Annotated in this window: 51 protein-coding genes and 2 pseudogenes (2 of these 53 running past the window's edge); 35 read left to right on the forward strand and 18 right to left on the reverse strand. The window is 67.4% G+C overall.

Annotation, left to right across the window (positions count from 1 at the left end; all coding sequences use genetic code 11):
* The 4 genes from kdpC to glsB form a co-directional block, all read left to right on the forward strand.
* Nucleotides 1-531, forward strand: partial view of a potassium-transporting ATPase subunit KdpC gene (kdpC, locus tag HSX14_RS09645; protein WP_173173921.1) — the 3' portion only. Its footprint begins 21 nt before the window's first position; the window shows 531 of its 552 coding nt (coding positions 22-552); the start codon falls outside the window, past its left edge; it ends in the stop codon at nt 529-531.
* Nucleotides 528-3194 (forward strand): sensor histidine kinase, encoded by a 2667-nt coding sequence (locus HSX14_RS09650; protein ID WP_173173923.1) that lies wholly within the window; start codon nt 528-530, stop codon nt 3192-3194. Before kdpC ends, HSX14_RS09650 begins: the two co-directional genes overlap by 4 nt.
* A 123-nt stretch (nt 3195-3317) precedes the next feature.
* Nucleotides 3318-4010 (forward strand): response regulator, encoded by a 693-nt coding sequence (locus HSX14_RS09655; RefSeq protein WP_173173925.1) that lies wholly within the window; start codon nt 3318-3320, stop codon nt 4008-4010.
* A 266-nt stretch (nt 4011-4276) separates the two neighbouring features.
* A complete protein-coding gene (gene glsB, locus HSX14_RS09660) occupies nt 4277-5185 on the forward strand; it encodes a glutaminase B (RefSeq protein ID WP_111261391.1) in 909 nt (302 codons plus the stop codon).
* Between the two features lies 1 nt (nt 5186).
* Here glsB and HSX14_RS09665 read toward each other — a convergent pair whose 3' ends face one another.
* Complete coding sequence (locus tag HSX14_RS09665) at nt 5187-6209, reverse strand: patatin-like phospholipase family protein (protein ID WP_173173927.1); 1023 nt, start codon at nt 6207-6209, stop codon at nt 5187-5189.
* 202 nt (nt 6210-6411) lie between these two features.
* Between HSX14_RS09665 and HSX14_RS09670 the strand changes: the two genes are divergently transcribed.
* The 10 genes and pseudogenes from HSX14_RS09670 to HSX14_RS09710 all read left to right on the forward strand — a co-directional run bounded on the left by HSX14_RS09670 (nt 6412) and on the right by HSX14_RS09710 (nt 17267).
* Entirely contained in the window at nt 6412-6690 is a 279-nt protein-coding gene (locus tag HSX14_RS09670; RefSeq protein ID WP_111261393.1) for a hypothetical protein, read from the forward strand.
* Nucleotides 6691-6911: 221 nt separating this feature from the next.
* On the forward strand, nt 6912-8345 hold the full coding sequence (locus HSX14_RS09675) for an MFS transporter (RefSeq protein ID WP_173173929.1): 1434 nt from the start codon (nt 6912-6914) through the stop codon (nt 8343-8345).
* A 115-nt stretch (nt 8346-8460) separates the two neighbouring features.
* On the forward strand, nt 8461-9069 hold the full coding sequence (locus HSX14_RS09680) for a flavin reductase family protein (RefSeq protein ID WP_173173931.1): 609 nt from the start codon (nt 8461-8463) through the stop codon (nt 9067-9069).
* A 1090-nt stretch (nt 9070-10159) separates the two neighbouring features.
* A pseudogene (locus HSX14_RS31570) lies at nt 10160-10342 on the forward strand (HAMP domain-containing protein); the annotation flags it as partial.
* A 393-nt stretch (nt 10343-10735) separates the two neighbouring features.
* Nucleotides 10736-11245: pseudogene (locus tag HSX14_RS31575) on the forward strand (methyl-accepting chemotaxis protein); the annotation flags it as partial.
* Between the two features lie 216 nt (nt 11246-11461).
* On the forward strand, nt 11462-12379 hold the full coding sequence (locus HSX14_RS09690) for an AAA family ATPase (protein WP_173173935.1): 918 nt from the start codon (nt 11462-11464) through the stop codon (nt 12377-12379).
* The gene (locus HSX14_RS09695) at nt 12379-13338 is read left to right on the forward strand and encodes a DUF58 domain-containing protein (protein WP_173173937.1); all 960 of its coding nucleotides are present in this window, start codon (nt 12379-12381) and stop codon (nt 13336-13338) included. The genes HSX14_RS09690 and HSX14_RS09695 overlap by 1 nt, the downstream gene beginning before the upstream one ends.
* The gene (locus HSX14_RS09700; RefSeq protein WP_173173939.1) at nt 13335-15329 is read left to right on the forward strand and encodes a transglutaminase TgpA family protein; all 1995 of its coding nucleotides are present in this window, start codon (nt 13335-13337) and stop codon (nt 15327-15329) included. Before HSX14_RS09695 ends, HSX14_RS09700 begins: the two co-directional genes overlap by 4 nt.
* Before the next feature lie 35 nt (nt 15330-15364).
* Nucleotides 15365-16126 carry a CHAD domain-containing protein gene (locus HSX14_RS09705; protein ID WP_173173941.1) on the forward strand — a complete coding sequence of 254 codons (762 nt, stop codon included), beginning with the start codon at nt 15365-15367 and terminating at the stop codon, nt 16124-16126.
* Nucleotides 16127-16469: 343 nt separating this feature from the next.
* A complete protein-coding gene (locus tag HSX14_RS09710) occupies nt 16470-17267 on the forward strand; it encodes an acyl-CoA thioesterase (protein ID WP_173173943.1) in 798 nt (265 codons plus the stop codon).
* Nucleotides 17268-17271: 4 nt separating this feature from the next.
* Here the strand turns inward: HSX14_RS09710 and HSX14_RS09715 are convergent, their stop codons facing one another.
* The 5 genes from HSX14_RS09715 to HSX14_RS09735 all read right to left on the reverse strand — a co-directional run bounded on the left by HSX14_RS09715 (nt 17272) and on the right by HSX14_RS09735 (nt 22292).
* Nucleotides 17272-18846: a GGDEF domain-containing protein gene (locus tag HSX14_RS09715; protein ID WP_173173945.1), complete on the reverse strand. Its 1575-nt coding sequence runs from the start codon at nt 18844-18846 to the stop codon at nt 17272-17274.
* Nucleotides 18847-18851: 5 nt separating this feature from the next.
* A complete protein-coding gene (locus HSX14_RS09720; protein ID WP_173173947.1) occupies nt 18852-19352 on the reverse strand; it encodes a putative pterin-binding protein in 501 nt (166 codons plus the stop codon).
* A gap of 101 nt (nt 19353-19453) precedes the next feature.
* Nucleotides 19454-19810 carry an Mpo1-like protein gene (locus tag HSX14_RS09725; protein ID WP_173173949.1) on the reverse strand — a complete coding sequence of 119 codons (357 nt, stop codon included), beginning with the start codon at nt 19808-19810 and terminating at the stop codon, nt 19454-19456.
* 89 nt (nt 19811-19899) lie between these two features.
* Nucleotides 19900-21381 carry a methyl-accepting chemotaxis protein gene (locus tag HSX14_RS09730; RefSeq protein WP_173173951.1) on the reverse strand — a complete coding sequence of 494 codons (1482 nt, stop codon included), beginning with the start codon at nt 21379-21381 and terminating at the stop codon, nt 19900-19902.
* Between the two features lie 104 nt (nt 21382-21485).
* A complete protein-coding gene (locus HSX14_RS09735; protein ID WP_173173953.1) occupies nt 21486-22292 on the reverse strand; it encodes a TatD family hydrolase in 807 nt (268 codons plus the stop codon).
* 230 nt (nt 22293-22522) lie between these two features.
* Between HSX14_RS09735 and HSX14_RS09740 the strand changes: the two genes are divergently transcribed.
* Both HSX14_RS09740 and HSX14_RS09745 read left to right on the forward strand, forming a co-directional pair.
* Entirely contained in the window at nt 22523-23944 is a 1422-nt protein-coding gene (locus tag HSX14_RS09740; protein WP_173173955.1) for an MltF family protein, read from the forward strand.
* A gap of 110 nt (nt 23945-24054) precedes the next feature.
* Nucleotides 24055-24489, forward strand: a complete 435-nt coding sequence (locus tag HSX14_RS09745) for a DoxX family protein (protein ID WP_173173957.1) — start codon at nt 24055-24057, stop codon at nt 24487-24489.
* Between the two features lie 47 nt (nt 24490-24536).
* Here the strand turns inward: HSX14_RS09745 and HSX14_RS09750 are convergent, their stop codons facing one another.
* The 3 genes from HSX14_RS09750 to thpR form a co-directional block, all read right to left on the reverse strand.
* The gene (locus tag HSX14_RS09750; protein ID WP_173173959.1) at nt 24537-25568 is read right to left on the reverse strand and encodes a lipase secretion chaperone; all 1032 of its coding nucleotides are present in this window, start codon (nt 25566-25568) and stop codon (nt 24537-24539) included.
* A 47-nt stretch (nt 25569-25615) separates the two neighbouring features.
* Entirely contained in the window at nt 25616-26548 is a 933-nt protein-coding gene (locus HSX14_RS09755) for a triacylglycerol lipase (protein WP_173173961.1), read from the reverse strand.
* Between the two features lie 197 nt (nt 26549-26745).
* Nucleotides 26746-27276, reverse strand: a complete 531-nt coding sequence (thpR, locus tag HSX14_RS09760) for an RNA 2',3'-cyclic phosphodiesterase (RefSeq protein ID WP_308196928.1) — start codon at nt 27274-27276, stop codon at nt 26746-26748.
* Nucleotides 27277-27494: 218 nt separating this feature from the next.
* Between thpR and HSX14_RS09765 the strand changes: the two genes are divergently transcribed.
* Nucleotides 27495-27803, forward strand: a complete 309-nt coding sequence (locus tag HSX14_RS09765) for a class I SAM-dependent methyltransferase (protein ID WP_111261412.1) — start codon at nt 27495-27497, stop codon at nt 27801-27803.
* Nucleotides 27804-27809: 6 nt separating this feature from the next.
* On the opposite strand, the gene greB is transcribed toward HSX14_RS09765, so the two are convergent.
* The 3 genes from greB to HSX14_RS09780 form a co-directional block, all read right to left on the reverse strand.
* Nucleotides 27810-28307 (reverse strand): transcription elongation factor GreB, encoded by a 498-nt coding sequence (greB, locus tag HSX14_RS09770; RefSeq protein WP_111261413.1) that lies wholly within the window; start codon nt 28305-28307, stop codon nt 27810-27812.
* 84 nt (nt 28308-28391) lie between these two features.
* On the reverse strand, nt 28392-30896 hold the full coding sequence (locus HSX14_RS09775; RefSeq protein ID WP_173174052.1) for an ABC transporter permease: 2505 nt from the start codon (nt 30894-30896) through the stop codon (nt 28392-28394).
* Nucleotides 30893-31576: an ABC transporter ATP-binding protein gene (locus tag HSX14_RS09780; RefSeq protein ID WP_173173964.1), complete on the reverse strand. Its 684-nt coding sequence runs from the start codon at nt 31574-31576 to the stop codon at nt 30893-30895. The genes HSX14_RS09775 and HSX14_RS09780 overlap by 4 nt, the downstream gene beginning before the upstream one ends.
* A gap of 10 nt (nt 31577-31586) precedes the next feature.
* On the opposite strand from HSX14_RS09780, the gene HSX14_RS09785 reads away from it, so the two are divergent.
* The 3 genes from HSX14_RS09785 (at nt 31587) to HSX14_RS09795 (ending at nt 33585) form a co-directional block, all read left to right on the forward strand.
* A complete protein-coding gene (locus tag HSX14_RS09785) occupies nt 31587-32192 on the forward strand; it encodes an arylesterase (protein WP_173173966.1) in 606 nt (201 codons plus the stop codon).
* A 68-nt stretch (nt 32193-32260) separates the two neighbouring features.
* Nucleotides 32261-32542 (forward strand): hypothetical protein, encoded by a 282-nt coding sequence (locus tag HSX14_RS09790; RefSeq protein WP_173173968.1) that lies wholly within the window; start codon nt 32261-32263, stop codon nt 32540-32542.
* A gap of 74 nt (nt 32543-32616) precedes the next feature.
* Nucleotides 32617-33585, forward strand: coding sequence for a L,D-transpeptidase family protein (locus HSX14_RS09795; protein ID WP_173173970.1), 969 nt, complete (start codon nt 32617-32619; stop codon nt 33583-33585).
* Nucleotides 33586-33724: 139 nt separating this feature from the next.
* Here HSX14_RS09795 and oprI read toward each other — a convergent pair whose 3' ends face one another.
* Nucleotides 33725-33976, reverse strand: coding sequence for an outer membrane lipoprotei OprI (gene oprI / locus HSX14_RS09800; protein WP_003448337.1), 252 nt, complete (start codon nt 33974-33976; stop codon nt 33725-33727).
* A 464-nt stretch (nt 33977-34440) separates the two neighbouring features.
* On the opposite strand from oprI, the gene HSX14_RS09805 reads away from it, so the two are divergent.
* On the forward strand, nt 34441-35712 hold the full coding sequence (locus tag HSX14_RS09805) for a hypothetical protein (protein ID WP_173174054.1): 1272 nt from the start codon (nt 34441-34443) through the stop codon (nt 35710-35712).
* 19 nt (nt 35713-35731) lie between these two features.
* Nucleotides 35732-36013: a GNAT family N-acetyltransferase gene (locus tag HSX14_RS09810; protein WP_021220347.1), complete on the forward strand. Its 282-nt coding sequence runs from the start codon at nt 35732-35734 to the stop codon at nt 36011-36013.
* A gap of 58 nt (nt 36014-36071) precedes the next feature.
* Here the strand turns inward: HSX14_RS09810 and HSX14_RS09815 are convergent, their stop codons facing one another.
* The gene (locus HSX14_RS09815; protein ID WP_111261420.1) at nt 36072-37148 is read right to left on the reverse strand and encodes a 3-deoxy-7-phosphoheptulonate synthase; all 1077 of its coding nucleotides are present in this window, start codon (nt 37146-37148) and stop codon (nt 36072-36074) included.
* Between the two features lie 161 nt (nt 37149-37309).
* The gene (locus HSX14_RS09820) at nt 37310-37729 is read right to left on the reverse strand and encodes a PilZ domain-containing protein (protein ID WP_173173972.1); all 420 of its coding nucleotides are present in this window, start codon (nt 37727-37729) and stop codon (nt 37310-37312) included.
* A 5-nt stretch (nt 37730-37734) separates the two neighbouring features.
* Between HSX14_RS09820 and HSX14_RS09825 the strand changes: the two genes are divergently transcribed.
* The 5 genes from HSX14_RS09825 to cysB all read left to right on the forward strand — a co-directional run bounded on the left by HSX14_RS09825 (nt 37735) and on the right by cysB (nt 41629).
* Nucleotides 37735-38115, forward strand: a complete 381-nt coding sequence (locus tag HSX14_RS09825; protein ID WP_111261422.1) for a YbbN family protein — start codon at nt 37735-37737, stop codon at nt 38113-38115.
* A complete protein-coding gene (locus HSX14_RS09830; RefSeq protein WP_173173974.1) occupies nt 38115-39071 on the forward strand; it encodes a putative 2-dehydropantoate 2-reductase in 957 nt (318 codons plus the stop codon). Before HSX14_RS09825 ends, HSX14_RS09830 begins: the two co-directional genes overlap by 1 nt.
* A 10-nt stretch (nt 39072-39081) precedes the next feature.
* A complete protein-coding gene (locus HSX14_RS09835; RefSeq protein WP_173173976.1) occupies nt 39082-39993 on the forward strand; it encodes a 5'-nucleotidase in 912 nt (303 codons plus the stop codon).
* A gap of 39 nt (nt 39994-40032) precedes the next feature.
* Nucleotides 40033-40533, forward strand: coding sequence for a universal stress protein (locus tag HSX14_RS09840; RefSeq protein ID WP_173173978.1), 501 nt, complete (start codon nt 40033-40035; stop codon nt 40531-40533).
* A gap of 121 nt (nt 40534-40654) precedes the next feature.
* Nucleotides 40655-41629, forward strand: a complete 975-nt coding sequence (gene cysB, locus HSX14_RS09845) for an HTH-type transcriptional regulator CysB (RefSeq protein ID WP_173173980.1) — start codon at nt 40655-40657, stop codon at nt 41627-41629.
* A gap of 43 nt (nt 41630-41672) precedes the next feature.
* Here cysB and HSX14_RS09850 read toward each other — a convergent pair whose 3' ends face one another.
* Both HSX14_RS09850 and HSX14_RS09855 read right to left on the reverse strand, forming a co-directional pair.
* Nucleotides 41673-41948: a hypothetical protein gene (locus HSX14_RS09850; protein ID WP_173173982.1), complete on the reverse strand. Its 276-nt coding sequence runs from the start codon at nt 41946-41948 to the stop codon at nt 41673-41675.
* A gap of 4 nt (nt 41949-41952) precedes the next feature.
* Nucleotides 41953-42687, reverse strand: coding sequence for a phosphoadenylyl-sulfate reductase (locus HSX14_RS09855; RefSeq protein WP_173173984.1), 735 nt, complete (start codon nt 42685-42687; stop codon nt 41953-41955).
* 189 nt (nt 42688-42876) lie between these two features.
* Here HSX14_RS09855 and thrH point away from each other — a divergent pair, with 189 nt between their 5' ends.
* Nucleotides 42877-43494: a bifunctional phosphoserine phosphatase/homoserine phosphotransferase ThrH gene (gene thrH / locus HSX14_RS09860; protein ID WP_173173986.1), complete on the forward strand. Its 618-nt coding sequence runs from the start codon at nt 42877-42879 to the stop codon at nt 43492-43494.
* Nucleotides 43495-43569: 75 nt separating this feature from the next.
* Here the strand turns inward: thrH and pabB are convergent, their stop codons facing one another.
* The gene (pabB, locus tag HSX14_RS09865; protein WP_173173988.1) at nt 43570-44916 is read right to left on the reverse strand and encodes an aminodeoxychorismate synthase component I; all 1347 of its coding nucleotides are present in this window, start codon (nt 44914-44916) and stop codon (nt 43570-43572) included.
* Between the two features lie 163 nt (nt 44917-45079).
* On the opposite strand from pabB, the gene HSX14_RS09870 reads away from it, so the two are divergent.
* From HSX14_RS09870 to HSX14_RS09900, 7 genes are all read left to right on the forward strand, one after another.
* A complete protein-coding gene (locus tag HSX14_RS09870) occupies nt 45080-47794 on the forward strand; it encodes a winged helix-turn-helix domain-containing protein (RefSeq protein ID WP_228723566.1) in 2715 nt (904 codons plus the stop codon).
* Nucleotides 47791-50499: a helix-turn-helix transcriptional regulator gene (locus HSX14_RS09875; protein WP_173173992.1), complete on the forward strand. Its 2709-nt coding sequence runs from the start codon at nt 47791-47793 to the stop codon at nt 50497-50499. The genes HSX14_RS09870 and HSX14_RS09875 overlap by 4 nt, the downstream gene beginning before the upstream one ends.
* Before the next feature lie 240 nt (nt 50500-50739).
* Nucleotides 50740-51186 carry a DUF6160 family protein gene (locus HSX14_RS09880; protein ID WP_173173994.1) on the forward strand — a complete coding sequence of 149 codons (447 nt, stop codon included), beginning with the start codon at nt 50740-50742 and terminating at the stop codon, nt 51184-51186.
* Nucleotides 51187-51272: 86 nt separating this feature from the next.
* Nucleotides 51273-52034, forward strand: a complete 762-nt coding sequence (locus HSX14_RS09885; protein WP_111261434.1) for a C39 family peptidase — start codon at nt 51273-51275, stop codon at nt 52032-52034.
* 42 nt (nt 52035-52076) lie between these two features.
* Nucleotides 52077-53081 carry a transporter gene (locus HSX14_RS09890; RefSeq protein WP_173173996.1) on the forward strand — a complete coding sequence of 335 codons (1005 nt, stop codon included), beginning with the start codon at nt 52077-52079 and terminating at the stop codon, nt 53079-53081.
* 16 nt (nt 53082-53097) lie between these two features.
* Nucleotides 53098-54690 (forward strand): outer membrane protein transport protein, encoded by a 1593-nt coding sequence (locus tag HSX14_RS09895; RefSeq protein WP_173173998.1) that lies wholly within the window; start codon nt 53098-53100, stop codon nt 54688-54690.
* Nucleotides 54690-55804 carry the 5' portion of a MalM family protein gene (locus tag HSX14_RS09900; protein WP_173173999.1) on the forward strand. Its footprint extends 52 nt past the window's final position, so only the first 1115 of its 1167 coding nucleotides appear in the window; its start codon is at nt 54690-54692; the stop codon falls past the right edge of the window. Before HSX14_RS09895 ends, HSX14_RS09900 begins: the two co-directional genes overlap by 1 nt.

Raw genomic sequence — 55804 nt, forward strand, 5'->3', positions numbered from 1 at the left:
GCCCTGAGCCTGCTGGCCCTGATGACCCTGATAACCGGCGTCGCCTACCCGCTGTCCGTCACCGCCGTCGCGCAACTGGCCTTCCCGGCGCAGGCCAACGGCAGCCTGGTGCGCGACGCCAAGGGCGATGCACGCGGCAGCCTGCTGCTGGCGCAGCAGGTGGAGGGGGCCCAGTGGTTCCAGCCCCGCCCCTCGGCCGGTGGCTATGCCACGGTCGCCAGCGGTGCCAGCAACCTGGCCCCGAGCAACCCGGCGCTGGCCGAGCGCATCGCCAAGGACGCCACCGAGCTGGGCGCGCTGGGGCAGGGTCCGGTGCCCATGGCCCTGGTCACCACCTCCGGCAGCGGCCTCGACCCACACCTGCCGCTGGCCGCCGCGCGCTACCAGATCCCGCGGATCGCCGAGGCGCGGGGCATTCCCGCCGCGACCCTGGAGCGCCTGGTGGAACAGCAGGCCGAGCGCCCGCTGATCGGGCCGGCGGTGGTCAACGTATTCGCCCTCAACCTGCGACTGAACGAGATGCCTGAATGAGTGATGCCGGCCGTGCCGATGCGTTGTTGGCCGACCTGCCGCGCGAAGGGCGCGGCCGGCTGAAGGTCTTCCTCGGTGCCGCGCCGGGCGTGGGCAAGACCTTCGCCATGCTGCAGGCGGCCCAGGCGCAGTTGCGCCAGGGCGTCGACCTGCGTGTCGGCGTGGTCGAGACCCACGGCCGCGCCGAGACCGAGGCGATGCTCGCCGGGCTGCCCCAGCAGCCGCTGCGGCGCCTCGAATACCGGGGCGTGCCGCTGACCGAGATGGACCTGGACGGCATCCTCGCCGCGCCGCCGAAGCTGGTGCTGGTGGACGAGCTGGCCCACAGCAACGCCCCCGGCAGCCGCCACGCCAAGCGCTGGCAGGACGTGCAGGAACTGCTCGCGGCCGGCATCGACGTCTACACCACGGTCAACGTCCAGCACCTGGAAGCGCTCAACGACCAGGTGCTCGACATCACCGGCGTGCAGGTGCGCGAGACCCTGCCGGACTGGGTGTTGCAGGAGTCCGACGAGATCCTCCTCATCGACCTGCCGCCGCGCGAGCTGCTGGAGCGCCTGCGCGAGGGCAAGGTCTACGTGCCCGAGCAGGCCCGCGCGGCCATCGACGCCTTCTTCTCCCAGACCAACCTCACCGCCCTGCGCGAGCTGGCCATGCAGACCGCCGCCGCGCGGGTCGATGCCGATCTCAACCGCCGCTATCGCCTGCAGGGCCAGGAGGCGCCGACGGTGCGTGGCCGCCTGCTGGTGGGCGTGGACGGCAGCGAGCAGGCCGAGCGCCTGGTGCGCCACGCCTGCCGCGTGGCCGAACGCCGCCACCTGCCCTGGAGCCTGGTGCACGTGGACACCGGCGGCACGCAAAGCGAAGAGGCCCGCACGCGCCTGCAGGCGGCCCAGCAACTGGCCGAACGCCTGGGGGGCGAAGTGGTGACCCTGCGCGCCGAAGGCGTGGCCAGCACCCTGATCGAACACGCCAACGAGCGCCGTGCCAGCCTCCTGCTGGTGGGCCGCAGCCGGCAGCGCCTGCGCCGTCGCTGGCTCGGACGCGGGGTGGCGGAGCGCCTGCTGCGCCAGGCCGAGGGGCTGGAGATCAGCGTGCTGGACACCGACGCCGACGCGCGCCCCGCCAGTGCCCGGTCGCGCCACCCGGTGCCCCTGGGCGACTACGGCCTGGCCCTCGGCGCCGCGCTGATCGCCAGCGCCCTGGCCTGGGGCGCCTACCAGGTGCTGGCGCTGCCGAACATCTCCCTGGTGTTCCTCGCCGCCGTGTTGCTGGTGGCGGTGCGCAGCAGCCTGGGCCCGGCGCTGCTCTGCGCCGGTGTGTCGTTCCTGGCCTACGACTTCCTGTTCATCCCGCCGAATTTCTCCCTGACCATCGCCCGCCAGGAAGACGTGCTGACCCTGCTGTTCTTCCTGCTGATGGCCGGGCTCACCGGTAACCTGGCCTCGCGCCAGCGCCGCCAGCTGCAGGCCCTGCGCGCCACCCAGACGGAAACCACCGCGCTGCTCGACCTCTCGCGCAAGCTCACCGCCGCCACCGACCGCCAGGCCGTGCTCAGCGTCGCGGCCCAGCAGTTCATCCCCTGGACCGACGTCGAGGTGTGCCTGCTGGCGCGCAGCCGTGACGGCGTGTGGAAAGTCGAGGCCGGCGTGCAGCGCCTGCTGGCGGACCAGGAGCGTGCAGCGGCGGAGTGGTCCTGGCAGCACGACCAGGTGGCCGGGCTCGGCACCGGCACCCTGCCCAGCGGGCGCTGGTGGTGGCTGCCGCTGTCCGGCGAGGAGGGGCCGCTGGCGTTGCTCGGGGTCAGCCCGCGCGACGGTGCGCCGCTGCCCGCCGAGCGCCGCCGATTGCTGTCGGCGCTCGGCCAGCCCCTGGCCCAGGCGCTGGCGCGCGCGCAGCTGGCCGAGGACCTGGAGGCCGCACGCCTGCATGGCGAGACCGAGCAGCTGCGCAGCGCGCTGCTGGCGTCCGTTTCCCACGACCTGCGCACGCCGCTGACCGCCATGCGCGGTTCCATCGACAGCCTGCTGGCGCTCGGCGAGGCGATCCCCCTGGAGGACCGCCGCGAGCTGCTGGAAGGCACCCGCGATGAGGCCGAGCGCCTCGACCGCTACATCCAGAACCTGCTGGACATGACCCGCCTCGGCCACGGCGGCCTGAAGCTGGCCCGCGACTGGGTGGCGCCGGTGGACATCGTCGCCAGCGCCCTGCAGCGCCTGCGCCCGGTGCTGGCGCCGCTGAAGGTGGAGACCGTGCTGCCCGCCGAGCTGCCGCTGCTCTACGTGCACGCCGCACTGATCGAACAGGCGCTGGTCAACGTGCTGGAGAACGCCGCGCGCTTCTCGCCGAGCCAGGGCCGCCTGCGCGTGGCGGTGACGGCCGATGACGAGGAGCTGCGCTTCGCCGTCAGCGACCAGGGGCCCGGCATCCCGGCCGCCGAGCGGGAGAAGATCTTCGACATGTTCTACACCGCTGCCCGCGGCGACCGGGGAGGGCAGGGCACCGGCCTGGGCCTGGCCATCTGCCAGGGCATGGTCGGCGCCCACGGTGGCCGCGTGACGGTGGGCGAGGGGTTGGACGGCAAGGGCACCACGCTCACCCTGCACCTGCCGCTGCATCCGCAGCCGGTGCTGGAGGAGGAGGCGGGTGATGGCCCGCTGTAAGGGCGAATCCATTCGCCATGCGGGCCGCAGGACCGCCGCGTGCGACCCGGCGCGGCGTTGCCGCCCTGGGCGAATGAATTCGCCCCAACACGATGCGGTAGCCAACGGATTTCGAAGGACAAGATGACGACCAACCAACCGACGCTCCTGGTGATCGACGACGAGGCGCAGATCCGCAAGTTCCTGCGCATCAGCCTCACCGCCCAGGGCTACAAGGTGCTGGAAGCCGCCAACGGCACCGAAGGCCTGGCCCAGGCGGCCCTGGCGCGGCCGGACCTGGTGGTGCTCGACCTGGGCCTGCCGGACATGGACGGCAAGACGGTACTGGCGGAGCTGCGCGAGTGGTCGGCGGTGCCGGTGCTGGTGCTTTCCGTGCGCGCCAGCGAAGGCGAGAAGGTGCTGGCCCTGGATGGCGGCGCCAACGACTACGTGACCAAGCCCTTCAGCGTGCAGGAGTTCCTCGCCCGCGTGCGGGTGCTGCTGCGCCAGGCCGGTGGTGGCGAGCAGCAGGAGGCGGTGGTCGAAAGCGGCCCGCTGAGCGTCGACTTCGCCTACCGCCGGGTGACCCTCGATGGCGCCGAGGTGGCGCTGACCCGCAAGGAATACGCGGTGCTCGCCCAGCTGGCGCGGCACCTGGGTCGGGTGGTGACCCAGCAGCAGCTGCTCAAGGACATCTGGGGCCCGACCCATGTCGAGGACACCCACTACCTGCGGGTGGTGGTCGGCCACCTGCGGCAGAAGCTCGGCGACGACCCGACCGAGCCGCGCTTCATCGTCACCGAGGCCGGGGTCGGCTACCGCCTGCGCGAGGGCTAGCCGTACGACTCCCTCGTAGGTCGACGACTGTCGTAGGGGCGACTTCAGTCGCCAAGCGGCGCGGCGCGCCGCCTCTTCCGTGGGAGCGAATTCATTCGCGATCGGGCGGCACTGCGGTGTCGCCCTGCGCTGGCGCCCACCGGGCGAATTGTCGTCCCGTGCCCGCTTTTTGCGCGTCGCACCCCTCCCGCTGTGTTGCGCGACCCGAATCCGTCGTCTAGCGCTTAATCCAGGCGCCTGGCGCCATTCGTTGCCGGAAGGAAGACATGCAACAACTGCTCGACGAGATCCTCGATGAAGTCCGCCCGCTGATCGGGCAGGGCAAGGTGGCCAGCTACATCCCGGCATTGGCCGGGGTGCCGGCGAACCAGCTGGGCATTGCGGTGTACAGCAATGAGGGCCAGCTCTATTGCGCCGGTGACGGGCGCACGCCGTTTTCCATCCAGAGTATTTCCAAGGTCTTCAGCCTGGTGCAGGCGATCCAGCATTCGGGCGAGGACATCTGGCAGCGCCTGGGCCACGAGCCGTCGGGGCAGCCGTTCAATTCCCTGGTGCAGCTGGAGTTCGAGCGCGGCGTGCCGCGCAACCCCTTCATCAACGCCGGGGCGTTGGTGATCTGCGACATCAACCAGTCGCGTTTCGCCGCACCGGCGCTGTCGATGCGTGATTTCGTGCGGCGCCTGAGCGCCAACCGCGACGTGGTGGCGGACGAGGTGGTGGCGCGCTCGGAGTACCAGCACCGCGCGCGCAATGCGGCGGCGGCCTACCTGATGCAGTCGTTCGGCAACTTCCACAACGATGTCGAGGCCGTGCTGCGCAGTTACTTCCACCACTGCGCGTTGCGCATGAGCTGCGCGGACCTGGCCCTGGCCTTCAGCTTCCTGGCCAACGAGGGGGTGAGCCCGCACAGCGGCGAGGCGGTGCTGAGCGGGCGGCAGACCAAGCAGGTCAACGCGCTGATGGCCACCAGCGGCCTGTACGACGAGGCCGGCAACTTCGCCTACCGGGTCGGGCTGCCCGGCAAGAGCGGGGTGGGGGGCGGCATAGTCGCGGTGGTGCCGGGGCGCTTCACCGTCTGCGTGTGGTCGCCGGAGCTCAATGCGTCCGGCAATTCGGTGGCGGGCATGGCGGCGCTGGAGAAGCTCTCCGAGCGCATCGACTGGTCGATCTTCTGATTCAGTCCTGCTCGTACTTCTCCAAGGTGTCGCGGGCGATCTGGCGGCCCAGCTGGATCAGCTCCGGCGCCTTGTAGAACTCGAAGAAGCGGCACACGCGCTTGGGCACGTTGATCAGGACGTCCGGCGGGTAGCCGGCGATCTTGTACTGCGCGAGCGACGTCTGCATCACCTCGAAGCTCTGGTTCACCAGGTCCAGCAGCGAGGCCGGGCCGACGCTGGCGACCACCTGCGAGCCGCTGGCCGAGCTCGGCGCGCCTTCCTTCTGCGGTGCCGCCGCCGGCTGCTGGGCGCCGGGTGCCGCAGCGTCCTCGACCCAGGGATTGGCGATGGGCGCGGTGGCGCCTTCGAGCAGCAGTTCCTCTTCGACGCCGCGCTTGCGGAAGGGCAGGCGCTCGCCGAGGGAGGTCATCATCTGGTCGATGCGGCCCTTGAAGGCCGGCGGTCGTTCGATCACCGGCAGCTGGTACTGCTTCTGGTTGGTGGAGTTGAGGTTGACGGCGATGATCAGGTCGCAGTGGCTGGAGACCACCGGCACGATGGGCAGCGGGTTGAGCAGGCCGCCGTCCACCAGCATGCGCGAGCCCTGCATCACCGGGGTGAACAGGCTGGGGATGGCCGCCGAGGCGCGCATGGCCTGGTGCAGGCAGCCTTCCTGGAACCAGATTTCCTGCTGGTTGGTGAGGTCGGTGGCGACGGCGGTGTAGGGGATGGCCAGGTCTTCGATGTCGATGTCGCCGACGATCTCGCGGATGCGCCCGAACACCTTCTCGCCCCGGATGGCGCCCAGGCGGAAGCTGACGTCGAGCAGGCGCAGCACATCGAGGTAGTCCAGGCTCTCGGTCCACTCGCGGTATTCGTCCAGCTTGCCGGCGGCATAGATGCCCCCGACCACCGCGCCCATGGAGCAGCCGGCGATGCAGGCGATCTCGTAGCCCCGCGCCTCGATTTCCTGGATCACGCCGATATGGGCATAACCCCGGGCCCCGCCGGAGCCGAGGACCAGTGCGACACGCTTGCTCATGACTTCACCTTTTCCTACACAAGGGGCAGACGATACCTGTGGGAAAGAGCGAGGCCAAGCGAATGGACGTCTGCGTGTCGCAGGAGTGCGACGGCGGCCTTGAAAGCTCCCCGGGGAGGGTGCAGCGCGGAATTTTTCCTGTTCCGTACCGTCTCAACCACCATTAGACTCATGGCCATTTCACATCCCGAGGAGAACCCCCATGAAAGCCTGGATCAGCCTGCCCTTGATCGTGCTGGTGCTCGCCGGTTGCGCTGGCAAGACGGCCTACCGCGACAGCTGCGGGTCCCAGCTCGACGCGGCCTGGAGAGAACTCGACCTGGCCAAGGCCGAAGGCTTCGCCGGCACCGTCAGCTACTCCAAGGCGCTGGGCCTGCTCACCGCGGCCAAGACCGAGCAGCAGTTCGAACGCTTCGAGGGCTGCACCGCCAAGGCCGACAAGGCGCGCTTCTACATCCGCGAGTCCCGTGCCGGGCGCTGAGGCGCCGGGTGGCAAGAGCCGGGGCATGCCCCGGCTTTTTTGTGGGCGCGTGCCGGCCTGAGGACGCGGGGACGCAGTGGAACGTGCCTCGCCTCAGTGCCCGCCGGCATCGCGGATAGCCCTTTCCTATCCGCATTATCAAAGAAATATCTTGTTTAATTTGCCGCCTCGCTCCTAATATCCAAGTCATTACTTGTGTAAATGATCTGGAGAGACGCCTGATGGACACCACTGCCTCCCTCGATTCCCAGCCCACCGCCAGTTGGGGCGAACTGCTCAGCGGGCGCAACGGCCTGATGGCGGTGGCGCTCACCGGCGGTGTCGCCCTGCATGCGATCAACGTGCACATCGTCACCACGGTGCTGCCGTCGGTGGTGCGCGAGATCGGCGGGCTGGACTGGTACGCGTGGAATACCACCCTGTTCGTGGTGGCCTCCATCGTTGGTGCCGCGCTGGCATCGCGCCTGCTCGCCGTCGGCGGGCCGCGTGGCGCGTGCCTGGCGGCGCTGGTGTTGTTCGCCCTGGGTTCGGTGGGGTGCGCGACGGCGCAGACGATGCCCTGGATGCTCGCCGCGCGGGCGGTGCAGGGGTTGGGCGGTGGCCTGCTGGCGGCCCTGAGCTATGCGCTGATCCGCGTGGTGTTCGCAGCGCCGCTGTGGCCGCGCGCGGTGGCGCTGGTGTCCGGCATGTGGGGCGTGGCGACGCTCTGTGGTCCGGCCGTGGGGGGCCTGTTCGCCGAGGCCGGGCACTGGCGCTGGGCCTTCTGGGCGCTGCTGCCGGTGGCCCTGTTCCAGGCCCTGCTGGTCATGGCCCAGTTGCGCCCGCGCACCGATGACGCCGAAGCGGACGCGCTGCCGGGCATCCCGGTGCTGCAGATCGGCCTGCTGGCCGCCTCGGTCCTGGCGGTGGCGGCGGGCAGCCTGTCGCCGCAGTTGCCCCTGCAAGCCCTCGGCGTGGCCGTGGGGCTGGCCCTCGGGGCGCTGGCGCTGGGCTGGGATCGTCGCGCGACCGTGCGCCTGCTGCCGTCCGGTGGCGCTTCGCTGGGCAGCGCGCTGGGCGCCGTCTACGCCTGCGTGGCCTTGCTGCTGGCGGGGACCACCACCGAGATCTTCGTGCCTTATTTCCTCCAGGTGCTGCACGGCCAGACGCCGCTGCTGGCGGGCTACCTGACGGCTGCCATGGCGGGGGGCTGGAGCCTGGGGTCGCTGCTGTCGTCCGGGCGCCACGGCGCGGGGGCGGTGCGCCTGCTGCGCGGCGGGCCGGTGCTGTGCGTGGTCGGGCTGCTGGCCCTGGCAGTGCTGATTCCGCTGGCGGGGGAGCTGGCCCATGCGCTGCGTACCCTGCTGGTGGGCGTTGCACTGGCGGCGGTGGGCGCGGGCGTGGGCATCGGCTGGCCGCACCTGCTGACCCGGGTGCTGGAGCTGGCGCCGCGTGGCGAGGAGAGTGCGGCATCCACCGCGATCACCACGGTGCAGCTCTACGGCATGGCCATCGGCGCGGCGCTCGCCGGCCTGGTGGCCAATGCCTCCGGGCTCAGCGTGCCGGGGGGCGTGGCCGGCGCCCAGTCGGCGGCGGCCTGGCTGTTCGCAGGCTTCGCCCTGGCACCGCTGCTGGCCGCAGTGCTGGTCCGGCGCGTGGTCGGGCGGGCGCATTAGCAGGCTGCGTCGTCTGCAGGTTTCAGCGGCCTGTTAGACGATCGCCGACTTTCCACGCGGGGGAGGGCGCGGGGCATAATCCACCCATCCCCCTCTCGCTTCCCCGGAGCCCCCGATGCAGCTCGACTTCACCACCCTCAGCCCGCTGGACGCCTATCGCTGGCTGGCGTCCACCGTCACTCCGCGTCCTATCGCCTGGGTTTCCAGCCAGGCCGCCGACGGCACCCTGAACCTCGCCCCCTTCAGTTTCTTCCAGGTGATCAGCGACGCGCCGCCGACGCTGATGGTGAACGTCAACAACCGCGCCGACGGCAGCCTCAAGGACACCCTGCGCAACGTGCAGGAAACCGGTGAGCTGGTGATCCAGCTGGTGTCCCATGCGCTCGCCGATGCGATGAACGCCAGCTCCGCGCAGCTGCCGAGCGAGGTCAGCGAGTTCGAGGCCTGTGGCATCGCCAGCGAGCCTTCCGTGCGCGTGGCCCCGCCCCGGGTCAAGGGCGCGCCGGTGGCCTTCGAGTGCCGGCTGGTGGAGGTGCAGCCCTACCCGCGCGAGAACCCCAACTGCCACCTGATCTTCGCCGAGGTGCTGCTGGCCCATATCGACGATGCGGTGCTCAACGAGCAGGGACGCGCCGACCCGCACCGGCTGGACCTGGTGGGCCGCCTGGGCGGCAGCGCCTATGTGCGCACCCGGGACACCTTCAACCTGGTGCGCCCGAGCTGAACGGGCACCGTCTTCGGGCGCCGGGGTGATGATTCTGGCGCCGATTCCCTGGCGTTCGCTCTGAAAGCGACCTCGACTTAGCTAAAACCTCCAATCGGCCGCCCCCTGGCAGGCTTATGGCTTGTCGCCAGCATGGTCTCGCTCCTAAGTTCACGCTGTTGTCCCGGCAGCCTGTGAGGCGAGGCCGGCCATCCGGCGAGGAGGAGTCCCCATGGCATCGGTTCTGCAACGTGGTATCGCCAGCCTCGGTACGGCGAAGAAGCTGACCCTGGGGTTCGGCGTGGTGCTGCTGCTCACGGCGGTCGTGGCCGCCACGGGCTTCTCCGCGCTGCGCAGCGTGGCCGACGGCGCCGCCCTGCTGGAGCGCACCAACGCGCTGGGGGGCGAGGTGCTGCGCATCCGCCTGATCGAGAAGGACTACGCCCTCACCGGCGATGCCAAGCAGGCCGAGGCGCTGCGCCAGGCGACCCAGGCGTTGCAGGAGCACGGCCAGGCATTGGGAGCCGACCTCGGTGGCGCCAGCCAGCAGACGCTTGGGCAGGTGGAGCAGGCGGTGACCACCTACCGCGCGGCCTTCGACCGCTATGTGGAGCTCACCGACAACATGCGCCTGTCCCTGGAGGCGGCCAACTGGCTGGTGGTCAGCGCCTCCAACAGCCTCGACGTGCTGCAGTCGGGCCTCAACGAGGACGGCGTCGACCTGCTGAAGAGTTCCCAGGGGGCGGAAGGCGCCGAGATGGTCGCCCAGGGCGGCGAGATCAGCCGTGTCTACCAGTCCCTGCTGCTGGCGTTGAACCAGGCCCGCGTGCGCCTGGAGCAGAGCCGCAGCAGCGGCGATATCGACGAGAGCGCCATCCAGGAGGCGCTGGACGCCCAGAAGCTCGCGGGCGAGCTGCGCGAGAGCATGAAGGACCCGGGCTACGCCGCGGTGCTCACCGAGGTGATCGGCAATATCGATTCGTTCAACGACCGACTCAAGGAATACACCGGCCACCTGCGCCAGCAGAAGGTGGAGTACCAGGCGCTGGTCGGCGCCGCAGAGGTGATAGTCGGCGCCGTCGACCAGGCCTATGGGCAGCAGAAGGAGGCGATGCTCGCCCAGCAGCGCGCGAGCTCCCTGCTGATCCTCTCGGCCAGCGCCCTGGCGCTGCTCATCGGCCTGGCGGCCACGGTGCTGATCGCGCTGCTGATCGTGCGGCCGTTGCAGCGGGTGATCGCGGTGGCGCGGCAGATTTCCGCCGGCGATCTCAGCGTCGAGATCGAGGTTGACCGCAGTGACGAGGTGGGCCAATTGCTGGAGGCCATGCGCGGCATGTCGGCCAACCTGCGCGACATGGTCGGGCGCTTGCAGGGCGGGGTGGCGCAGATTTCCTCCTCGGCCCAGGCGCTGTCCTCGGTCACCGAGCAGACCCGCGTCGGCGTCAACGGCCAGAAGCTGGAGACCGACCAGGTGGCCACCGCCATGAGCCAGATGACCGCCACGGTGCATGAGGTGGCGCGCAACGCCGAAGCGGCCGCCGCCTCGACGCAGAGCGCGGACAGCAAGGTCAGCAGCGGCAGCGAGGTGGTGCGCCAGACCCTGGGGCGGATCAACCAGCTGGCGGCGGCCATGCAGGCGGCGACCCAGAGCATCGAGCACCTGAGCCACGAAACCCAGAGCATCGGTTCGGTGCTGGACGTGATCAAGAGCGTCGCCGAGCAGACCAACCTGCTGGCCCTCAACGCCGCCATCGAGGCGGCACGTGCCGGCGAGCAGGGGCGCGGCTTCGCCGTGGTGGCCGACGAGGTGCGCGCACTGGCCAAGCGCACCCAGCAGTCCACCGCCGAGATCGAGCGGCTGGTCGTCACCCTGCGCGATGGCGTGCGGCGCTCCGTCGAGCGCATGCAGGAAAGCGGGACGCTGGTGGAGATGACCGTGCAGGACGCCAACCACACCGAGCTGGCCCTGAGCGGCATCGCCGAGGCGGTGTCGGTGATCCACCAGATGAACCAGCAGATCGCCGCCGCCGCCGAGCAGCAGAGCGCCGTGGCCGAGGAGATCAACCGCAGCGTCACCAGCATCCGTGACATCGCCGACCAGTCCGCGCTGGCCATGGAGGAAACCGCCAGCTCCAGCACCCAGCTCGCTTCCCTGGGCCGGGACCTCCAGGCGATGGCGGGGCATTTCCGCCTCTGATTCCCGGGCTGCCTCGTGGGAGCGGTTTCAACCGCGAATGGCAGGGTGCCTGGCAATCGCGAATAAATTCGCTCCCACAGGACGGCGCACCGGCAGCTCTGGCGCAGCGTTTCGCCGGGGTGGACCTGGCGCACGGTTTCGTCAGCAAAAATTGCAGGGCGCTTTGCCATCCCCGCGCTCGCCGGTAGCATCGGTCCATTGTTTCGGGAGCCTGCGATGCGAACCAGACTGGATGCCTGCCTCAACGCCGTGAACCAGGTCGTGCTGGGCAAGGAGCCCCAGGTGCGCCTGGCGCTGACCTGCCTGCTGGCCCGCGGTCACCTGTTGATCGAAGACCTGCCCGGCATGGGCAAGACCACCCTCAGCCATGCCTTGGCACGGGTGCTGGGGCTCAGCTTCCAGCGCATCCAGTTCACCTCCGACCTGTTGCCCGGCGACATCCTCGGCACGTCGGTGTTCGACAAGGACACCGGCCAGTTCGTCTTCCACCCCGGCCCGGTGTTCGCCGAGCTGGTGCTGGCCGACGAGATCAACCGCGCCACCCCCAAGAGCCAGAGTGCGCTGCTCGAAGCCATGGAGGAGGGGCAGGTGACCATCGAGGGGGCGACCCGGCCCCTGCCCGAGCCTTTCTTCGTCATCGCCACGCAGAACCCGGTGAGCCAGGGCGGCACCTTCGCCCTGCCGGAGTCACAACTGGACCGCTTCCTCATGCGCCTGTCGCTGGGCTACCCGGCCCGCGCGGCGGAGAAGGCGTTGCTGCTGGGCGAGGCGCGGCGGGAGATCCTGCCGCGCCTGGACCCGGTGCTGGATCACGCCGAGCTGGCGCTCATCCAGGCCGAGGTGCCGAAGATCCGCGTCAGCGACGCCCTGGTGGACTATGTGCTGCGCCTGGTGGAGGCGACCCGTTCCCACACCCGGTTCGCCTGGGGCCTGTCGCCACGGGCCAGCCTCGCGCTGCTGGCCGCTGCCCGGGCCTGGGCGCTGCTGGCGGGGCGCGACTACGTGATCCCGGAGGACGTGCAGGCCGTGCTGCCCTCGGTGGTCGGCCACCGCCTGCGTGAACAGGCCGACCCGGCCGGCCATGGTGGCGGCGCCCTGGTGCAGTGGCTGCTGCGCGAAGTCCCGGCGCTCTGATGCTCACGCAGCGCGTACGGCCGCGCTGGAACCGCTGGCTGGCGAAGCGGATCCCGCCTGCGGCCGAGGTGCGCCTCAACCAGCGGCGCATCTTCATCATCCCCACGCGCACCGGGCTGGCCTTCGGCATCGCCCTGGTGCTGATGCTGCTGGCGGCGATCAACTACCAGAACAGCCTGGCCTACGGCCTGACCTTCCTGCTGCTCTCGGTGTTCATCCTGACCATCCTCCACACCTTCCGGAACCTCGCCGGCATGACCCTGCGCGCGGCCGGCGCCCCGGCGGTGTTCGTCGGCGAGCGTGCGCGCTTCCGGGTGCGCCTGGAGAGCGAGCGCCAGCCGCACCAGGCCATCGCCTTGGGCTGGCCACCGGCCGAGCTGCAGGCGCAGGACGTGCCCGCCGCCGGTTCCTGCGACTGCGAGGTCGATCTGCCGGCCGAGCGCCGAGGCTGGCTGCGGCCCGGGCGCCTGCGGGTGGAAAGCCGTTTCCCCCTCGGCCTGCTGGTGGCCTGGAGCTGGGTGGACCTCGACCAGGCGGCGCTGGTCTATCCGCGCCCGTTGCCCGGCGACCTGCCGATGGGCACCGGTGGCCGCCGGGATGACGAAGAGGATGGCGTGCGCGTGCTCGGTCGCGGCGCCGACGATTACCAGGGGCTCAAGCCCTACCAGCCCGGCGACTCGCGGCGGCGCCTGCACTGGAAGGCCTATTCGCGGGGCCAGGGCCTGTTCGTCAAGGATTTCGCCGCCCTCGCCGGAGCCGACCTGTGGCTCGACCTGGACGGCCTGGAGGGCGAGCTGGAAAGCCGCCTCTCGCTGCTCTGCCATTGGGTGCTGACCTTTACCGAGCGCGGCCAGCCCTTCGGCCTGCGCCTGGGCGGCGAGGAATTGCGCCCGGCCACCGGTGAACCTCACCGTGACGCCTGCCTGCGTGCGCTGGCCCTGTACGGGGTGGCGCGATGAGCACGGTGCAGCCGATCCCGCGCATCGCCCTGACCTGGCTGCTGGTGGCCCAGGTACTGGTGATCCTGCCGCACCTGTTCCACTTGCCGCCCTGGATCATCGGCTTGTGGCTGGTCTGTGCCGGCTGGCGGATACAGGTGTTCCGCATGCGCGCCCGCTACCCCAGCGGCCTGGCCAAGGTGCTGATGATGCTAGGTGCCGGCGCCGGGGTGCTGCTGTCCCGGGGCAGCCTGATCGGCCTGGATGCCGGCGTGGTGCTGCTGGTGGCGGCCTTCATTCTCAAGCTGGTGGAGATGCGGACGCGGCGCGATGCGCTGGTGCTGATCTTCCTCGGCTTCTTCACCGTGGTGACGGCCTACCTCTTCGACGACGGCATGCTCGCCGCCCTCTACAGCCTGCTGCCGGTGACCGCGTTGTTGGCCTCGTTGATCGGCCTGCAGCAGAGCGCCTTCGCCGCCCGCCCGTTGGCCACCCTGCGCCTGGCGGCGACGCTGCTGGCCCAGGCGCTGCCGCTGATGCTGCTTTTGTTCCTGTTCTTCCCGCGCATGGGGCCGCTGTGGTCCCTGCCGCTGCCCAGCGACAAGGGCGTCACCGGGCTGTCCGACAGCATGGCGCCGGCCGATATCGCCGAGCTCAGTCAGTCCGCCGAGCTGGCCTTCCGCGCCAGTTTCGAGGGCGCGCCGCCGCCGCGCCGCGAGTTGTACTGGCGTGCGCTGACCCTGGAGCGTTTCGACGGCCGTCGCTGGTCGCAATCGGAGGCCAGCCAGTTCAACGCCCCCGCGCAGTGGGAGAAACGCGGCGAGCCGCTGAGCTACAGCGTGGTCATGCAGCCCAGCGAACGGCCCTGGTTGTTCACCCTGGACGTGGGCGAGACCAGCCTCGAAGACACCCGCCAGATGATCGACTACCACCTGCAACGGCGGCACCCGGTGGACCGCTCACTGTTGTACCGGGTGACCTCCTGGCCCGAGGCGGTGCGTGACCCGGTGCTCGACGAGCGTGTGCGCCGGCGCACCCTGCAGTTGCCGGAACAGGGGGACCCGCGCAGCCGCGCCTGGGCCGCCGAGCTCAAGGCGCGACACCCGGCGACGGAGGACCTGGTGCAGGCGCTGCTGCAGCATTTCAATCGCGAGCCCTTCGTCTACACGCTGAAGCCACCGCCGGGCGGGGCGAACAGCGTCGACGAATTCCTCTTCGACAGCCGCCGCGGCTTCTGCGCCCACTACGCCGGCGCCATGACCTTCGTGCTGCGTTCCGCCGGCGTGCCCGCGCGGATCGTGGCCGGCTACCAGGGCGGCGAGATCAACCCGGCGGGCAACTACGTGGCGGTGCGCCAGTTCGATGCCCACGCCTGGGTCGAGTACTGGACCCCGGAGAAGGGCTGGAGCAGCGTCGACCCGACCTTCCAGGTAGCGCCCAACCGCATCGAGCAGGGGCTGGAGGAGGCGGTGGCCGGGGAGCAGAGCTTCCTCGAGAACTCGCCCTTCTCGCCGCTGCGCTATCGCCAGGTGAGCTGGGTGAACCAGCTGCGCCTGGCCTGGGACCAGCTCAACTACGGTTGGCAGCGCTGGGTCCTGGGCTACCAGGGCGAGGTGCAGATGCAGGTGCTGCAGCGCTGGTTCGGTGCCCTCGACGGCCGCACCTTCGCGCTCTTGCTGGTGGGCGGTGGTGGCGTGCTGGTGGGCCTGGTGGCGCTGTTCATGTTCAAGCCCTGGCGCCGCGAACGCGACCCGCAGCTGCGCCTGTTCCAGGGATTCGAGCGTGCGCTCGGCCGCCAGGGCGTGCGTCGGGGCAAGGGCGAGGGCCCGCGTGACTATGCCGCGCGTGCGGCGCGGGCGCTGCCGGCACAGGCCGGGCTGATCGAGGAATTCGCGCGCCGCTATGAGGCTCTGCGCTATGCTGGCGAGCCTTTGCCACCGGCAGAGCTCGCGCAGGCGCTGAAGGCCTTGCGCAGGGCGCTGCCCTGGCGCCTTACCCGCGTGGAGCGCTGATCGGACGCGCGCCCGCCTGCCCGGATGACCCTTCCATGCCTGCCATGCTCGACGACCTGATCGCCCAGGTGCTGACCCTCGAAATCAAGCTGCTGTCGTGCCGTGCACGCCTCGAAGCCGGCACCGATGGCGAGGCCCTGCACGACCTGCGCATCAACACCCGGCGCCTGCGCAGCCTGCTGCGCCCCCTGCGGGACCTGCCCGCCGCCCAGGTGCTGAACGAAGCGGCCCGCGAGGTCGGGGCACTGAGCACGCCGCTGCGTGACCTGGAAGTGCTGATCGTGGAACTGGAAAGCCATGGCCTGGCGCACCTGGCCGAGCCGCGTCGCCAGCGGCTACGCGAAGGCTATCTCGCGCTGCTGGCGGCCCCGGCCCTCGCGCAGCTGTTCCGCGTGCTGGATGCCTGGCCGCAGCTGCTGCGCATCTCCCATCGCGAAGGGTTGCTGGTGAAGCCGCGCAAGACCATCCGCAAGCGCCTGGCCAAGGACTGGCAGCGCCTGGAGCAGGCCCTGGCGGACCCGAGCCACGACCGTCATCGCCTGCGCCTGCTGATCAAGCGCGTGCGCTACGGTGGCGATGCCTACCCGCAGTTGGTGGAGACGTCCGCCAAGGCCCAGCGCCTGCTCAAGGGCGCGCAGGCCGCCCTCGGCAAATGGCATGACCGCCTGCAATGGCTGCTCATCGCCGAGCAGGAGCCCGACCTCGCTCCACGGGTAAAGGCCTGGCGCGTCGCCATGCACGGCGCCGAGGTGCGTTCGGATCGGGTGCTGGACAAGCTGCAGGCGAGCCTGGGCTGATCTTTTTCCCGCGGGTCGGGAGCAAGCCGGCGAACCCTATGCGCCGAACCTTCCTGGCACTGCCGCGGGTGTTTCGGCGGGCTCCGCATCGATGGGATTCGCTTCGCTCTTCCCATCCTACGGGCTGTTCTCGCCGGTGACTCCTGCTTGGGTCGAGAGCGGGATCAAGGCGTTTCGCGAGCAGAGCTCGCTCCTGCGGGGAGGGAGTCGCGGCCATCAACGCCTCTGATGCCCTGGCATTTTTCCCCTCCCCGTTGTCGCTACCCGCTTGAAGGTCGGCTTTCTAGCGCCTGGGCAATCCCCTAACATCCCTCCACTTTCGAATTCAGCGGGTGAGTGGACCATGAAGTTTTCCCAGTTGATCCAGGCCGTTCGCAGCAATCCCGACGAGGTCGTGGTGCCCAGCGCATGGGCCCAGGGCCGGGCCAGTTTCGGCGGCCTGGTGGCCGCGCTGGCCTATGAGGCGATGAGCGCCAAGGTGAGTGAAGGGCGCCCGGTGCGGTCGCTGGCGATCACCTTCGTCGGCCCGCTGGAGGCCGAGGTGCCGGCGAGCTTCGAGGCGGAGGTGCTGCGCGAGGGGCGGGCGGTGAGCCAGATGTTCTGCCGCGCGGTGCAGAACGGCCAGACGGTGGCGGTGGTGCAAGGCAGTTTTGGTGCCTCGCGTGAGTCGGCCATCGACGTACAGGCCGACCCGGCACCGGTGATCAAGCCGGCGGAGGAGTGCCAGGAGCTGCCCTTCCTGCGTGGCGTGACCCCCGATTTCACCCGTTTCCTGGCCATGCGCTGGGGCATCGGCAGCATGCCGTTCACCAACAATCCGGCCCGCGAGATGGGCGGCTGGGTGCGTTTCCGGGGCGAGGTCGAGGATGAGCCCGCCGGAATCGCCCACCTGCTGGCGCTAGTGGACGCCTGGCCGCCGGCGGTGCTGCCACACCTGCGCAGCCCGGCACCGGGCAGTTCGCTGACCTGGACCATCGAGTTCGTGCAGCCGCTGCCGACCGTGGGCACCCTGGACTGGTGCCTGTACCGCGCGGAGATCGATCACGCCCGTGACGGCTACGGCCATGTCTCGGCGCGCCTGTGGTCGCCTTCCGGCGAGCTGGTGGCGCTGAGCCGGCAGACGGTCACCGTCTTCGGCTGAGGCGTCAGAGGGACGCGACCTCCACCCGGTTGCGTCCGGCCTGCTTGGCGGCATAGAGCGCCGCATCGGCGCGGCCGAGCAGGGATTCCAGGGTTTCTCCGGGGCGCTTCCCGGCGATCCCCAGGCTGAGCGTCAGGCGCAGGACATCACCCCCAGCGAGGTCCACGCGCAGGGCCTCGACTCCGGCGCGAAGGCGCTCGGCCACCAGCGCGGCCTTGCCGTCCCCGGTCTCCGGGAGGATGGCCGCGAACTCCTCGCCACCCAGGCGCCCGAGGACATCGACCCCGCGCAGGCATTCACGCATCACCCGGGCGACGGCGCGCAGGGCTTCGTCGCCGATGGCGTGGCCATGGCCGTCGTTGACCGACTTGAAGTGGTCGATGTCCATCATCAGCACCGAGCACGGATGGCCGAAGCGTTCGGCCTGGCGCAGCATGTCTTCGGCGCGCTGCATGAAGGCGCGGCGGTTGTCGAGGCCGGTGAGGCCGTCGGTGGTGGCCAGGGTCAGCAGCTCGTGCTCCATGCGCTTGCGCAGGCTGATGTCGTAGCTCCAGACCAGGTGCGCGGGCTCGCCCTCCAGCTCGACGATACGGCCGAACACCACACCCCAGTAGGGCGCGGTCTTGCCCAGCAGCGCCTCCCAGTCATCGATCTGGCGACGTGCCTCCAGGGCGGCGCGGAAACGCTGGGCTTCGGATTCGGCGGCGAACAGCCGGTCCAGGGAGAACTGCGAGCCACGCTGCAGGCCCTGGCGGACGATCAGGCGCTGGTTGACGAAGTGCACGCGGCCGGATTCCGCGCCGATCAGGGCGACGTCGCTCGGGCTGGCCTCGAGGATGTGCTTGAGCAGTTCGCGGCCTTCGCTGAGGGCGAGGGTGCGCGCCTCGACGCGGCTTTCCAGGGTATGGGCGAGTTCGCCAAGGCTCTCGCTCAGGCGCCGTGCTTCGCGGAAGTTGTAGATCAGGTGGGTGACCAGCAGGGCGCCGCCCACCAGCAGGCCGAGCAAGGCCCAGGCGAGCTTGCTGAAATAGCCGTAGAGACGCTGGCGTTCTTCATCCAGTTCGTTGGCCAGGGAGATGTTGGCGGCCACCATGACTTCGTGCATGGCGCGCTGCAGCGGCGGCAGCTCGCTGAGGATTTCGGCGCTGGTGGCGCGGGCCGAGGCCTGGTCGTTCCAGTCGACGCGTTCCAGCCAGCGCTGGCTGAGTTCGGAGACGCGTTGCAGGGTGCGGGTGGTTTCCGGACGCGCCGTGGGCAGGAAGTCGAACAGGTGATGGCCTTCGACGGGGCGCGCCAGGCTGCGCAGTACGCCGAGGCGGACCACCAGTTGCGTGGCGCCGCTGTGGCCCTGCTCGATGTGCTGCGCTTCCTCCAGCAGGCGGTCCATGCCGTTGCGGATCTGGTAGACCTGCCACAGCTCGCCGTGTGAGCCGGGGCGGCCGAGCTGCCGTGCCTCGTTCACCACCAGCCACAGCGAGCCCCCGGCGGTGATCGCCATGACCAGCATGAGAACCAGGAGGACCGCCATCACCAGCCGCTTGCGCGGCAGGGAAATACTGTCGGCAAAACTGTCGGGCATGGTCGCTACTCGATGTAGATATCGCTCAGTTGCCAGATGGCACGGTTGTAGTACTTCTGCACGCGCAGTTCGGCGTGGGTATCGAAGGGGTACATGAGAAAGAGCGGCCCAAAGGCTTCCACCGCCATGGGCTGGCCGTCGCGGGAGTAGGCGATCACCGGCTGGTAGCGCTCGATGTCGCTGGCGGGGATCACCACCGAATAGTCGTTGAGGGCCCGCAGGTGCAGTTCGGTGGGGTGCCGTGCACCCGGCAGCTGCTCCAGGAGACGGCTCAGGGGCACGCCGTGCCAGTCGGAGACCCGATCGTCACTGGGGCCGCGGGCGCGCAGGGTGACGCCGGGCATGGCCTGGAGGTCGCGCAGGGTGAACACCTGGGGACCTGCACCGGGCAGGTGCAGACGCAGGGCGGGAATGTCCAGGGGGTAGGCGGACTGCTCCCCCTGGGCGAGGGCGCTCAGGGTGACTGCCAGGAAAATGGTGCCAAATATCTGTCGCTTTGACGGCATGCGACGACCCTCATACAGCGTGGTGCCAGCATATCGTCATTCCTTTGGCGAGCTTGAGTATTTTCCGACGAAAGTAATGGCTCTTTGCTGGCAGATTGAGGTCAGTGGCGGTTCCGCCAGTTGCGCCACCAGGCGCCGCTGAAGAAAAAGCGTGGGAAGGTGACGAACTGTTCGGTGAGCAGGCGGCCAACGGCGTCCTTGCGATCGGTGAACGGTTCCGGTGCCTCGGCTTCGAGGCGGTGCCCGTGGGATTGCAGGCCGAGGGAGGCGGCCAGCCCGATGAGGCCGAGGGCGATGTTCAGGACGCTCAGGGTGAACAGGCCGTCGAGCAAGACCAGGGTGGCGACGATGAACAGCGGCACGGCCAGCAGGTGCAGCACCAGGTTGGTGGGGTTGCGGTGGTTCCTGGCGTAGGTCTTCCACTGCCAGGCGCGGAGGTTGGGATGACGTTTGCCCATGATGCGATTCCTCTGAGGAGTGCGGGCAAGTCTAGGCCGGCCCTGGAGGGGCCGGCGAATGGGTTGTGTCTATGGGCGGGATAGCCCGCTCAGAGCTTGAGCTGGCGGATGGCGCGGGAGAGTTCGCTGGCGAGGCTGGCCAGTTCGGCGCTGGTGGAGGCGGAGCCTAGGGTCTGGCTGACGGTGAGTTCGGTGACGTCGCGGATGCCGACCACGGCGCGGGTCATCTCCTCGGCGACCTGGCTCTGCTGTTCCGCTGCCACGGCGATCTGCGTGTTGCTCTGGCGCATCTGCGCCACGGCGCCGGTGATGGCGGCCAGCGCTTCGCCGGCTTCGTGGGCCTGTTGCACGCAGCTGTCGGCCTTGAACGAGCTTTCCTGCATGAACTCCACGGCGTCGCGGGTGCCGGACTGCAGGGCGAGGATCATGCTGGTGATCTCGTCGGTGGAGTCCTGGACGCGCTTGGCCAGGTTGCGCACCTCATCCGCCACCACGGCGAAGCCACGGCCCATCTCGCCGGCGCGGGCGGCCTCGATGGCGGCATTGAGGGCGAGGAGGTTGGTCTGCTCGGCGATGCCATGGATGACGCTGACCACGCTGCTGATCTTCTGGCTGTCCTCGGCCAGCTTCTCGATCATCTCGGCGGTCTGCTGCACGCCGCTGGAGAGCCCGGCGATGGACTCGCCCACGCGGCTGACCACGCTCTGGCCGGCTCCGGCGAGCTGGTCGGCGGTCTGCGACTGGTCGCGGGTGTCGGCGGCGTGCTGGGCGATGTGATGCACCGTGGCGGACATCTCGTTGATGGCGGTGGCGGCCTGGTCGGTCTCGCTCTGCTGGCCGAGCATGCCCTGGCGCACCTCGCCCATGCTCGAGGCCAGTCGCGCGGCGCCTTCGTCGAGGCGCTCGGTGACCTGGGCGACGGTGCCCACCACGCGCTGGAAGCCTGCCTGCATGGCGTTGAACGCACTGGCCATCTGGCCCACCTCGTCGCGGCTGTCCAGCGGCACGCGGGCGGACAGGTCGCCGCTCTTTTCCACGTGCAGCATCACGTCCTTGAGGGTGTTGAGGTGGCTGAGGAGGAAGCGGATCAGCAACTGCGAGGACGCCAGCAGCGCCATCATCAGCAGGAACACGGTGACCGCGTAGTTGAGCATGCGCGAGGTGAACACCTCGGCGAAGCTCGGCGCATGGGCGAGTACGGCGATGCGCTGGCCGTCGGCGGCGTCCTGCACCTGGGCGCCGACCACCGGATCGTTGCCGAACAGGGCGTCGTGGTCCAGGTCGACCCAGCCGGTGGCGCGGGTCAGCGCACTGGTGTCGGTCCCCTGCAGCTGCGGGGCGCTGCCGGCTGCGAAGCGCACGATCTCGTTGCTGGCAGGCAGTGCCTGCCCGGCGGGCCAGGCGCGCAGCAGTGCGGCCTGCGCCACGGCCGCATCGCGGGCTGCCTCGACGCGGGCATCGCGCTCGAGGCTGATGGCGTGCAGCACCAGCAGCAGCGTGGTGACGAAGGCGACGGCGTTGACCGCCCAGAACTTGTACTTCAGGGAAAGATCGCGCATCCAGTTACCCATGTTCTGTTCTTTTTTCTCTGAGGCTTGGCAAGGTGCCAGCATTGTTTCGCAGCACTGTGACGGGATCGTTGATCCGTATCAATCAGCCTCTTTACTGGAACAGGTTAGGCGATGTTCGGCAGCCCGAAAAACGCGCGTGCGCAGGCGGTGGTGTGCTGGGCCAGGTGCTCGGGTGTTTCGCCCCGGTGGCGGGCGACTTCGTGGAGCACCTCGGGCAGGAAGGCCGGCTCGTTGCGACCGCTCTTCGGCTTCGGTCGCAGGCTGCGGGGCAGCAGGTAGGGGGCGTCGCTTTCCAGTATCAGCCGGCCCGCTGGGATTTCACGCACCAGCGGGTGCAGGTGGGTGCCCCGGCGTTCGTCGCAGATCCAGCCGGTGATGCCGATGTGCAGGTCGAGATCGAGGTAGGCGAAGAGGGCGCGCTTCTCGCCGGTGAAGCAGTGCACCACGGCGGCCGGCAGGCGATCGCGGAATTGCCGCAGGATGGCCAGCAGGCGCTCGTCGGCATCGCGTTCGTGGAGGAATACCGGCAGGCCCAGCTCGACGGCCAGGGCCAGTTGTTCCTCCAGGGCCTTCTCCTGCTGCGGGCGCGGGGAGAAGTCGCGATTGAAGTCCAGGCCGCATTCGCCCACGGCGCGTACTTCCGGCTCGGCCAGCAGTGCCCGCAGGTGGCGGGCGCTGTCGGCATTCCACTGGCTGGCTTCGTGGGGATGCAGGCCGGCCGTGCTGAACAGGCGGCCGCCTTCGGGGTCGAGCTGGCGAACCAGTGCCAGTGCTGCTTCGGCATCGGCCACGCTGGTGCCGGTGAGTACCAGTTGCGCCACGCCTGCGGCGAAGGCGCGTTCGAGCAGTGCTTCACGCTCTGCCGCAAAGCTTGAATGGGTCAGATTGACGCCAATGTCGATGAGTTGCATGGTGCTACCTCGGACGCGAGCGGAGCAGCATAGCAAAGCTCGATTCATTAAAGAAAATTCAATAAATACAGTTAGTTATGGTTGTTTGTTGAAGTTGTTACAGCGTTTTGGCTGGTGTCGACGGCCGAGCTGTGACACTCTCCGCGCCCCTCGCACCGCCCGGAACTCCGTCCGGGGGCTGCGTTCTCAGACGGTCGGCTCGCTTCCTGCGGCCTGATCCCGGAGATTCGATGACCCGAACGCTGCTGCTTCTGTTGTGCCTGCTCGCCCTGTCGCCGTTACCGGCTGCAGCGCGCCTGGCCGGCCCGCCGGAAGCCTGGCAGCAGCCGAGCGAGGCGCGTGACCTGGCGCAGATCCGCCGCAGTGGCGTGCTGCGGGTGCTGGTCAACCAGAGCCGCAACAGCTCCGGCGAGGTCAAGGGCGAAGCCATCGGCATCGAATACCACCGCATCCGCGCCTTCGAGCAGTACCTCAACCGCAACGCCCGCGACGGCCGCGAACTGGATGTGAAGATCATCCCCAGGGCCAAGGACCAGTTGCTCGCCGCCCTGCAGCGCGGCGAGGGCGACCTGGTGGCCCCCGGCGAGCTGGTGGACCCGCGCAGCGGAGGCGAGGTCAGCGCCAGCGCCCCCATTCGCCGCCATGTGCCGCTGCTGCTGGTCAGCCGCAGTGGTGATCGTCGCTACCAGCGCCTGGAGCAGCTCGCCGGGCGCAGCATCGCGTTGCCGGCCGGCAGCGCGGCGGCCGAGGCGCTGCGCCGGGTCAACCAGCAGCTGGCGCAACGCAAGCTGGCGCCGATCGTCATCGAATGGGTTGACCCGACCCTGGCGGTGGAGGATGTGCTGGAGATGGTCCAGGCCGGCATCTTCCCGCTGACCGCTGTCGAGCAGCCCATCGCCGAGCGTTGGGCCAAGGTCATGCCCAAGCTGCGTATCGAGAAGCACCTGGTGCTGGACAACCAGCGCGACATGACCTGGTTCGTCCGCCGCGACGCGCCGATGCTGCGCGCCAGCATCGACCGCTTCCTGGCCGGCTACAACGCGCCCTCCGACCAGGACGCCACCTTCCAGCGCGTGTACCGCCGCCTGTACAAGGTGCACAGCCCGCTGGCCCGGGCCGATCGGCAGCGCCTGGAGAAGGTGCGCCCGGTGCTGCAGCGCTTCGCCGACCAGCATGCCTTCGACTGGCTGAACCTGGCCGCCGTGGCCTTCAAGGAATCCAGCCTCAATCCGGCCGCCCGCGGCGCCAGCGGTGCCACCGGGCTGATGCAGATCACCCCCGGCGCGGCGCGCACCGTCGGGGTCGGCAACATCCATGCGCTGGAGAACAACGTGCAGGCCTCGGCCAAGTACCTGGCCATGCTGCGCAAGGGCTTCTTCAACAGTTCGCAGCTCAATGAGCGCGAGCGCATGGCCTTCACCCTGGCCGCCTACAACGTGGGGCCGCAACGGGTGCAGAGCCTGCGTGCGGAGGCTCGGCGCCGTGGGCTCAATCCCAACCAGTGGTTCTTCCAGGTCGAGCGTATCGCCGCCGAGCAACTGGGCATGGGCGTGGTGAGCTATGTCAGCGCAGTGAACAAGTACTACCTGGCCTATGACCGGGAGCGTTATCTGCTGGAACCGCAGAGGAAAGTCGCAAGCAGGGGCAAATAATCGATTTTATCGATTTCAATACTGCGTTTTTTGCGGTTTTCATATCGAAAAAATCAACTAAGATTGCTCTCGTCTGAACCAACACCTCCTCACTCGAAAGGAAACGCGACATGAGCAACCCGATCAAACGCCTTCTCTCCACCAACGCCGGCATCGGCATCACCCTGCTGCGCGTGGTGACCGGCCTGACCTTCGCCGCCCACGGCTCGCAGAAACTCTTCGGTCTCTTCGGCGGCTACGGCCTGGAAGGCACCGGACAGTGGATGGAAAGCATCGGCCTGGCGCCCGGCTACCTGCTGGCCCTGATGGCGGGCAGCGCCGAGTTCTTCGGTGGCCTGGCCCTGGTGATCGGCCTGCTGGTACGTCCCGCCGCCGCGTCGCTGATCGTCGCCATGGTGGTCGCCATCTTCAGCGTGCACTGGGCCAGCGGGTTCTTCATCACCAACGGTGGTTACGAGTACGCGCTGATCCTCGCCCTGATCTCCGGCACCTTGCTGATCGAAGGCGCGGGCCGCTTCTCGCTGGACCGCAGGTTCAGCCAGTAACCACTGCGAACCCGAAGAAGGCCCGCCATGTGCGGGCCTTCTGCATTTCAGGGCTGCTGCGCGCGCGCCGCGGCCAGTTCCAGGGCGGCGTCCAGGCGTTGGCGCTCGTGCTCGTCGAACTGCTCTTCGGCCAGGCGCTGGATCGCGGCACGGCGATCGCCATCGCTGAGCCCGGGGTTGGACTCGATGCGCGCCTTCTCGGCCTGGAAGGCGCCGATCCGCTGCTTCCAGCCCTGGCGACGCTGGTCCAGGGCCTCCAGGCGCTCGGTGGCTTCGGCACCTACCAACTGCTGGCGCAGGCGGCGGATCTCGGCGGGCGTGGCGCCTTGAGCCTGCAATTGAGCGGTCTGGGTGCGGAGTTCGGCCTGCAGCTGCGGCAGCACGCTGTCCTGCAGGGCCTCGGGCAGGCCCTGGCGCAGGCGGTCGACGGCGGCAGCCTTGGCGGCATCGTCGAGGGAGGCGTCATGGGCGATGGCCAGGCGCTCCAGGGTGAAGCGGTTGTAGGTTTCCTCGCCGGCGAAGAACACCTGGTGCACCTCGGCGCTGAACAGGCGGGCGCGCAGGGCGCTCACCGCGGCTTCGCGCTGGCGCATGGCGTCCAGGTCGGCCATCTGTGGCAGGTCCTTTTCCAGCTGCACCAGCTGCCGCTTGTAGTCCAGGTACTGCTCCAGCAGCGCCAGGGCCTGGCCTTCGGCCGGCTCCTGCAGCTGGGCGGTGATGTAGCCGCGCAGGCGCTGGATGGAAATGCCGATGGGCTCCTCGCCGATGGCGCTGAGGAAGTAATCGAAGATTCGGCGGATGTCCTCGGTGATCAGCAGGTTGCCCGCTGCGTCCAGCTGGAAGCGGCCGTCGACCTGGGTGCCGGCAAAGGAGGCGGGCAGGGCGGGTAGTTGCGCCGGCAGGGTGGGCGCGACGCCGGGGCCTGGTGTCGGGTCGTCGGCGGCGGAGGCATTAACGAGCGGCTGTCGGGGGCTGTCCGGAGCGGGCGGCGCCGGGCTGTCGGTGGCGGATTGCAGGTAGAGGATCGCGGCCAGGCAGCCGGCGAAGACCAGGGGCAGGGACAGCAGGAATCTCTTCACGGTGGCCTCTTGTCAGGGGGCGGGGCCCGCAGGCCCCGCCGGGCGGCTTACAGGCCGTCGTTCTTCAGGCGGTTGGCATGCTGGCGGTAGACGGTCACCGGGTCGGTCTCGAACAGGCTGGTGAGGCCGAAGGTCTGGTTGACCTCGTCGAGGTGGTTCATCCGGTAGTTGTCACGCACCACTTTGCCCAGGTGGGAGCTGCAGCGGCCGACCAGGCCGTCGGTTGCCTCGCCCTTGAATGTGAGGGAGGTGGCGCCGAGCAGTGCATCGCTGACGTCGAGCACATTGGTCAGCGGGCTGGTGCCGCTCCAGGAGTAGTAGCGCACGCCGTTGACCTGGTAGGCACCCTCGCCGCAGGCGCTGGTGGGGATGCCCTGTGGGAACTTGGCGTTGAACCGGGCCGCGCCCTGGCTGTTGAGCGATTCCAGCGAGCCGAGGCCGTTCTGCGGCAGGGTGCTCCTGCTGCCGGAGAGGAAGTTGATCAGCGAGCCGAGGCCGTTGACGATGCCGGCGACGATCGTCTCGCCTGCCGAGCCGGGCGGGATCTGCCGCAGGAAGTCGGCGGTGGCCGAACCCTTGTGCGGGCCGCCGACGCTGGTGGCGGAGGCGACCAGGTCCGGACGCACGCCGGCGACATAGCGGATGGTCGGGCCGCCGTGGCTGTGGCCGATCAGGTTGACCTTGGGTTTGCCGCTGATGGCGACGATTTCCTCGACCTGTTCCAGCAGCTCCTCGCCACGGGCTTCGGAGGTGTTCAACTGGCTGACTTCGGTCACGTAGACCGAGGCGCCGTCACGGCGCAGGGCCGAGGGGATGCCGTACCAGTAGTCGACGCCGAGGATGCTGTCGAAGCCGAGCATGCCGTGGGCGAGGACCACGGGGTACTTGGTCTGCGTGTAGCCGGTGGCGGCAAGGGCTTCGCCGGAGGCGGCGAGACCGACTCCAAGGGCGAGGGCGAGCAGGATCTTGTTGTTGTTCATTGGTTGCTCTCGGTGATGGTGGAACAGGCAGTGGGTGCCTCCCTGCGAAGCCGCCGCGCCCATCCTGGGCGCGTACATCAGCGGATGGGCTGGGGCAGGAACCATGCCAGCACCGCGATTCGCACGAAATGGCGTCTGCGTCGCAGGTTTCACCGTTGTTTACAGCCGTTCACCGAATGTTCGCGGGCGTTTCCCTGTTACTGAGTGAAACGCTCGTTTGAGTCCCGAGGCAGCAGTGGCCAGTGCGCGAGGGCGCGGTAGTGCGCGCCGGACGCGGTGTTTTCCGAGGCGAAGAGGGTGAACTGGTTCACAGGCCAATCGAAGGTTGGGGCGGTTGTGGCCGGCAGGTGGGTGCAGTGGCGCGCGAGCGTCAGGTGTGGGTGGAAGGGCCTTCGCTCCAGCGCGAAGCCTGCGCCCCGCAATCTGTCCTGGAGGCTGGCGGCGAGGCTCATCAGGGCCTGCGGCGGATGTGCGGGGGCGAGGTGCAACAGGCCGTTCTGCCAGCAACGGAGCTGGTCGAGGCGCAGTTCGAAGGCTTCGCCGACGAGGCTCGCGGCCAGGTTTTCGAGTTCGCCGACGCAGCCCCGTGGCTGCTCGCCGAGGAAGGCGAGGGTCAGGTGCAGGTTGTGCCTCGCCACGGCTTTGCCGCCGCAGGAGGCGGCTTCGCGCCACAGGGCTATGCTCGTTGCCAGCGGCTCGCTGCAAGGCAGGGCGAAGAACAGGCGCAAGGGAGGTGTGGACATGGTCGCGGAGGCTCCAGGACGACGTCTTGGTCGTATTGACAGTATTGCGGGCGCTTCTCTAGGATGCCGCCCCATGCGCCGATTTAAGACAGCTACTTGCGGGGCGCGGAGGTGGAGTCCATCTCGAAATACCGCTAAAGCGCTGGTTCGGTGTCGCCTCTCACCGCTGCCCAGCGGGATCAACGAGGCGGAGACATGACACCATGACCTGTCCCCAACCGCTCATTCGCCTGGCGCCCATCACTTCGGGCCCGGTATTGCGCAACCCCAGGGTTCTTCTCAGCGGCCCCCACCAGCCGACCATGCTGCGTTATCTCGACGGCTGGCCGAAGCGCTGGGCCGGCCCGCGCAACCTGCTCATCCAGTTCGCCGTCGATGCCGGGTCCTTGCAGCGCTATGCCGCCGACAGCTTCGACATGGCCGTGGTGCAGGCGCCCGCCCGGGAAGACGTTGCGCTGATGGTCCGCGAACTGGTGCGGGTCTCGCGCCAGGGCCTGATCACCCTGCGCTGAGGCGCATCAGGGGTATTCGATCTCCACCACGTACCAGCTCTTCTCGCCGGTCGGCGTGTGCACCAGCACTTCGGCGTCCAGCGCCTTGCCCACCAGGGCGCGGGCCAGCGGCGAGTCGATGCTGATGTGGTTCTGCTTCAGGTCGAGCTCGTCGGGGCCGACGATGCGGTAGCGCGATTGCTCGCCGTCGTCGTCCTCGAGGGTCACCCAGGCGCCGAAGTAGACCTTGTTCGGGTCGGACGGGCGTTCGCTCACCACCTTGAGGCTTTCCAGGCGCTTTGTGAGGAAGCGCACGCGGCTGTCGATCTCCCGCAGCATCTTCTTGCCATAGGTGTATTCGGCGTTCTCGGAGCGATCGCCCTGGGCGGCGGCCTCGCTCACCGACTGGGTGACCTTGGGTCGCTTCACGTGCCACAACTCGTGCAGTTCGGCGCGCAGGCGGGCCTCGCCTTCGGGGGTGATCAGCGGGGTGCCGGCGGTACGTGGGGGGCGATAGCGACTCATGTTCGGGGCAGCGGCTCTGTGCGCGACGGAAGGGGCCGGAGTCTAGCAAGAGGCCGGCCCGCCTTGTACAGGCGGGCCGGGCGATCAGGCTTCGCGCAGCACCTGCAGCGGGCTGGCGTTGAGCGCGCGGCGGGTGCCGATCACTCCAGCGCCACCCACGAGCAGCGCTCCCAGGGGCGGCAACAGCAGCAACCAGGGATGCGGGTGCCATTGCAGGTCGAAGGCCAGGGTGTAGAGCAGGGCGCTGACCAGCTCGCAGCCCAGGGCGGCGAGCAGGCCGGCAGCGGCGCCGAGCAGGGCGAACTCGGCGCGGCGAGCCCGCTGCAGCAGGCTGCGCTCGGCGCCCAGGGCCCGCAGCAGCGCGCCCTGGCGGATGCGCTCGTCGAGGGTCGATTGCAGGCCGGCGAAGAGCACGGCGAGACCGGCGGCGAGCACGAACAGCAGGACGAATTCCACCGCCACCGTGACCTGGGCGAGGATGCTGCGCAGCTGCGCGAGGATGGCTTCCACTTCCAGCAGGGTCACCGCCGGGAAGGCGCGGGCCAGCTCCACCAGCTCACGGTCATGCTGCGGCGGCAGGTAGAAGCTGGTGAGGTAGGTGGCGGGCAGGTCGGCGAGGGAGCCGGGGGCGAAGATCATGAAGAAGTTCGGCTGGAAGTTGTCCCAGTCGACTTCGCGCAGGCTGGTGATGCGCACGTCACGGCTGATGCCGCCGACGCTGAAGCTCAGGCGATCGCCCAGCTGCAGGCCGAGGTTGCCGGCGAGCTTGGCCTCCACCGAGACGCCGGGCAGGTCGCCGGCCGGCGCCTGGTCCCACCATTGCCCGGCCACCAGGCGATTGCCACTGGGCAGGTCGGCGGCCCAGGTGAGGCTGAGGTCGCGCTGCAGGGCACGTTCGCCCTGGGATTCCTTGCTCGCATGTTCCTTCGCCGGCTCGCCGTTGATGGCGGTGAGGCGGCCGGGCACCACGGGGAACAGGGGGGCAGGGTGGGGCGAGAGCTGGGCGAGGCGTTCGGCGAAGGCGTCTTTCTCGCCGGGCAGGACGTTGAGCACGAAGTAGTTCGGCGCGTCGGCGGGCAGCTGGTCCTGCCAGGTGTCGAGCAGTTCGCCACGCAGCAGCGCGATCAGCGCCATTGCCAGGAGGATCAGGCCGAAGGCCAGCGATTGCCCGGCGGCGGCCAATGGGTGGCGCAGCAGCTGCCCGAGGCCGAGACGCCAGGGCAGGGCGGCACGGGCCAGCAGGCGACGCAGGCCATTGAGGCCCAGGAGCATCAGGCCGCCAAGTATCAGGGTGGCGAGCAGGCCGCCGCCGAGCAGGGCGAGGGTGAGCTTCAGGTCCAGGCTCAGGCGCCACATGATCAGCCCGAGGGCGAGCAGGGCGGCGCCGTACACCAGCCAGGAGCTGGGTGGCACGGGCAGGAGGTCGCGACGCAGCACTCGCAGCGGCGGCACGCGGCCAAGGGCGGCCAGCGGCGGCAGGGCGAAGCCGGCGAGGGCGACGAGGCCGGTGGCGATGCCGGCGAGTGCGGGCAGTACGCCGCCGGACGGCACTTCCGCCGGCAGCAGTTCGCGTAGCAGGTGGAACAGGCCGAGCTGGGCGAGCCAGCCGATCAGTGCGCCGAGGAAGGCGGCGGCGATGCCGAGCAGGCCCAGCTGCAGGGTATAGAGCAGCAGCGCTTCGCGACGCGACAGGCCCAGGCAGCGCAGCAGGGCGCTGGCGTCGAAGCGGCGTGCGGCGAAGCGGGCCGCCGACAGGGCTACGGCGACACCGGCCAGCAGCACGGCGGCGAGGCTGGCGAGGTTGAGGTAGCGCTCGGCGCGGCTGAGGGCGCCGCCGACCTGGCGGTTGCCGTCGCGGGCGTCCTCGATGCGCTGGTTGGCAGCCAGGGTGGGTTCCAGGGTGTCGCGGTAGCTCTTCAGTGCTTCCGCCGGGCCGCTCCACAGTTCCCGGTAGCGCACCCGGCTGCCGGGCTGTACCACGCCGGTGGCGTCGAGGTCGGCGAGGTTCATCAGGAGGCGCGGGGTGAGGCTGTAGAAGTCCCCGGCACGATCGGGCTCGTAGGTGAGCACGCGGGTCAGGCGCAGGGTCTTCTGGCCGACGTCGACCGTGTCGCCAGGACGGATGTCCAGGGCGGTGAACAGGCGCGCCTCGGCCCAGGCTTCGCCAGGTGCAGGGCCGGCACCGGGCTCTTCGGGCGCATAGGGGGCCGGTGCGCTCCTCAACTCGCCGCGCAGCGGGTAGGGCTCGTCCACCGCCTTGACGCTGGCGAGCTGGATGCCGGCGTCACCGGCGATCACGCTGGAGAATTCGACGGCACGGGCATGACGCAGGCCCAGGCGCTCACCGGGTTCGATCTGTTCCGGCAACGCGGGGGAGGAGCCGCCGAGCAGCAGGTCGGCGCCGAGGAATTCGGTGGCCCGCAGGAGCATGGCACCGTTCAGGCGGGCACCGAAATAGCCGATGGCGCTGCTGGCGGCCACGGCGACCACCAGGGCGAAGAACAGCACGCGCAGCTCACCGGCGCGGGCATCCCGGAGCAGTTGCCGGGCCGCCATGCCCAGCAGGCGCGTGAGCGGCAGGCGCATCAGGGTTCCACCTGGTCGACCAGGCGCCCGGACTCGAGGCGGATCAGTCGGCGGCAGCGATGGGCGAGGCGCTCGTCGTGGGTGACCAGGACCAGGGTGGTGCCGCGTTCCTGGTTGAGCTGGAACAGCAGGTCGCTTATGCGCTCGCCGGTGTGGCTGTCGAGGTTGCCGGTGGGTTCGTCGGCGAACAGGACGTCGGGTTCGGCGGCGAAGGCGCGGGCGATGGCGACGCGCTGCTGCTCGCCCCCGGAGAGCTGGCGCGGGTAGTGGCCGAGGCGCTGGCCGAGGCCGACGCGATCGAGCAGGTGGCGGGCGCGTTCGCGGGCATCCGCGCGGCCTTCGAGCTCCAGCGGCAGCATGACGTTCTCCAGGGCATTGAGGCTGTCGAGCAACTGGAATGACTGGAAGACGAAACCGACATGCTCGGCACGCACGCGGGCGCGCTGGTCCTCGTCGAGGCGGGCGAGGGCGTGGCCGGCCAGGCTGATGTCGCCGGAGCTGGGCAGGTCGAGCCCGGCGAGCAGGCCGAGGAGGGTGGATTTGCCCGAACCGGAGCTGCCGACAATGGCCAGGCTGTCGCCTTGGGCCAGGTCCAGGTCCAGGTCGTGGAGGATGGTCAACTCGCCTTCCGCGCTGGGAACCACTTTGCTAAGGTTCCGCGCATTGAGAATGCTTGCGCTCATGGAGAATCCGATGCGTGCTTGGTTGTTGGGCAGCTGCCTGGCGTTGATGGTGATGGCCCAGGAGGCGGCGGCGGGGACCGTGCTGGTCGTCGGGGATAGTATCAGCGCCGCTTTGGGGCTGGAAACCAGCCAGGGCTGGGTCTCCCTGCTGCAGAAACGCCTGGATGAGGAGGGTTTCGAGCATCGCGTGGTGAACGCGTCCATCAGTGGCGACACCAGTGCCGGCGGTGCTTCCCGGCTGCCCGCGCTGCTCGGCGAACACAAGCCGGAGCTGGTGATAATCGAGCTCGGTGGCAACGATGGCCTGCGTGGCCAGCCCCCCGCACAATTGCAACAGAATCTTGCCGGTATGGTGGAGCGGTCGCAGCAGGCAGGAGCCAAGGTGCTGCTGCTGGGCATGCGCCTGCCGCCCAATTATGGCAAGCGCTATACCGACGCCTTCGCCCGGGTCTACCAGGACCTGGCGGCCTCCCGGCAGGTGCCGCTGGTGCCGTTCTTCCTCGAGGGGGTGGGGGGCGTCGAGGGGATGATGCAGGCCGATGGCATCCATCCGGCGGCGGGTGCCCAGGGCAAGTTGCTGGATAACGTCTGGCCGAGCCTGAAGCCGCTGCTCTGAGCCCTGTCGGGAGGCTTTTCCAGGCCAGGCCTTTCGGCTAATGTTGCGCACCCGTCCTGGAGTCCTTCATGCCGCGCCCCGCCTGGTCCCTGCATGCCTACAAGCTGATCGAGCCCGATGAGCAGCTCGACCTGTTCGCCTGTCGCGAGGTGCGCCTGCACCTGGTCGCGCGCCAGCTCGAACTGGGTGGTCATGCGGACAGGACTCTCTGCGGCGGCCTGCTGCCGGCGAAGCCGCGCTGGTGCGAGCTGGAAAGGCCGCAACTGCAGGACCGGAGGTTGTGCCCGGCCTGCCGTGCCGAGTTGAACGCCCAGCGCGACGGCCAGCGGCCCGAATGGTCCGACGGCTGAGCCCTCCCGGCGCGTTGCGTGCCGGTGTACAATCCCGAGTCTTTTAATCAGCCACTTTTGCCAAGGATTACCGGATGTTGTCGCGCGTTCCCGCCGTCGCCCGTTCCCTGTCTCTGGCCGCGTTCGCGCTGGCCGGTCACGCTGCAGCACTGGAGCTGCCCCTACCGCCCCCTGGCGAGGATATCGTCGGCCAGGTCCAGGTGATCAAGGCCAAGTACGAAGACACCTTCGCCGACATCGGCGTGGCCAATGACCTGGGCTACCTGGAGATGGTCGCCGCCAACCCGGGCGTCGATCCCTGGCTGCCGGGCACTGGCACCGAGATCCTGCTGCCGACCCGTTTCATCCTGCCGCCGGGCCCGCGCGAGGGCATCGTGATCAACCTGGCCGAATACCGCATGTACTACTTCCCGAAAGGGCAGAACGTGGTGCATACCTTCCCGCTGGGCATCGGTCGCGAGGGCTGGGGCTCTCCGATCAACACCACCAAGATCACCGCCAAGACACCCAACCCGGCCTGGTATCCGCCCAAGTCCATCCGCGAAGAGCATGCCGCCGATGGCGACCCGTTGCCCACCGTGGTGCCGCCGGGCCCGGATAACCCGCTGGGGCCGTTCAAGTTCACCCTGGGCCTGCCCGGTTACCTGATCCACGGTTCCAACAAGAAGTTCGGTATCGGCATGCGTGTCAGCCATGGCTGCTTCCGCATGCTCAACAACAACGTGCTGGAGCTGGCGAAGATGGCGCCGGTCGGTACCCCGGTGCGGATCATCAACGAGCCCTACAAGTTCGGCGTGAGCGGCGGCAAGGTCTACATCGAGGCGCACACCCCGCTGAACGACCATGGTGATCCGTCGGTGGTGGACAAGCACACCGCGGTGATCAACGCGCTCCTCAAGCGTGAGGACCTGGTCAACAGCATCCGCCTGGACTGGGAAGTGGTGCGTGAAGTCGTGGCGGCCGAGGATGGCCTGCCGGTAGAGATCGCCGAGCCTTCCGCTGCTGTTGCCAACAGCGAGCCTGCACCTGCCCCGAGCTTCTGATCGCGTATCGCCAAGAGCCCGCCTTCCCTCGGATGGCGGGCTTTTTCATGCCCATGGAAATGTGCCGGGGCGGAGTCGCGGGCATAAAAAAACCGACCCAGTGAACTGGGTCGGTTTCGAGTAAAAGCCTTGTGGGCTATTACTTGCGGCTGGCTTTTTCCAGCATACGCAGAGCGCGCTCGTTAGCCTCGTCAGCGGTTTGCTGGGCTTTCTGAGCGGCGGCCAGAGCTTCGTCAGCCTTGCGGTAGGCTTCATCGGCACGGGCTTGAGCGCGAGCGGCTGCATCTTCAGTTGCAGTCAGACGGGCTTCGGTTTCTTTGGAGACGCTGCTGCAACCGGTGGCCAGAACTGCTGCCAGAGCCAGAGCAGAGAATTTCAGAACGTTGTTCATCGTGTTCCCCTTAAGGTGGACATTTCCATAAAAGCAATTCCCCGAGCTTGGGAAATTAGCCGGCGTACATACTACCCATAACTTGTAGTAAGTAAACTGACGCGGTGCAAGGAGGCGGGTTTTTTTTCACCTGATCCTCTATTCCCTCGTGCAAGTCCCGGTGCATCTGTGCAAAAAGCATCCAGTTGGATAGTCCTTGAGCAGGCGAAGTTCAAAGTTTAGCCGCCGGTGGGGAAAGTGCCCTGGCGACCCCGGCCCGGTTGGTCAAGCGGAAGTAGTCGGTAAGTGGTTGGAGGAGGTCGCTTTTGCATCTTCGCCCGCTTGCGGGATGTAAAGCCCACAACTTCCCAATCGTTACAGTGAACTGGTTCTTCATATTGTAGGAAATGCCGTGGATGCCCTTCAGGCGCACTGATAAGCTGCGCCGATTTCCTCCCGCATTCCAGGACATCAAGGACGGCGTAATGGCAAGACTACTTAAGTGGGTGGTGCTCGCAGCGCTCGCGCTGGCGTTAATCATCAAACTCTCCCTGTACCTCTCGGTCAGGTCGATCATGAATGATGCGATCCAGCAGCTTTCGCCGATCATGGACATCAGCTACGGCGGGATCACGTCCTCCTTCGACGGCCGTGTCGGCCTCGAGAACCTCAAGATCCGCGTCCCCGCGCTGAGCGACAGCGTGCAGGTGGCCCATGCCGAGCTGAAGTTCAATGGCCTGCGCGAGCTGCTCAGCTTCAAGGAGCGCCTGGACGAGGGCAAGTTCCCGAAACAGATGGCCATGCGCTTGAAGGGCGTGATGCTGGAAGTGCACGGTCCCTTCATGCAGCAGCTTTACGATGCGCCGACCGAACGCAGCATCTTCACCGCGATGAGCGAAGTGGCGTGTGGCAAGGTCAGCCACATCGGTACCAACGAACTGCTCGACATGGGCTATCGCACCTTCGAGACGGACGCCGAGTTCTCCTACCTGTTCGAGCCGGGCGCGCAGAAGCTCACGTTCAATCTCACTTCCGATACCCGTGACATGGGCGAGACGCGCGTCAGCATGGCGCTGTCGAACATGTCCGAGAAGCCGGGTGATTTGCGCGTCAACCCGCCGCGCCTGTCGAGCGTCGTCTTCGAACTCAACGACAACCAGTATCAGCGCAAGGTGCAGGAGTACTGCGCCGGCAAACTCGGGCAGTCGACGGACGTCTACCTGAAGACGGCGGTGGAGCAACTCGACCGCGTGCTGCGCTCGCAGAAGATCGCCCTCGACCAGCCGCTGCTGGATGCTTATTCGCGCTACCTGAAGGACCCGCAGTCGCTGCGTGTCGAGCTGACACCGACCGAGGGCATGAGTTGGGACGGCCTGCAGTTCTTCGAGCCCAAGGATGTCGTCGGCATGCTGCGCCCGGCGCTGCTGGTCAACCAGCAACCGGTGCAGCCGATCGCCTTCGCCTGGGTCGACCCGGACAAGCGCGCCGAAATGGGCGTGAACGAGAAGGTCTCGGTGGCAGCGGAAAAAGCCGACGATGCCGGTGCCTCGCCGCAGTACGAGTTCGTCAACGTATCCAGCCTGCAGGACTACGCGGGCAAGCGCTTGCAGTTCATCACCTTCGATGGCGCCTATTACCAGGGTGTATTACATAAGGTGGAGAACGGTAAGGCTTTCCTGAGTGTCCAATTTGGCTCCGGCTCCGCCGAAATGTTTCTTCGGCTGGAAAAGATAGATAAGGTACGGGTGTTGTTCTAAAACCCCCTGAGGAGTTGCGATGAGCGAGGCGCTGTCCATCCACCATGACCAGGCAGGTCATCAGTTCGAGACCACCGTGGACGGTCATCGTGCATACCTTGCCTACATGGACCTGGGCAAACAGACATTGGACATCTATCGCACCTTCGTGCCGAACGCGTTGCGTGGCCGGGGCATCGCCGCGGCGCTGACCGAGCGCGCACTGGGTTTCGCCGAAGACCAGGGCTATACGGTGATTCCCTCCTGCTCCTACGTGGAGCGCTACATCGAGCGCCGCCAGCGCCACGCCCCCAAGGGTTGAGCTGGAGCTGAAACGAAAACGCCGGGCAGATGCCCGGCGTTTTTCGTTGTGCGGTCTATCAGCCGCGCTGGCGCTTGGGCAGTACGTCCTTGAGCTTGGCGTGCATGCTGCGCAGGGTCTTCTCGGTGGTTTCCCAGTCGATGCAGGCGTCGGTGATGGAGACGCCGTACTTGAGCTGGTCCAGGTCCTTGGGAATGGACTGGCTGCCCCAGCCGAGGTGGCTCTCGACCATCAGGCCGACGATGGAGCCATTGCCTTCGAGGATCTGGTTGGCGACGTTGTCCATCACCAGCGGCTGCAGGGCCGGGTCCTTGTTGGAGTTGGCGTGGCTGCAGTCGACCATGATGTTCGGCTTGATGCCGGCCTTGGTCAGTTCCTGCTCACAAATGGCAACGCTCACCGAATCGTAGTTGGGCTTGCCGTTGCCGCCGCGCAGCACGACATGGCCATAGGCGTTGCCCTTGGTGGTGACGATGGAGACGCCGCCTTCCTGGTTGATGCCGAGGAAACGGTGCGGGCTGGAGACGGACTGCAGCGCATTGATCGCCACGGTCAGGCTGCCGTCGGTGCCGTTCTTGAAACCGACTGCCGAGGACAGGCCGGAGGCCATCTCGCGGTGGGTCTGGGATTCGGTGGTGCGGGCGCCGATGGCGGACCAGCTGATCAGGTCCTGCAGGTACTGCGGGGAGATCGGGTCAAGCGCCTCGGTGGCGGTGGGCAGGCCTTTTTCGGCCAGGTCGCGCAGCAGCTGGCGACCGATATGCAGGCCGTCCTGGATCTTGAAGGAGTCGTCCAGGTACGGGTCGTTGATCAGGCCTTTCCAGCCGACGGTGGTGCGCGGCTTCTCGAAGTACACGCGCATGACCAGGAACAGGGTATCGGACACTTCGGCAGCCAGGCCCTTGAGGCGATCGGCGTACTCGTGGGCGGCCTTGATGTCGTGGATCGAGCAGGGGCCGACCACCACGAACAGGCGATGATCCTTGCCATCGAGGATGTTGCGTACCACTTCACGGCCGTTGGCCACGGTGCGCAGGGCAGCGTCGGTGAGCGGAATCTCGCGTTTCAGTTGCTCCGGCGTGATCAGGGTCTCGTTGGAGGCAACGTTGAGGTCGTCGATCGGTAAATCAGCCATCGTGCTAGTCATCAGGTCAGTCGTCAGGTCACAGGTGCGGGCCGCCAGCCATCCCGGAGCTGCGGGGCACGGCATTTGAGTGCGCGTCGGGGACGCGGAACCTTAACGCGTTACACGCTGGCTCGACAATGGCACCAAGGGGGCAAATAGGCGGAAAATGCTCAGTTCAGGCTGGCTGCGGAGAACTCGGCGGCGTGACGGGCGATCCATTCCTGTGCGATGCGCTCGATCGGCAGTTCCTCGCCGGCTTCGAGCTCGCGCTGCTTGCGGTAGACCTCGATCTGGCAGACCTGCTCGACCATGCGGGCGCGGAAAAGCGTTTCCTCATCGGTGAAGCAGATGCCCACCAGGTAGTCGTCGGACTGCTTGCGGCACCAGGCGACGATGCCGGCGTAGCGTGCCTCGTCACCGAGCAGGGGGATTCGCAGCTCGATCGCGGTGCCCTTGCGAAAGCCTCGGATCGAGTTGCAGGCAACGCCGCCGAGACTGATATTGTGCAGCCGCTGTCGCGGCAGGAAGCTGTGCTTGCGCAGTACCAGCTCCACAGGCAGGTCGCTGGGGTGACGCAGGAATCGACGCATTTTTCATGGACTCCGGGTGCCATTTTTCCGGCATCGCTAAGGGCAGTATAGTGCGCGAACTCGAACTGACTGATTTCGATGCGGACCAGCAACTGCTGGCCCTGCCGGGTATCTCGCTCATCGTATTCACGAGCATAGGTTGTGCCAGTTGCCGCTGGGCGCGGCGCCACTTGTCGCAGATGCCCCTGGGCGTCGACAGATTGTGCTGGATAGACGCCGGCAATAATGGTGGCCTGGTGCAGCGCTACGAGGTATTCCACCTGCCCGCACTCTTCGTGGTGCGGGACGGACAATTTCTTGGCGCCCTGCGCAGCACGCTGCAGGGCGAGGACCTGAACCGCAACCTGGACGACGCCCTGGCCCGCCAGGCAGAGGAGCTTCCCTGATGACCCAACCCTCGCAGCCACGCATCGGCATCATCGGCACCGGTGCCATCGGCGGCTTCTATGGCCTTTTGTTGGCCCGCGCCGGCTTCGACGTGCACTTCCTCCTGCGCAGCGAGTACGACGCGGTGCGCGCCAATGGCCTGCAACTCAACAGTGCGGTGCACGGCGCCCTGGCCCTCAAGCCCGTGCAGGCCTATCGCGACGTGGCCGAGATGCCGCCCTGCGACTGGCTGCTGGTGGGCGCCAAGACCACCAGCAACGCCGATCTAGCGCCGCTGATCGCATGGGCCGCCGCGCCGGGTGCCAAGGTGGTGTTGCTGCAGAACGGGCTGGCGGTCGAGGACGCGCTGCGCCCGCTGCTGCCGGATTCACTGCACCTGCTGGGTGGGCTCTGCTACATCTGCGTCCATCGCGATGCGCCGGGGGTGATCGAACACCAGTCCCTGGGCGCGGTGAACCTTGGCTACCACTCCGGCCCGGCGGGCGATGACGCTGCGCGCCAGGCACTGGTGGAAGAGGGCGCCGGACTGTTCCGCGCGGCGGGGCTGGACTCCACCGGGATGCCCGACCTGGAGCAGGCGCGCTGGCAGAAACTGGTGTGGAACGTGCCTTACAACGGCCTCTCGGTGCTCCTCGACGCGGGCACCACCGCGCTGATGCGCAACGCCGACAGCCGCGAGCTGATCCAGGCGATCATGCAGGAGGTGGTGGAAGGTGCACTGGCCTGCGGGCACAGCCTTCCGGAGGGCTTCGCCGGTAAATTGCTGGCGGCCACCGACCGCATGCCCGACTACCTGCCGAGCATGTACCACGACTTCGCCCAGCGCCGCCCGCTCGAACTCGAAGCCATCTATGCTGCACCCCTGGCAGCGGCCGCTGCGGCGGGCCGGGACCTGCCGCGCATCCGCGCGATGTACCAGGCCCTGCGCTTCATCGACGCGCGCAACCAGGAATAAGGAGACAGGCATGGCGGGAGGACTGGCGGACAAACTGGTGCTGGCGATTTCCTCGCGGGCGCTGTTCGACCTCAACGAAAGCCACAGGGTCTACGAGTCCGAAGGCATCGAGGCCTACCGCCAGTACCAGATCGACCACGAGGACGAGGTGCTCGACCCGGGCGATGCGTTCCCCCTGGTGCAGAAGCTCCTCGGCCTCAACAGCGCACTGGGCCAGCCACGCGTCGAGGTGATCCTGGTGTCGCGCAACAGTGCCGATACCGGGCTGCGTGCCTTCAACTCCATCCAGCAGCACGGCCTGGCCATCTCCCGCGCAGCCTTTTCCGGTGGCCGCAGCCCCGGGCCCTATCTCAAGGCTTTCGGTTGCCACCTGTTCCTTTCCACCCACGTGGACGATGTCCGTGCGGCGCTGCAGAGTGGTTTCGCCGCAGCCACCATCCTGTCCGGCGGGCCGCGCCGGGCCGCCAGCAACGAACTGCGCATCGCCTTCGACGGGGACGCGGTGCTGTTCTCGGACGACTCCGAGCGGGTCTACCAGCAGGGCGGGCTCGAGGCCTTCCAGGCCTACGAGCGCCAGGCGGCCTTGACCCCGCTGGACGGCGGCCCCTTCAAGCCATTCCTTTCGGCGCTCAACAGCCTGCAGCAGGAGTTCCCCGCCGATGCCTGCCCGATCCGCACGGCGCTGGTCACCGCCCGCTCGGCGCCTGCCCATGAACGGGTCATCCGCACCCTGCGCGAATGGAACATCCGCCTCGACGAGTCCTTCTTCCTCGGCGGGCTGGAGAAATCCTCCATCCTCGATGCCTTCGGCGCCGACGTGTTCTTCGACGACCAGGCGGGACATTGCGAGAAAGCCCGCGAAGTGGTCGCCACCGGCCACGTTCCCCACGGTGTGAGCAACGAACCGCTGATATCTGACTAAGCTGAGACGAGGCCCGCCACCCAGGCAGTAGGAGGCCTCATGATCCGTTCGATTCTCTACGCCACCGACCTCGGTCTCTACGCCCCCTATGTGCTGCAGCACGCCCTTTCGCTCGCCCGGGTCTACCAGGCCGAGCTCTACGTGGTGCACGCCGTCGAGCCGCTCGGGCTGTTCGCCGAGTCCGTCCTGCAGACCTACCTCGACGAAGAGCGCCTTGCGGAGCTGCGGACCAAGGGGCTGGGCACCGTCATGGCCAGCATCGAGCAGCGCGTGCTGGAAGGGTTCCGCGACGAGATGGGGGACGCGCAGAGCGAGCTGGAAATGATCCGCGCAGTGCGTGTGGTGCAGGGGGACCCGCCGCAGGTGATTCTCGAGGAGGCACAGAAACTCGGGGTGGATTTGCTGGTCGTAGGCAGTCACAGCCATGGCGCTGCGCTCGATACGCCCCTGGGGCGGACCTCGGCGCGCCTGGTGCAGCTGTCCGACGTGCCCGTGTACCTGGTGCCCATGCTTCAACACCGTGGGCGGGGCGAGCTGTGACGACGATGACGAATGGCGTGCAAAACTGAAAAAAACGTCTAGTTTTATCCATCAAACCATTAATATGGTTATAAACGTCGCTGACCATCCAATGCGTCGTCATTTGCTTTGAGGGATATCTATGAAGCTTCAGCAACTGCGCTACATCTGGGAAGTGGCGCACCACGACCTCAACGTGTCGGCCACCGCGCAAAGCCTTTACACCTCGCAACCGGGTATCAGCAAGCAGATCCGCCTGCTCGAGGATGAACTGGGCGTGGAAGTCTTCGCCCGCAGTGGCAAGCACCTGACCCGCGTCACCCCCGCAGGCGAACGCATCATCACCACCGCCGGGGAGATCCTGCGCAAGGTGGAGAGCATCAAGCAGATCGCCCAGGAGTTCTCCAACGAGAAGAAGGGCACGCTGTCCATCGCCACCACCCACACCCAGGCTCGCTACGCGCTGCCGCCGGTGATCAGCGGCTTCATCCGCCAGTACCCCGACGTGGCGCTGCACATGCACCAGGGCACGCCGATGCAGATCGCCGAGATGGCTGCCGACGGCACCGTCGACTTCGCCATCGCCACCGAGGCGCTGGAGCTGTTCGGCGACCTGGTGATGATGCCTTGCTACCGTTGGAACCGCTGCGTGATCGTGCCCCAGGGGCACCCGCTGGCCAAGCTGCCGAAGCTCACCCTGGAAGCCCTCGCCGAGCACCCCATCGTCACCTACGTATTCGGTTTCACCGGCCGCTCCAAGCTGGACGAAGCCTTCAGCCATCGCGGCCTGACGCCGAAGGTGGTGTTCACCGCCGCCGACGCCGACGTGATCAAGACCTATGTACGCCTGGGCCTGGGCGTGGGCATCGTCGCCAAGATGGCGGTCGATCCCAAGCTGGACAGCGACCTCGTGGTACTGGATGCCAGCGAGCTGTTCGAGTCCAGCGTGACCAAGATCGGCTTCCGCCGCGGCACCTTCCTGCGCGGCTTCATGTGCGATTTCATCGAGAAGTTCGCCCCGCACCTGACCCGCGACATGCTGGCCAAGGCGGTGCAATGCCACAACAAGGCCGAGCTGGACGAGTTGTTCCACGACGTCGAGCTGCCGACCTACTGAGTCGGTCGCGGTAAACGAAAAGCCCGGCATCCGCCGGGCTTTTTCATTGCGCTTCGAGCACCTGGTGCAGGAACTCGTGGAACACGGTGTAGACCTGCTCGCTACCGTCGTCGTGGCGCACCACGAAGAAGGGCGCGGTGTCGACGCCATAGTGCTGGGCGACCATCCAGCCGGCGCTGGCCGGGTTGCGTTCGTCGGCCACCATCACCCGGTCGATGCGTTGCAGATGGCCGCCGCGCTCCAGCAGGCGCTGCACGTCCTTGCACTTGGCGCAGTCCTGGCCGTCGGCCAGGACCTTCTTCACCAGGGTGATCTTCATCGGCTCAGTGCTTGGCGATCAGGTTGCCGGCATGCAGCCCGCATTCCTTCTGCGTGGCCTCTTCCCACCACCAACGGCCTTCGCGTTCGTGCTGGTTGGGCAGCACGGGGCGGGTGCAGGGCTCGCAGCCGATGCTGATGAAGCCGCGCTCGTGCAGCGGGTTGTAGGGGATCTCCAGCATGCGGATATAGGCCCAGACTTCGTCACTGGGCATCTGTGCCAGCGGGTTGAACTTGTACAGCGGGTTGTCCGGCGTGGAGAAGGCGCCGTCCAGCTCCACCACCGCCACATTGCTGCGGGTGCCAGGGCTCTGGTCGCGGCGCTGGCCGGTGGCCCAGGCGCGAACGGTGGACAGCTTGCGGCGCAGCGGCTCGATCTTGCGGATGCCGCAGCACTCCTCGTGGCCGTCCTTGTAGAAGCTGAACAGGCCCTTCTCGCGGACGAAGGGCTCCAGCCGGGTCGCATCGGGGGAAAGCACCTCGATGGCGATACCGTAGTGCTCGCGCACCTTCTCGATGAAACGGTAGGTTTCCGGGTGCAGGCGGCCGGTGTCGAGGCTGAACACCTTCACGTTCCTGTTCAGCTTCCAGGCCATGTCCACCAGCACCACATCCTCGGCGCCGCTGAAGGACAGCCACAGCTCATCGCCGAAGTGTTCGAAGGCGAGCTTGAGGATGTCCTGGGGGGACTTGCTGGCGTAAGCCGCAGCAATCTCGGCGACGTCGAAAGGTTGGCTCATCAGGCGGTTTTCCTAGTTGAAATGGCGCTACGCGCTCTGTGGCGCGGATGGTAACAAAAGCAACTTATGCGCCTAAATAACCAGAAGGAAGGTGGACTGCCGTGTTCGGATATAAGTGCCGCGTTGCGTGGCTGCGGGTGAAAAGCTAGAGTGCCGCCTCCCCAACAAACCAATACCGAGGAATGTCTCGTGGAAATCGCCTGTCTCGACCTGGAAGGTGTGCTGGTTCCGGAAATCTGGATCGCCTTCGCCGAAAAAACTGGAATCGACGCGCTCAAGGCCACCACCCGCGATATTCCCGACTACGACGTGCTGATGAAGCAGCGCCTGCGCATCCTCGACGAGCATGGCCTCAAGCTCTCCGACATCCAGGAAGTGATCGCCACGCTCAAGCCGCTGGAGGGCGCCGTCGAGTTCGTCGATTGGCTGCGCGAGCGTTTCCAGGTGGTGATCCTCTCCGACACCTTCTACGAATTCTCCCAGCCCCTGATGCGCCAGCTCGGTTTCCCGACCCTTCTGTGCCACAAGCTGATCACCGACGAGACCGATCGCGTGGTGGATTACCAACTGCGCCAGAAGGACCCGAAGCGCCAGTCCGTGATCGCCTTCAAGAGCCTCTACTACCGCGTGATCGCCGCCGGCGACTCGTACAACGACACCACCATGCTCTCCGAGGCCCATGCCGGCATCCTCTTCCATGCCCCGGAGAACGTGATCCGCGAGTTCCCGCAGTTCCCGGCCGTGCACACCTACGAAGACCTCAAGCATGAGTTCCTCAAGGCCTCCAACCGCTCGCTGAGCCTCTGAGCCCAGCCATGAAAAAGCCCGCGAAAGCGGGCTTTTTCGTTTCCGCGCCTGCTGGGCGCCAGGCGAGCGTTCTTTCTACAGCCCCTCCAGCGTCCGCAACAGCACCTGCACCTTGGTGATGGATTCGCGGTACTCCGCTTCCCAGTCCGAGTCGGCAACGATGCCGCCGCCGCCCCAGCAACTGGCCACGCCGTCCTTCACCAGCAGGGTGCGGATGGCGATGGAACTGTCCATCTCCCCGCGCACGTCGAGGTAGAGAAGCGAGCCGCAGTAGATGGAGCGACGGGTCGGCTCCAGCTCGTCGATGATCTCCATCGCGCGGATCTTTGGTGCGCCGGTGATGGAGCCGCCGGGGAAACTACCCAGCAGCAGGTCCAGCGCATCCTTGTCGTCGGCGAGCGTGCCGCTCACGGCGCTGACCAGGTGGTGCACGTTGGGGTAGCTCTCCAGCGCGAACAACTCCGGCACCTTCACGCTGCCGGTGCTGCAGCTGCGGCCCAGGTCGTTGCGCAGCAGGTCGACGATCATTAGGTTCTCCGCCCGGTCCTTCGGGCTCGCCAGCAGTTCCTGCGCCTGCTCGGCGTCTTCCTCCGGCGTGCGTCCCCGCGGGCGGGTGCCCTTGATCGGGCGAGTCTCCACCTGGCCCTTGCTGAGCCTGATGAAGCGCTCCGGCGAGAGGCTGAGGATGGCGCCGCCGCCGGGCAGGGCCTGGTAGGCGGAAAAGGGCGTGGAACAGGCCTCGCGCAAGGCGAGGTAGGCGCTCCAGGGGTCGCCCTGGCACGGCGCCTGAAAGCGCTGGGCGAAATTCACCTGGTAGCAATCACCGGCTGCGATGTAGGACTGGATCCGCTCGATCGCGTTTTTGTAAGCCGCCTGAGTCAGATCCGCCTGAAAGACGCTCTTAAGGCGAAATTCATCGACGTTATAGGGATTTTCCGAGCAGCTGAACAGGTCTACCAGGCGTTGGCGCTCGCTCTGCGCGAGGCTCGGATGGAATACCAGCTGGCTGGTGCGCTGCTGGTGGTCACTGACGAGGGCCCACGCGTAGAGGCCGAGCTGGGCGTCGGGCAACTGGCGGTCATCCTGTGCCCGGGCGGGCAGCGCTTCCAGGCGACGGCCGAAGTCATAGGAAAAATACCCCATCAATCCGCCCGTGAATGGCAGTTCCACGGCATCGGGCGTTTCGGCGAATCCCAACTGCCGCAAGGCCTCGCGAAGGCGGTGGATAAAGTCGTTGGCCGATTCGTCGGGTCCCGGCGCCAGTTCTGCCAATGGCCAGGCGCTGAATAGGTCATAGCGTCCACGACTGGCAATGGGCCTGCCGGCGTCGAGCAGCACCGCTCCGGGTGCATGGCGGACGAGGGCGAAGCGCTGTCCCGGGTGTTCGTGGTAGGGCAGGGGGTGTACGAGGCTATTGGGCATGATGGACGCAAAGAGGGCGCGAGTGAGGATTCTAGACCGCCTAAATTGTCGATCCTAGAGCCGTTTCTTAAGTTTACGCAGGAAATGCATTCTGATAATTATGGATAAATCCCGCGGGGTCATATCCCCGTCCCACAACGATAAAGATACAGGGATACAGGCCGTGGATGCAGTTCTCGACCCCGCAGCCGGCAGCCTACTGCGCTCAAAACTGATGACGCCCCAGGCGTCTGCCGACTATTTGCCACGACCGCAGGTGCAGGCGGTGTTGGCAGCACATCCCCATGCCCGGCTTCTGCTGTTCTCGGCACCCGCCGGCTTTGGCAAGACCACCGCCCTCGCGCTCCTGGCCGAACAGCGCCGTGCGGCGGGCTCCGCCGTTGCCTGGTTCTCCCTGGGCAAGGAGGACGACAATCCCTCGCGTTTCTTCCAGCAGCTGATCAAGACCCTGGGCGCCGCCGTGCCCGGTCTCGGTACGCACGCCTCGGGCTTCCTGCAGAACACCATGCAGGTGCCGGTCGCAGCGGTGCTGGAGAGCCTGCTGGTGGAACTGACCGGCCTGGAAGGTCCCCTGCTGCTGGTGCTGGATGACTTGCACCTGCTCAGCGACGCGGAAATCTTCAGTGCCCTCGGCCGCCTGGTGAAGATGGCCCCGGCCCATTTCACCCTTGCCATCGGCAGCCGCTCCCTGCCGCCGATGAATCTCGCGACCCTGCGTGCCAAGGGCTGGTTGCTGGAGATCGGCCTGGACGAGCTGCGCCTGACCGAGGAAGAAACCCGCCACTACCTGGACCGCAGCGGCCTCGCGCTGGACGAGGCGACCCTGGCCGCGCTGCACAGCCAGACCGAAGGCTGGCTGATCGGCGTGCACCTCGCCAGCCTCTGGCTGCGCCACCAGCCCCAGGCATCCGACCAGGTCCTGGCGATGGGCGGTGACCAGGCCGCAGTGGGCGACTACCTGCTGACCACCGTCTTCGAGCAATTGCCGACGGACCTGCAGGACGCCCTGCTGGCCCTCGGCATCGCCAGCCAGCTGAGCGGCGACCTGGCCAACGCGCTCACCGGGCGCAACGATGGCCAGGCCCTGCTGGAGCGGCTGGAGACCATGCAGCTGTTCCTCCTGCCCCTGGACCGCGAGCGCCAGTGGTACCGCTTCCACCACCTGTTCGCCGACTTCCTCCGTGCGCGCCTGCAGGCCCAGGACCCGGAGCGTTTCCGCCAACTGCACTTCAACGCCAGCCTGTGGTTCACCAACCACCACATGCAGAACCTCGCCATCGAGCACGCCTGCCTGGCCGAAGACCCGGAGATGCTCGCGGCGCTGGTGGACGGCTGCGGCCTGGAACTGATCAACCGTGGCCAGCTGAACCAGATCTACCGCTGGCGCCAGTTCGTGCCCGACGACATCGCCGAGCGCTACCCGACGCTGATCCTCGCCGACGTCTGGAACCGCGCCACCGAGCTGGCCCTGCCCGAGGCCAACCAGATGCTCGACGAGCTGCTGGCGCGCTGGGGCGGCGCCGGTGTCCAGGCGCCGTTGAGCGACAAGTACCTGGCGGCGCTCGCGGTGAAGGCCGCGATCGCCCTGCAGAAGGATGACCTCGATTTGTGCGTCAACCTGGCGCGCAAGGTGGAGGGCCTGCTCGGCCAGCACGAGGCCTTCCTCGAAGTGGCCATGCTGGTCATCGGTGCCCTGGCGCTGGTGATCCTCGCCCAGCCGGAACAGGCGCGCCGCCTGCTGGCGCTGGCGCAGCAGCGCAACCACTTCCTCGAGGGCCGCTACCTCGACATGCAACTGGGCAATGTGGAGATCCTCCTGTCCCTGGAGCAGGGCCAGGTCAAGCAGGCCCAGCTGCTCCACGAGCAGATGCGCGCCCAGCTGATGCCCTTGTTCGGCGAGAAATCCCGGGCGCTGGCCTTGCCGGTGATCATCGAGTCGCTGATCGCCTACCAGCAGGGGCGCCTGGATGGCCTGGAAGAGCGCCTGCGCTGGGCGCTCAATCATGTCGACGTGATCAAGCCCATCGATATCTATGCCCAGGGCATGCTGTTCCTCGCGCGCATCCAGCGCATGCAGGACAAGCCCAAGGAAGCCCTCGCCAGTCTGGTGCTGATGCAGAACCTGGCGGCGCGCAACCAGTCCTGGCGCTTCTACGTCCAGGCGGTGGCCGACGAGGTGACGCTGATCCTCCAGGAGCCGGCGACCGACCGCATCAAGCGTGCCGAACTGCGGCTGAAGGCGGTGGACTGGGCCAAGCTCGCCGCCGACTACGCCAAGCGGGGCTTCAACCCGGTGCTCTGGACCCAGGGCCTGATCCGCGTGCGCCTGCAGCAGGCGCGCGGGCACTACAGCGAGGCGCTGCACGAGATCAACCAGTTGCGTGCCCAGCTGCAACCCGGCTGGCATGGTCTGCAGCGCCTGCGCCTGGACCTGCTGGCGGCCCTCAGCTACCAGCGCCTGGGTTACCAGGAGCGTGCCCAGAGCCTGCTGGTGCAGTGCCTGCTCAGCGCCGAGCGCGAAGACGTGCGCAGCCTCTTCGTCGAGGAGGGCGACGCCATCCGCCTGCTGCTGCAGCAACTGGAAGCCGCTGAGCGCCAGCCGGCGTTGCAGGGCTTCATTCGCAGCCTGCTGGCCATCTGGCCGGGTCAGGACATACGCAAGTCACAGGATGTGCTGGAGGAAGGGCTGACCGATCGCGAGCGCGAGGTGGTCCTGCTGGCTGCCAAGGGGCTTTCCAACGAGGAAATCGGCCAGCAGCTCTCGCTGGCCCTGGGGACCGTCAAATGGCACCTGCACAACATCTACGAGAAGCTCAAGGTGCGCAATCGCACCCAGGCGATACGCCGTGCCCGGGAACTGGGGTTGCTGGAGTCATGAGCACTCCCACAACCGATGCGCTGCCGTTCCCGATACTGCGCACCAAGCTGTTCCCGCCGGATTCCGGTGGCCGCCCGCGCCTGGCGCGACAAGCCCTGATCGATCGCCTGTTCGAGGCACGCGGCCAGCGCGTGCTGGTGCTCAGTGCGCCCGCCGGCTTCGGCAAGAGCACGGTGCTCAGCCTGTTCCGCGAAGCCCTGCAACGCGCCGGGGCGCGGGTCGCCTGGCTGTCCTGCGACGATTCCGATAGCGAGCCCCAGCGCCTGCTGCAGTACCTGGTGGCCGCGGTCGAGGCGGTGACCCCGGGCTTCGGCAGCAACACCGCCGGGCTCCTGCGCGGCGAGGTGAACTGGCCGGTGGAGGCGATCATCGATGCCTTCGTCAGCGACCTGCAGCGTCTCGATGGCGAACTCTACGTGATGCTCGACGACTTCCATCGCATCCGCCACGCCAGCCTGGAGCAGGGCGCCCGCCACCTGGTGGAGCGCCTGCCGAGCAACGTCCACCTGATCAGCGCGACCCGCTTCACCCCGCGCAGCCTGTTCGTCGAGGGCGACGCCTTCATGCTCCAGGCCGAGGACCTGCGCCTGTCCCTGGAGGAGGCCGAGGCCTATTTCCGCGAAGTGCGCGAGCTGGAACTGAGCCGCAGCGAGCTCAAGCAACTGCATGCGCGCACCGAGGGCTGGATCACCGCGCTGCACCTGGCCAGCCTGGCGCTGGCGCGGCACCCGGATCGCGCGGCCTTCCTCGCCAGCCTCTCGGGGACCGAGCGCAACATCGCCGACTACCTGGCCGAGGACGTGGTCAACAGCCTGCCCCTGGCCTTGCAGCAGTTCCTCGACCAGACCTCGGTGCTGGACGAGTTCTGCGCCGACCTGTGCAACGCCCTGACCGGCCGCCGCGATGGCCTGGACATGCTGATGCGCCTGCAGCGCGAGCAGTTGTTCGTCATTCCGCTGGACGAGCAGGGTGAATGGTTCCGCTATCACCACCTGTTCGCCGAATTCCTCCAGGGCCGCCTGCAGCGCCACACCGACAGTGCCACGCTGCTGCACGCCGCGGCCCGCTGGTGCGAGAGCCACGACCTGCCGGACCGTGCCATCAAGTACGCCCTGCGTGGCCGCGACTACGGCTTCGCCGCCGAGTTGCTGGAGCGCCAGGGCGCGCGGCTGATCGCCGGCAACCGCGTCTACGGCATCCTGTCCATGCTCAAGGAAGTGCCCGCCGAGGTGATCCGCGAGCATCCCGTGTTCCAGATCTTCTACGCCTGGCAACTGGCCTTCGAGCAGAAGTTCGCCGAGTCCGAGGCGCTGATCGAAGAGGTCAGCACCCGCCTGTTGCAGGGGCGCGGCAAGGTCATCCACTTCGGCCTCGGCGAACTGCTGGCGGCCTCCCAGGTACTCAAGGCGCTGGTGCTGCTGTACCAGGACAAGCTGGAAAGCTGCCTCAAGGTCGCCCGCCAGTGGCTGGCCATGGTGCCGGACAACCAGCCGGTGTTCCGCGCCAGCCTGTCCTGCGTGCAGGCGGCGGCCTATGCGTTGCTTGGCGAGTTCGGCGATGCCGCGAAATCCATCGCCACCGCGCGCGATTGCCTGCGCATCGTCGACAGTGAATACCTGCATGTGATGACCAGCCTGATCGAGGCGCTGATCTGCAAGGAGAGCGGTGAACTGGAGCGCGGGCGCTCGATCGCCGAGATCGCCCGGGGCCGGGTCGAGCGGGTGTTCGGCCGTCGCAGCCGCGTCGGCGGGCCGCTGGTGCTGGCCTACGCCGACCTGCTCTACGAACAGGACCGCCATGCCGCGGTGCTCGCCGAGCTGCCCCTGGCCACCACCTGGCGTGACGTGGCGACGCCGGTCGAACTGATCAGCCGGGGCCAGCTGGTGATGGCCCGCGCGCGTTTCTTCGCCGGTGAATCCGAGCAGGCCCTCAATCAGCTGGACGACTGGCTGGCCGGGCTCCAGGGCCCCGGTTACGAGCGTGTCTTCGCTCATGGCATGGGCTGCAAGGTGCAGTTCCTGCTGTGGCTGCGCCGGCCCAACGAGGCCGAGCGCGTATGCCTGCAACTGGAGCGCCACCTGGCGGCGTTGCCGCTGGCCCGCTACGCCGATGCGCACACGGCGCTGGCGCTGTCCGTCGCCCGCCTGGCTTTGGCCGAGCGGCGTCCGGAGAAGGCACAGAGCGCGCTGGAGACCTGCCTCGCCCGCCAGGGGGCCGAGCACCAGCGCGACCGGCGCCTGCGCCTGTCCCTGTTACTTTCCGTGGCCTACTGGCGCAAAGGTAACAGCGACAAGGCCTTCGCTCTGTTCCTGCCCACCCTCGAGGAGGCCTGGAATCGCGGCTACCGGCGCCTGTTCCAGGACGACGCCCTCTGGCTGCTGCCGCTCTGGGAGGCCTGGCGCGCCGCCGAGCCCAAGAAGGCCGGGGCCTGGCAGGGCATCGCCGAGACCTTGCGCGAGCAATGCCGGCGCCTGGCGGTGGACCCGGAGACCTTCGACGAGAACCAGGATGTGAGCCACCGCGAGCGGGAAATCCTGCGCTTCGTCGCGGCGGGCCTGTCCAATCGGGACATCGCCCAGGCGGTGCACCTGTCGGAAGCGACCATCAAATGGCACCTGCACAACCTGTTCGCCAAGCTGGGCGTGCGCAGCCGTACCCAGGCGGTGCTCAAGGGCAAGAGCCTGGGCCTGCTCAGCGAGGCCTGATGCCATTAAATAACTAGCGACTTGCCATCCTCCATCCCTTGGATGGGCTGGCAGCGAGGCGGGGCCTCAGTAACGTAAGAACCAGGTCGAGGAGCCTTGCGCTTCACGAGTCCAGGGCGGCGCGCATAGGGAAGCAGCGTTCGTGCTGGAGGTCGGCGAAAGCCGGCCCAACTGTCGCTGACAGGAGGTAGGCGGCAGGCCCCCGGGGCAACCCACCTGTGAACCTTGGAGATAACAACAATGAAAAGCTTCAAACAACTGGCTCTCGCCGCTGCTGTGCTCGCTGCTCCGTTCATGGCCCAGGCCGACCTGAAAGCCATGGACGACTCCGCTCTCTCCAGCGTTACCGGTCAGGATGGCATCAGCATCTCCGGTAACTTCAACGGCACCATCGGCAGCGTGGTCTACAACGACAAGGAAGGCAGCACCACCGGTAGCCTGCGCCTTGAGACCATCGCCTTCTCCGGCTTCAACATCTCCGACAGCGCGCCGATCCTGGTCGACGTGATCGACGGCGGCTCCGGCGCCGGCGCCAGCGACAAGCTGCAGATCACCCTGCCGACCATCACCGGCGAGCTGAGCGTGGGCGCCATCCGCATGGGCGACGCCTCCGCCGCCAGCATCGGTTCCCTGGCCGTCAGCGATCTGAACCTGGCCGGTACCACCATCAAGGTATGGGGCCACTGACAGGTCGCTCCACTCCGTGATGTGGAAGGTCCCGTCGGCTTCGGCCGGCGGGCCTTTCTTTCGTCAGCCCTGCATTCGGAACGGCAATGATCGAGATCCTGGTCGGCAGTCTGCTGGGGTTGTTCGGGTTCACCCAGGCCGTGGATACCAAGCCACAGCCCAAGGGCTCCGTGAACATCACCCAGGCCATGGTGCCCAACGGTCCCTACCGGGAGACCGTCAATCCGGAGCCCATGAGCCAGTTGCAGTTCCGCAACGTCATCCGCCAGGCCTACGACTACAGCTGCGGTTCCGCCGCGTTGACCGGCTTGCTGGACTACTACCTGGGTCGCAACCTCGAGGAGCGCCAGGTGATGGAAGGGCTGTTGCGTTATGGCGAGGCCGACAAGATCGTCGAGCGACGCGGTTTCTCGCTGTTGGACATGAAGCGCTTCGTGGCCGCGCTGGGCTACAAGAGCGGGGGCTTCCGGGCCGAGTTCGAGGACCTCGACCAACTGGAGCATCCTGCGCTAGTGCCCATTCACTACGGTGGCTTCAAGCACTTCGTGGTGGTGCGCGATGTGTACAACGATCACGTGTTCATCGCTGATCCCGCCCTGGGAAACATCAGCTTCACCCGCACCCGGTTCGAGGAGGTGTGGGATGGGAACGTGCTGTTCGTGATCTACCCGACTGGAAACGAGCCACCCAACGCCATGGCCCTGACCGAGCGTGACCTGCGCCTGGTGGACGATCGCACCGTCAGCCTGCTGGCGTTCCAGCAGTTCCCGCAGATCACCAAGTTCACCGAGAACCAGATCGACCAACTGGGCTCGGGAGGCGACATCCAGTACATAAGACGCAAATAGAAAACCCGCATAAGTAAGAATAAAACCAGGGGTAAAAGTGCCATGGGAGTGAGGGGATACGCATGGCTGGCCGTGCTGGCGCTGGGCGCCTGCGGGCCGCTGTGGGCCGAGGAGAGCTCGGTGGACGATGCGCGTGAGGCGCTGACCAAGAAGGAAGGGGATGCCGACAGCGCCAAGGCGCTGGAGCAGGTGTTCCAGGCATCGGAGAAGAGTTACACCCTGCTGAAGAAAGGCGAGCGCACGCTCACCTACGGCTTCGACTATTCGCTGGTGCGCGATGTGCAGATCGAGCAGGTGCGCACGGGCAGCAACGTCTACAGCGTGATCCCTCGCAGCGAAGCCCAGCACACCTTCACCAACTCCTTCACCTTCGACTACGGCATCTGGGACAACCTGACCTTCAGCGTGCGCCTGCCCTTCGTGGCCAAGTACGACACCGAGCGCGACGTCAACGTCTACAGCCTCGGCGACATCTCCGGCAGCCTGCGCTGGCAGCCCTGGTCCGCCACTCGTGGTCGCCCGGTCACCACCCTGTTCGCCACACTCGGCCTGCCCACCGGCGAGAGCCCCTTCGACATCAACAACGAGACGGACCTCTCCACCGGCAACGGCTACTACAGCCTGGGCGTGGGGGCCAACACCTCCTACGTGATCGACCCGGTCGTGCTGTTCGGTTCGGTCGGCTACACCTACAACATGCCGGTGCACGACATCCACCAGAACCGCGGCGGCCGCCTGCTGGAGGACGTGGACCCGGGCAACACCCTGTCCCTGAGCATGGGCTTCGCCTATGCGCTGTCCTACGACGTGTCCCTGGCCACCTCCTACCAGATGGCCTACACCACCAAGCCGACCTACACCTTCGGCGACACCGAGTTCGAAGGCACCGAGCAGACCAGCGCAATCATGAACTTCTCGCTCGGCCTGCGGACCTCTCCCGATTACATCGTCAACGTCAACGCCGGTTTCGGCATGACCGAGGACTCCCCGGACGTGATGCTGGGGTTCTCCGTACCCCTGGACATAAAAGGCCTGAAGGCCCAGTAACCGGCGAGGCGACGACATGACGATGCGAATTTCGCCGCTGGCCCTGGCGCTGGCGGGGTTGGGGGCCGGTTGGGCGGGCGGCGTGCAGGCGCAGCTGGCCAACGACCTGACCATTGGCAACCCCAAGGCGATGGCCATGGCCAATGCCGTGACCGCCGACTCCACCGGGATCGACGCGGTGCACTACAACCCGGCGGCGCTGACCAAGCTCAAGGGCCGCCAGACCACGGTGAAGATGATCGCCGGGGTAATGGATATCCGCGCCGAGTTCGATGCGCCGGACGGCTACAACGTCATGGGGTTCACCGACGATCCCGTGGCCAACTCCAGCAGCCGTACCCTCACGCCTGCCATGTACCTGCCGGGCATGGGCGGCATGACCGACATGCCGCTGCTGGTGGCGCCCCTGGCGGGCCTGTCGATCAACCCGCCGGGCTCCAAGTTCACCTTCGCCACCAACGTCTACGCGCCCATGGCCCTGGGCTATTCGCGGGATTCGGACAGCGACCCGGGGCGCTACCAGGGGCGCGAGGTGGCGATCCAGCGCATCACCTACTTCTCGCCATCGGTGGGCTACCAGGTGAACGACGAGCTGTCGGTGGGCCTGTCGGTCGGGTTCTCGCACCAGGCCCTGGCGCTGAACGAGGACTTCCGCAACCCGAGCATGCTCACCGGGCTGGTGGGGCTGCTCAACAAGGTGCTCTGCGAGCCGGGGTTGGAAGACATCATCGGCACGCTCATCAACGTCTGTGGCGGCCGTATCGGCCCCTACGACACCCTGGCCAATATCGACCTGGACCTGCAGCAGTCACTGTCGCCCACCTGGAACATCGGTGTGCTCTGGGAGCCCACCGACTGGTTCGCCTGGGGCGCCACCTACCAGAGCGAGGCGCGCATGCACCTCCAGGGCAAGTACCGGGTGGATTATTCCAAGGACTGGCAGGGTTTCTGGACCGGCTTCCAGGGCGCGATCTTCGGGCAGATCCTCAGCCCGCTCTTCCCCTATGGCAACGTCGACGAGGAAGTGGGCAATGCCAGCATGACCATGACCTACCCGGACAACTTCTCCACCGGGATCAAGATCAGGCCCTTCGATCGCTGGCAGTTCAATGCCGACCTGAAGTGGAGCGGCTACAGCGACTGGAACGAATTCGAAATCGAGTTCGACCGCGAGCTGGACGTGCTGCGCATCGCCAAGAACTTCAGCGGCGGCAATGCCACCGCCACCACCCTGACCCTGGACCGTGGCTACCGCGATACCTGGAGCTGGGCGGTGGGGGCGCAGTACGACGTGACCGACCGCCTGGCCCTGCGCGCCGGCTACGAATGGCGCCCTTCGGCCATCCCCGGCAACAAGGCTGACGTGCTGGCGCCCATCGGCGACGCCCAGCTCTACGGCCTCGGGCTGGGTTACCGCTGGGACAAGGACACCAACATCGATATCGGCTTCAACTACTTCGTCACCTCGCAGACCACCAGGGCCAACACCAGCTGCAACCTCAACTGCACCGGCATCGACAACCTGGTCTACAACCCCTATGCCGGCCAGGATGTGACGACTTCGGTGAAGGCCTACATCCTGGCCATGACCTACACGACGACATTCTGATGAAGACCCTTGCCGCGCTTTGCCTCATCACCGCCCTTGCGGCCCACACCCAGGCCCAGGCCGCCAGCGGGCGCTACCTGACCTGGATCGACGACAACGGCCGGGTGCACAACAGCTTCGTCGGCGAGCGCTACGGCGAGCAGCAGCGCCAGGCGGCCCAGCGCATCAGCCGCAGCGACCTGGCACGCCTGCAGGAACAGAGCGCGGCGGGCGGGATGGGCGGCAACGCCGGTGGCGAGCAGAAGCGCCGCTACTTCACCTGGGTGGATGCCAGCGGCAACCTGCAGAACAGCTTCTACGCGGCGGGCCAGGTGCCGGCCGGGGAGCGCGATTACCTGCTGCCCAGCGGCAAGCGTTCGACCGAGTACATCGACGCCGATGTCCTGGAAGGGCGTGGCTACTCGCGGCCCGAGAACGGTACGGCCTACTTCACCTGGGTGGACGAGCAGGGCCGCACCCACAACTCCAGGGTCCCGGCCAAGGGCAGTGAGCCGCAGGCGGAGGAGGGCATTGGCCAGCCCGTGGCCTACACCGAGAGCCGCCAGGTCGAATTCGAGCGCAAGGCCGCCATCCTGCCGTCGCTGGACGGCCAGCCCAGCGAGGCGATGAAGGCCCTGCTGGAAGGCAGCGAGGAGCGCAGCCAGTCGCTGTACCAGGGGCTGGTGGACCAGTGTTGCGGGCAGCTGCCGGAGGGGGATTTCACCGAGTTGTCCGCCGAGGAGCCGCGCTACGAGGAGCTCAACCGTTTCTCCCCCAGCTTCGCCTTCCCCATGGGTCGCAGCTACTACGCGGCGCTGAAGCTGCCGCGCTCCGGACGTGCCTACGGCCTGCGCATCCGCAGCTTCGCCAACCGCCAGGTGGTCTACCCTTCGATCCTCTTCCTCGACGAGGCCAAGCGCCCGACGCGCCTGGTGAGCGATGCCGTCTACCAACTGCATGGCGAGACCTGGTACCGCTACGCCTACATCGAGGGCACCGTGCAGGTCCGCGCCAACCAGGGCGAGCGCTACGCGTTGCTGCTGACCACCGACGAGGACCGCAGCCTCAATACTCTCGACAACAAGCCCTTCAAGCGCCCGATGCAGGACCTGGCCGTCAGCGAAGCCGGCATGCA

Origin of the sequence: Pseudomonas tohonis (assembly GCF_012767755.2) — a bacterium.
GTDB classification, from domain to species: domain Bacteria; phylum Pseudomonadota; class Gammaproteobacteria; order Pseudomonadales; family Pseudomonadaceae; genus Metapseudomonas; species Metapseudomonas tohonis.

Bases quoted from the DNA above. Each gene is read 5' to 3' on its own strand.
- HSX14_RS09650 (WP_173173923.1), top strand. From the start codon at position 528: ATGAGTGATGCCGGCCGTGCCGATGCGTTGTTGGCCGACCTGCCGCGC.
- HSX14_RS09655 (WP_173173925.1), top strand. From the start codon at position 3,318: ATGACGACCAACCAACCGACGCTCCTGGTGATCGACGACGAGGCGCAG.
- glsB (WP_111261391.1), top strand. From the start codon at position 4,277: ATGCAACAACTGCTCGACGAGATCCTCGATGAAGTCCGCCCGCTGATC.
- HSX14_RS09665 (WP_173173927.1), bottom strand. From the start codon at position 6,209: ATGAGCAAGCGTGTCGCACTGGTCCTCGGCTCCGGCGGGGCCCGGGGT.
- HSX14_RS09670 (WP_111261393.1), top strand. From the start codon at position 6,412: ATGAAAGCCTGGATCAGCCTGCCCTTGATCGTGCTGGTGCTCGCCGGT.
- HSX14_RS09675 (WP_173173929.1), top strand. From the start codon at position 6,912: ATGGACACCACTGCCTCCCTCGATTCCCAGCCCACCGCCAGTTGGGGC.
- HSX14_RS09680 (WP_173173931.1), top strand. From the start codon at position 8,461: ATGCAGCTCGACTTCACCACCCTCAGCCCGCTGGACGCCTATCGCTGG.
- HSX14_RS09690 (WP_173173935.1), top strand. From the start codon at position 11,462: ATGCGAACCAGACTGGATGCCTGCCTCAACGCCGTGAACCAGGTCGTG.
- HSX14_RS09695 (WP_173173937.1), top strand. From the start codon at position 12,379: ATGCTCACGCAGCGCGTACGGCCGCGCTGGAACCGCTGGCTGGCGAAG.
- HSX14_RS09700 (WP_173173939.1), top strand. From the start codon at position 13,335: ATGAGCACGGTGCAGCCGATCCCGCGCATCGCCCTGACCTGGCTGCTG.
- HSX14_RS09705 (WP_173173941.1), top strand. From the start codon at position 15,365: ATGCCTGCCATGCTCGACGACCTGATCGCCCAGGTGCTGACCCTCGAA.
- HSX14_RS09710 (WP_173173943.1), top strand. From the start codon at position 16,470: ATGAAGTTTTCCCAGTTGATCCAGGCCGTTCGCAGCAATCCCGACGAG.
- HSX14_RS09715 (WP_173173945.1), bottom strand. From the start codon at position 18,846: ATGCCCGACAGTTTTGCCGACAGTATTTCCCTGCCGCGCAAGCGGCTG.
- HSX14_RS09720 (WP_173173947.1), bottom strand. From the start codon at position 19,352: ATGCCGTCAAAGCGACAGATATTTGGCACCATTTTCCTGGCAGTCACC.
- HSX14_RS09725 (WP_173173949.1), bottom strand. From the start codon at position 19,810: ATGGGCAAACGTCATCCCAACCTCCGCGCCTGGCAGTGGAAGACCTAC.
- HSX14_RS09730 (WP_173173951.1), bottom strand. From the start codon at position 21,381: ATGGGTAACTGGATGCGCGATCTTTCCCTGAAGTACAAGTTCTGGGCG.
- HSX14_RS09735 (WP_173173953.1), bottom strand. From the start codon at position 22,292: ATGCAACTCATCGACATTGGCGTCAATCTGACCCATTCAAGCTTTGCG.
- HSX14_RS09740 (WP_173173955.1), top strand. From the start codon at position 22,523: ATGACCCGAACGCTGCTGCTTCTGTTGTGCCTGCTCGCCCTGTCGCCG.
- HSX14_RS09745 (WP_173173957.1), top strand. From the start codon at position 24,055: ATGAGCAACCCGATCAAACGCCTTCTCTCCACCAACGCCGGCATCGGC.
- HSX14_RS09755 (WP_173173961.1), bottom strand. From the start codon at position 26,548: ATGAACAACAACAAGATCCTGCTCGCCCTCGCCCTTGGAGTCGGTCTC.
- HSX14_RS09765 (WP_111261412.1), top strand. From the start codon at position 27,495: ATGACCTGTCCCCAACCGCTCATTCGCCTGGCGCCCATCACTTCGGGC.
- greB (WP_111261413.1), bottom strand. From the start codon at position 28,307: ATGAGTCGCTATCGCCCCCCACGTACCGCCGGCACCCCGCTGATCACC.
- HSX14_RS09780 (WP_173173964.1), bottom strand. From the start codon at position 31,576: ATGAGCGCAAGCATTCTCAATGCGCGGAACCTTAGCAAAGTGGTTCCC.
- HSX14_RS09785 (WP_173173966.1), top strand. From the start codon at position 31,587: ATGCGTGCTTGGTTGTTGGGCAGCTGCCTGGCGTTGATGGTGATGGCC.
- HSX14_RS09790 (WP_173173968.1), top strand. From the start codon at position 32,261: ATGCCGCGCCCCGCCTGGTCCCTGCATGCCTACAAGCTGATCGAGCCC.
- HSX14_RS09795 (WP_173173970.1), top strand. From the start codon at position 32,617: ATGTTGTCGCGCGTTCCCGCCGTCGCCCGTTCCCTGTCTCTGGCCGCG.
- oprI (WP_003448337.1), bottom strand. From the start codon at position 33,976: ATGAACAACGTTCTGAAATTCTCTGCTCTGGCTCTGGCAGCAGTTCTG.
- HSX14_RS09805 (WP_173174054.1), top strand. From the start codon at position 34,441: ATGGCAAGACTACTTAAGTGGGTGGTGCTCGCAGCGCTCGCGCTGGCG.
- HSX14_RS09810 (WP_021220347.1), top strand. From the start codon at position 35,732: ATGAGCGAGGCGCTGTCCATCCACCATGACCAGGCAGGTCATCAGTTC.
- HSX14_RS09815 (WP_111261420.1), bottom strand. From the start codon at position 37,148: ATGGCTGATTTACCGATCGACGACCTCAACGTTGCCTCCAACGAGACC.
- HSX14_RS09820 (WP_173173972.1), bottom strand. From the start codon at position 37,729: ATGCGTCGATTCCTGCGTCACCCCAGCGACCTGCCTGTGGAGCTGGTA.
- HSX14_RS09825 (WP_111261422.1), top strand. From the start codon at position 37,735: ATGGACTCCGGGTGCCATTTTTCCGGCATCGCTAAGGGCAGTATAGTG.
- HSX14_RS09830 (WP_173173974.1), top strand. From the start codon at position 38,115: ATGACCCAACCCTCGCAGCCACGCATCGGCATCATCGGCACCGGTGCC.
- HSX14_RS09835 (WP_173173976.1), top strand. From the start codon at position 39,082: ATGGCGGGAGGACTGGCGGACAAACTGGTGCTGGCGATTTCCTCGCGG.
- HSX14_RS09840 (WP_173173978.1), top strand. From the start codon at position 40,033: ATGATCCGTTCGATTCTCTACGCCACCGACCTCGGTCTCTACGCCCCC.
- cysB (WP_173173980.1), top strand. From the start codon at position 40,655: ATGAAGCTTCAGCAACTGCGCTACATCTGGGAAGTGGCGCACCACGAC.
- HSX14_RS09850 (WP_173173982.1), bottom strand. From the start codon at position 41,948: ATGAAGATCACCCTGGTGAAGAAGGTCCTGGCCGACGGCCAGGACTGC.
- HSX14_RS09855 (WP_173173984.1), bottom strand. From the start codon at position 42,687: ATGAGCCAACCTTTCGACGTCGCCGAGATTGCTGCGGCTTACGCCAGC.
- pabB (WP_173173988.1), bottom strand. From the start codon at position 44,916: ATGCCCAATAGCCTCGTACACCCCCTGCCCTACCACGAACACCCGGGA.
- HSX14_RS09875 (WP_173173992.1), top strand. From the start codon at position 47,791: ATGAGCACTCCCACAACCGATGCGCTGCCGTTCCCGATACTGCGCACC.
- HSX14_RS09880 (WP_173173994.1), top strand. From the start codon at position 50,740: ATGAAAAGCTTCAAACAACTGGCTCTCGCCGCTGCTGTGCTCGCTGCT.
- HSX14_RS09885 (WP_111261434.1), top strand. From the start codon at position 51,273: ATGATCGAGATCCTGGTCGGCAGTCTGCTGGGGTTGTTCGGGTTCACC.
- HSX14_RS09890 (WP_173173996.1), top strand. From the start codon at position 52,077: ATGGGAGTGAGGGGATACGCATGGCTGGCCGTGCTGGCGCTGGGCGCC.
- HSX14_RS09895 (WP_173173998.1), top strand. From the start codon at position 53,098: ATGACGATGCGAATTTCGCCGCTGGCCCTGGCGCTGGCGGGGTTGGGG.